The organism is Paraburkholderia oxyphila NBRC 105797, from assembly GCF_000685075.1.
In the GTDB taxonomy this organism is placed as follows: Bacteria; Pseudomonadota; Gammaproteobacteria; order Burkholderiales; family Burkholderiaceae; genus Paraburkholderia; species Paraburkholderia oxyphila.
On record NZ_BAYD01000015.1, the window covers coordinates 57,672 to 115,342 of the forward strand.

The following is a 57,671-nucleotide window of genomic DNA, read 5'->3' on the forward strand; positions in this document are numbered from 1 at the left end:
CTGCTGGATCTTCGGATCGAGCGCGCCCGACATGCCGTTACAGGTGGTGCAAGCGAACGCCACGATGCCGAAGCCGAGCTTTTCCAGATCCGGCAGCAGGTTGGCCTCTTCGAGATAAAGCTCGACGGCCTTCGACCCCGGCGCGAGCGAGCTCTTCACCCACGGCTTGCGCGTGAGGCCGCGCGCGTTCGCGTTGCGCGCGAGCAGCGCGGCGGCGATCACGTTGCGCGGGTTGCTGGTGTTCGTGCAGCTCGTAATGGCAGCGATGATGACCGCGCCGTCGGGCATTTGCCCCGGCGTTTCTTCCCACTTGCCCGCGATGCCGCGCTCGGCCAGCGCCGAGGTAGGCAGGCGCTTGTGCGGGTTCGACGGGCCGGCCATGTTGCGCACGACGCTCGAGAGATCGAACTTGAGCGTGCGCTCGTACTGCGCGTTCGCGAGCGTATCGGCCCAGAGGCCCGCGGTCTTTGCATACGTTTCGACCAGCTTGACCTGCTCTTCCTCGCGGCCCGTGAGGCGCAGATAGTCGAGCGTCTGGTTGTCGATGAAGAACATCGCTGCCGTGGCGCCGTATTCGGGCGCCATGTTCGAGATCGTGGCACGGTCGCCGAGCGTGAGGCTCGACGCGCCTTCGCCGCGGAACTCCAGATACGCGCCCACGACCTTTTCCTTGCGCAGGAACTCGGTGAGGGCGAGCACGATGTCGGTGGCGGTGATGCCGGGCTGGCGCTTACCCGTGAGCTCCACGCCGACGATGTCGGGCAGACGCATCCACGAGGCGCGGCCGAGCATGACGTTTTCGGCTTCGAGGCCGCCCACGCCGATGGCGATCACGCCGAGCGCATCCACGTGTGGCGTGTGACTGTCCGTGCCCACGCAGGTGTCGGGGAACGCCACACCGTCGCGCGCCTGGATCACGGGCGACATCTTCTCCAGATTGATCTGGTGCATGATGCCGTTGCCCGGAGGAATGACGTCGACATTCTTGAACGCTTTCTTCGTCCAGTTGATGAAGTCGAAGCGGTCCTCGTTGCGCCGGTCTTCAATCGCACGGTTCTTCTTGAACGCGTCCGGGTCGAAGCCGCCGCATTCCACGGCGAGCGAGTGATCGACGATCAGCTGCACCGGTACGACCGGATTCACCTTGGCGGGGTCGCCGCCTTGATCCGCGATGGCATCGCGCAGGCCGGCGAGATCCACGAGCGCGGTCTGGCCGAGGATGTCATGGCACACGACGCGTGCGGGGAACCATGGGAAGTCGAGTTCGCGCTTGCGCTCGATGAGCTGCTTGAGCGAATCGGTGAGCGTAGCCGGGTCGCAGCGGCGCACGAGGTTTTCGGCGAGCACGCGCGAGGTGTACGGCAACGTGTCCCAGGCGCCGGGCTGGATTGCCTCGACGGCTTCGCGCGCGTCGAAGTAATCGAGCCGGGTGCCGGGAAGGGGCTTGCGGTAGGCGGTATTCACGGCTGTGGGGACCAATGAGGTTGTAAGCGGGGTGTTGCAGGGGACTGGCGCGAAGTGCTTGCGCGCTAGCTCCGGTCGACGGAGGCGATGCCGTCACTGTACGACGCATCACCTCCGTTACCCATTAGCCGTATGGCTAACGTTGAACGATCAGCGCTTGCCGATCGGCGCGAACTTCAGATTCTCCGGACCCGTGTAATTGGCGCTCGGGCGGATGATCTTGTTGTCGATGCGCTGCTCGATGATGTGCGCGCTCCAGCCTGCCGTGCGCGAGATCACGAAGAGCGGCGTGAACATAGCCGTCGGCACGCCCATCATGTGATACGAGACGGCGCTGAACCAGTCGAGGTTCGGGAACATCTTCTTGACTTCCCACATCGTCGACTCGAGGCGCTCGGCGATGTCGAACAGCTTCAGGTTCGACTGCTCCTTCGAGAGCTTCTTCGCGACTTCCTTGATGACCTTGTTGCGCGGGTCCGAGATCGTGTAGACCGGGTGGCCGAAGCCGATCACGACTTCCTTCGCTTCCACGCGGCGGCGGATGTCCGCTTCGGCCTCGTCCGGCGTCTCGTAGCGCGACTGGATCTCGAACGCGACTTCGTTCGCGCCGCCGTGCTTCGGACCGCGCAGCGCGCCGATCGCACCCGTGATCGCCGAGTAGATGTCCGAGCCCGTGCCCGCGATCACGCGGCCCGTGAAGGTCGAGGCGTTGAACTCGTGCTCCGCGTAGAGGTTCAGCGAAACATGCATCGCGTCGACCCACGACTTCGACGGCTCGCGGCCATGCAGCAGGTGCAGGAAGTGGCCGCCGATCGAGTCGTCGTCGGTTTCCACTTCGATGCGCTTGCCGTTGTGCGAGTAGTGATACCAGTACAGCAGCATCGAGCCGAGCGAGGCCATCAGGCGGTCGGCGATATCGCGCGCGCCGGGCAGGTTGTGGTCGTCCTTCTCCGGCAGCACGGTGCCAAGCACCGAAACGCCGGTGCGCATCACATCCATCGGGTGCGCCGAGGCCGGCACCCATTCGAGGGCCGCCTTCACGTTCGCGGGCAGGCCGCGCAGCGCCTTCAGCCTGGTCTTGTAGGCGGCCAGCTCGGCCGTGTTCGGCAGCTTGCCGTGCACCAGCAGGTAGGCGACTTCCTCGAACTCGCACGCGGTCGCGAGATCGAGAATGTCGTAGCCGCGGTAGTGCAGGTCGTTGCCGGTGCGGCCCACGGTGCACAGCGCGGTGTTGCCCGCCGCCACGCCGGACAGCGCGACAGACTTCTTCGGCTTGAAGCCGCCTGCGGCCTGCGTGGTGTTGTCGGTTTCGCTCATGGTGTCTTCCTCTCTCTAATGTCCTGAATGGGGTGCAGTTACTTCTTCGCGGCGAAGAGCGCGTCGAGCTTGTCTTCGTACGCGTGATAGCCGAGGTACTTGTAGAGGTCCTCGCGCGTTTGCATCGTCGAGACGGCGGCTTTCTGGGTGCCGTCGCGCTTGACCGTCTCGTAGAAGTTCAGCGCCGCCGCGTTCATCGCGCGGTACGCGCCGCAGCAGTAGAGCGCGATGTCCACGTTGGCGCTCTTCAGCTCTTCGGTCGTGAAGAACGGCGTCGAGCCGAACTCGGTCAGGTTCGCGAGGATCGGCACCTTTACCGCAGCGCGGAAGCGGCGGTAGTCGTCGAGCGTCTTCATGGCTTCGGGGAAGATCATGTCGGCGCCCGCTTCCACGTAGGCGACCGCGCGCTCGATGGCCGCGTCGATGCCTTCCACGGCGGCCGCGTCGGTGCGCGCCATGATCACGAAGCCGTCGTCGGTGCGCGCGTCCACGGCCGCCTTCACGCGGTCAACCATCTCGTCCTTGGCGACGACTTCCTTGCCCGGGCGATGGCCGCAGCGCTTCTGGCCCACCTGGTCTTCGAGGTGCACGGCCGCGACGCCCGCCTTGATGAACGACTTGATCGTGCGCGCGATGTTGAAGGCGCCGCCCCAGCCCGTGTCGATGTCGACCATCAGCGGGATGTCCACGGCGTCGGTGATGCGGCGCGCGTCGATCAGCACGTCGTCCATGGTGCTGATGCCGAGGTCCGGCACGCCGAGCGAGTTCGCGGCCACGCCGCCGCCCGAGAGGTACACGACCTTGAAGCCGGTCTGCTCGGCGAGCTTGGCGGCATAGGCGGTGATGGCGCCCACGACCTGCAGCGGTTGTTCGGCGGCCACGGCCGCGCGGAATTTCGCGCCGGCGCTTGCGGGGGATTTCGTGTTCATATGTGCGAGTCTCCGAAGGAACGGCGCTGATATTGCAGATACCGTGCCAGCTCATAACGAGCTCGCTAATCCGTTGATTTTGCGCCGGATAGACTTGGGCGCGCTTCCTTCCCTGATTTCCAGTATGAAATTGCGATTTCAAATTTGAAATTCAGGCGCGATAATGAAATGTCGATGAAATGCCGAGCCAGCATCCCATGAACCGCTTTCCTTCCGCCTCCGAATTCCGCCCGCGCGTCTGGGCCATGGGCATCAGCCGCCTGCGCGACTTGTTCCGCGACATCGCCGGCGAATACGACGGCCTGGCCGATCTGCGCGTGGTTCCGCGCGGTTTCGAGGAAGCCGCCGCCGAAATCGCCGCCGCGCCGCCGAACCAGCGGCCCGACGTGGTCGTGGCGGCGGGCTCGAACGGCACCTACCTGAAGGCGCGCATCGACCTGCCGGTCGTGCTCGTGCAGCCTACCGGTTTCGACGTGATGCAGGCGCTCGCCCGCGCGCGCCGCGAGGCCGACCTCGTCGCGCTCGTGACCTATGGCGAGACGCCCTCCGAAGTGCGGCGCTTCGCGAGCGCCTATGGTCTGGACGTGGTGTTCGCCTCGTATCGCACCGTGCAGGACGCCGAGGCCTGCGTGCTGGACCTGCGCGACCGGGGCGTGGGCGCGGTGGTGGGCCCGGGGCACGTGAACGACCTCGCGGCGCGGCTCGGGCTCGCGCCGTTCTTCGTCTATTCGCGCTCCTCGGTGCGCGCGGCCTTCGACAACGCGCTCGAAGTCGTGCAGGCCACGTGGCGCGAAACGCAGCGGCGCCAGCGTCTGGACAGTGTGCTGCAGCATCTGCGCGACGGCGTGGTGGCGCTCGACGCGAACGGGCGCGTGGAGGCGATCAACCAGCGTCTCGCCGCCGTGCTCGGCATCGACCCGGCTGCTGCTGCGGGCCGCTTGCTCGAAGACCTCGCGCCCGACATCGCCTTCACGCTGCCCGACGCCGACGGCGAATCGCTCGAAACCGTACGCGGCGTGAGCTACGTCGTGCACCGCGGGCCGCTCGTCGACAACGGCGTGACCACGGGCGCCGTGCTCACGTTTCAGGAGTCGCGCGCGGTGGAGCGCCTCGACCGCACCTTGCGCTCGCGCCAGCGCACCCAGCAGTTCGTCGCGCGCTACCGGCTGGGCGACCTGAGCGGCGCGACGACGGGCATCGCGCGCGTGCGCCAGCTCGCGCAGCGCTATGCCCGCTCGGACGCCACCGTGCTGATCCGCGGCGAAAGCGGTACCGGCAAGGAGATGGTCGCGCAGGGCATCCATCGCGAGAGCGCGCGGCGCGATTTCCCGTTCGTGGCGATCAACTGCGGCGCGTTTCCCGAGGCGCTGCTGGAGAGCGAGCTGTTCGGCTACGAGGAAGGCGCGTTCACGGGCGCGCGGCGCGGCGGCAAGGTCGGGCTGATCGAGGCGGCGCACCGCGGCACGCTCTTTCTCGACGAGATCGGCGAGATGCCGCTGCCGCTGCAAAGCCGCCTCTTGCGCGTGCTGCAGGAGCGCGAAGTGGTGCGGTTGGGCGCAACCGAGCCCACGCGCGTGGACGTGCGCGTAGTGGCGGCCACGCACCGCGCGCTGACCGAGCAGATCGAGTCGGGCGAATTCCGCGCGGACCTGTTCTATCGTCTGAACATCCTGAATCTGGCGATTCCGCCGCTGCGCGAGCGCGGCGCCGACATCGTGCCGCTCGCGGCCGAACTGCTGCTGCAGTCGGCGCGCCGCGAGCCGCGCGTGGCGCTGCGCATCCGCACGCAGGACGACGCCATGCGCGCGCTGGCGCCCGTGGGCGAGGCGCTCGCGCGTCACGGCTGGCCCGGCAACGTGCGCGAACTGCAGAACGTGGTGGAGCGGATGGTGGTGGAGCTCGCGGATTCGGACGTGGACGTGCTCACGCCCGAGGTGTTGCGCGCGATTGCGCCGGAGGTGTTCGAGCGCCGTGGCGGCGCGGCGCGCGCGGGCGCTGCGAGGGCCGTCGAGGCGTTACAGGACGAGGCAGCCGATTGGACTGATGGGGTTGATGTGGCCGATCAGCCGCTTACCTTGCGCGAACGCAGCCTGACGGTGGAAGCCGACGAGATCCGCGCGGCGCTCGAAGCGCACGGCGGCGACCGCGACCGCGTGTGCGCGCAGCTCGGCATCAGCAAGACGACGCTGTGGCGGCGCTTGAACGCCGCCAAGGCAAAACCGCGCACCAACCACGCAAACGGTGGAAACGCTGGAGATGGGGGAGGCGACGTGCCTGCGCGGCGCAAACCGGCGCGCGAAGCATGATGCGCAAAAGCGCGCCGCCTTCAGCGCGCGCTCAGTTCTTGATGCCGTTCAGCAGTTTCGCAACCACGCCGTGCTGGTGCAGCACTTCGGGACTCTTTTGCAAGAGTGCCTGATAGCGCTCGAAAAACTCCTCCGACTCCTCGCCCGCGAAGAGGCCGGCCACGCCTTCGGCGGCGCCCACGCGGTCTTCGGCTTTCGCGTCCTTCGCGTCGAGCGTTTCGTCGACGTTCGCGATCACCGTCGAGAGCGGCATGAGCCAGCGGAACCCCGAGCCGTTGATCAACACCTGCAGGAAGGCGGCCGGCGTCGTCGGGCCAAACTCGCGTTCATACTCGGCGCGCTCGTGATCGAGGATCGCCTTGTGCAGCGTGAGGAGCGGCTTGCGGACTTCGGAGAGGAACTGGATTGCGCGGACTTCATCCATCGTGGCGGCTCCTTGATTGCGTTCGACATCGCGCGGCGCACAAGCCGCGCGCCCATGCCGACGATGGTAGCGCAACGGGGCGGCGCGCGTGGCTATGATGCAGCGCACCTGCCATGGCTTGGCTGATATGGCGTGACACAGGCGGCGTGATGGCCAGGGCGTCACTGATGCGGTGTGAATCATGCAGCGTGCCTGAGGCAACAGGCGCCCTCAACCGCTTGCCTGCACGCATCTGAAGGCGGCGCTACACTCGGCCGGTCCTCGAATGGCCGTTTTCGTGCCAGCGTGCGCGCATTTGAGCCGCGTGCAGGAACAACGCATCGGCATGGCCTTCGATTGATCGCTTGCACCGACCAATCCCCACATCGGAGAGCCGCCTCATGACGACGTTAATCATCAACGGCGAGACGCACACGATCGATGCGCCGCCCGACATGCCGCTGCTCTGGGTCTTGCGCGACATCGTCGGCCTGACGGGCACGAAGTTCGGCTGCGGCATTGCGCAATGCGGTGCGTGCACCGTGCATCTCGACGGCGAGGCCGCGCGCTCGTGCGTGCTGCCCGTCGCGGCGCTCGAAGGCCGCAAGATCACGACGATCGAAGCCGTGGGCGCCACGCCCGCCGGGCAGAAGGTCCAGAAGGCCTGGCGCGATCTGGACGTGGTGCAGTGCGGCTACTGCCAGTCGGGGCAGGTGATGTCGGCGGCGGCGCTCATTGCCGCGAACGCGAACCCGAGCGACGCCGACATCGACGCCGCCATGGCGGGCAACATCTGCCGCTGCGGCACCTACACGCGCATCCGCGCGGCCATCAAGCAAGCCGCGAAGGAGGCCTGACATGTCGCAAGGTCTCATCGAGGCAGGCAAGGGCGCCGGGGCCACACGCTCCGCGGGCAGCGCAAGCGTCTCTCGCCGCACATTTCTCAAGCTCGGCGCGGCGGCGGGCGGCGGGCTGCTGCTTGGTTTCAGCGTGGCTGCGCTTGGGCAAGGCGACACCACGGACGCGAATGCAGCGCGCAAGTCGGTGATCGGCGGCGATGGCAATGAAGCGCCGCAATCAGGCGTGTTCGAGCCGAACGCGTTCGTGCAGATCGACCGCGCGGGCAAGGTCACGCTCATCGTGCCGAAGGTGGAGATGGGGCAGGGCACCTATACGTCGCTGCCAATGCTGATCGCCGAGGAACTCGAAGTGCCGCTCGAGAGCGTGACGATCGATCACGCGCCGCCCAATGCGAAGCTGTTCACCGACCCGCTGCTCGGCGGCCAGCTCACGGGCGGCTCGACCTCGGTGCGCTACGCGTGGGAACCCATGCGCCGCGCGGGCGCGACGGCGCGCGTCGCGCTGATCACGGCGGCGGCGCAGCAATGGCAGGTCGATCCTGCTACTTGTCACGCGAAGAACGGCGAAGTGCTGCACGACGCGAGCGGAAGGCGCGCGCCGTACGGCTCGCTCGTGGATGCAGCGGCGAAGGTTCCGTTGCCGCAAAACGTGCCGCTCAAGGCGCCGAAGGATTTCACGCTGGTCGGCAAGCCCACGAAGCGGCTCGACTCGCCCGAGAAGGTGGACGGCAGTGCGCTCTTCGGCCTCGACGTGCGGCTGCCCGGCATGGTCTACGCGGCCATCGTCAACTGCCCGGTGTTCGGCGGCACGCTCGCGGGCGTCGACGACACGCACGCGAGGCAGATCCCCGGCGTCACGCAGATCGTGAAGGTCGACAACGCCGTGGCCGTGATCGGCGCGCATACGTGGGCCGCGAAACGCGGCGCGGCGGCGCTCGTCATCGAATGGAACGAGGGCGCGGCGGCCGATCTTTCGATGCGGCAGATCGTCGGCGAGTTGGCCGAGGCCGCGCAGAACGCGCAAGGCGCCGTGGCGCGTAAGGACGGCGACGTGCAACAGGCGTTCGGCAGCGCGAAAACGCGTGTCGATGCCGTCTACCAGCAGCCCTTTCTCGCGCACGCCACCATGGAGCCGATGAACTGCACCGTGCACGTGCGCGCCGACGCCTGCGAGATCTGGGTGGGCACCCAGGTGCCCACGCGCACCGTGGACGCGGGCGTGGCCGTGACCGGTCTCAAGCCCGAGCAGATTGTCGTGCACAACCATCTGCTGGGCGGCGGCTTCGGGCGGCGTCTCGAAGTCGATCACATCACGCAGGCGCTCAAGATCGGCAAAGCCGTGAATGCGCCCGTCAAGGTGCTCTACACCCGCGAGGAGGACATCCAGCACGACATGTACCGGCCGTACTACTACGACCGCATCTCGGCGGGGCTCGACGCCAACGGCAAGCCGGTGGCGTGGCAACACCGCATCGTCGGCTCGTCGATCCTCGCGCGCTTCGCGCCGCCGGCGTTCAAGAGCGGCCTCGATCCGGACGCCGTGGAGGTGGCTGCCGATCTGCCCTACGACTTGCCGAACCAGCTCGTCGACTACGTGCGCCAGGAGCCGCATACGGTGCCCACGGCGTTCTGGCGCGGCGTGGGGCCGACGCGCGGCACCTTTGTGGTGGAGAGCTTCATCGACGAATGTGCCGTGGCGGCGAAGACCGATCCCGTGCTCTACCGGCGCAATCTGCTCGGCAAGACGCCGCGCGCGCTCAACGTGCTCGACGTGGCGACGCGCGCCGCAAACTGGGGACCGCCCGTGCCCAAGGGCCAGGGGCGCGGCGTCTCGGTGATGCACGCGTTCGGAAGCTACTTCGCGATGGTCGCCGATGTCACCGTGACGAACGGCGAGGTGCGCGTGAACCGCGTGGTGTGCGCGGTCGACTGCGGCATGACCGTGAACCCGGAGACGATCGAGGCACAGGTCCAGGGCGGCGTGGTGTTCGCGATTTCGGCGGTGCTCTGGGGCGAGGTCACGATCGAGCGCGGGCGGGTCATGCAGAGCAACTTCACCGACTACCGCATGCTGCGCATCGACGAGGCGCCGCAGATCGAGGTGCATATCGTGCAGAGCACCGAGGCGCCGGGCGGAATCGGCGAGCCGGGCACGGCGGCGCTCGCGCCGGCGGTGACGAATGCGATCTATGCGGCCACCGGTACGCGCCTGCGGCAGTTGCCCGTTGGGCGTCAGCTCATGAACGCGCAAAGCGCCTGAGGGGACGACGATGACGACATTCAACGCATCCTTGGGCGTGCAAGGAAACGCTACTAACGGTCTGTCGCACGACGCGCCTTCAAATGGGGGCCGGGGCGCTGGTGTGCGACATCGAATCGATCGCTCGAAGGGCAGGCAAGGTTGGCTTTGCCAAGAGGGCCACAGTGTGCCGCGGCGGACGTCTGTGGCCACCACCGCTGCGGCGCTGGCGGCCGCGACACTCGCGCTCATGCTTACGCCGGGCGTCGCTGCGGCAGCCGCCGGCGCCGCCCCAAACGCCGCCCCAAACGCCGACGCCGCCACGCTCCAGCGCGGCGCCTACCTCGCCCAGGCCGGCGATTGCGCAGCGTGCCACACGGCGCCGCACGGCAAGCCGTTCGCAGGCGGCCTGCCGATGAACACGCCGCTCGGGCGTATCTACACGACCAACATCACGCCCGACCCGGACACGGGCATCGGCGGCTACAGCGAGGCCGATTTTGCGCGTGCGCTGCGCGAAGGCGTCGCGAAGGACGGCCACAACCTCTATCCGGCGATGCCCTATCCGTCCTACGCCAAGGTCCGCGACAACGACGTCGCGGCGCTCTATGTGTACTTCATGCACGGCGTCGAGCCGGTCAGGCAGGCCAATCGCGAGAGCGATATCAAGTGGCCGATGAACATGCGCTGGCCGCTCAAGATCTGGAACGTCTTCTTCCTGAAAGCGGGCGCCTACGAAGACAAGCCGGGCAAGGACGCCGCCTGGAACCGCGGCGCGTATCTCGTGCAGGGCCTCGGCCATTGCGGTTCGTGCCATACGCCGCGCGGCATCGGCTTTAACGAGCAGGCACTCGACGAAAGCGGCAGTGCGTTCCTCACCGGCGCGCTGCTCGACGGCTGGTTTGCCTCGAACCTCACGGGCGAGCACAACACCGGGCTCGGGCGCTGGAGCCAGGCCGACCTCGCGCAGTTCCTGAAGACGGGGGCGAACCAGCACGCGTCGGCGTTCGGGGCGATGACGAGCGTCATCAACAACAGCACCCAGGCGCTCAACGATGCGGACATCGGCGCGATCTCGGCCTACCTGAAGTCGCTGCCGGCGGCGGGCGGCAATGGCGCGGCGGCGTACGCCTACGATCCCAAGGCCACCAAAGTCTCGCTGGCGCGGCCTGCCAACGACGCGGGCGCGCGCGTCTACACGGCGTACTGCCTGCATTGTCACGGCGCCGACGGCCGCGGCTTCGCGCCCTTCTTCGCACCGCTGGCGGGCAATCCCAACGTGCTGGCGAAAGAGCCTGCGTCGCTCATCAACGTGACGCTGAACGGCACCGGCGACCTCGTGATCCAGGGCATTCCGGCGCCATATCCGATGCCGGCCTATCGCGGCCAGCTGAACGACCAGCAGATCGCCGATGTGCTGAGCTTCGTGCGTGCAGGCTGGAACAACGGGGCGGGCGCGGTCGGGGCCGCCGATGTCGCGAAGCTGCGGGCGATGACCGAGCCGGTGCAGCAGGCGCAGGGGACGCAGTGAGACGCGCGGCGGCGGGAAGGGCGCCGCTTGCGCCGGCCGCGGCGTCCGGGACGGCAGCCGGCGCGCTCTGTATCGTCGCGCTGCGCCGCGAGGAACTGCCCATCGATACCGTCGAGCTCGCGCGTTTCATGGTCGGCAAGTATCTGGTCCGCGATGCCGATGAAGGCGCGGAGGGCGCGCGCATCGTGGGACGCCTTGTCGAAGTGGAAGCCTATCCGCTTGGCGACTCGACGAGCCACGCGTTCCTTGGGCGGCGCGCCTGGAACGAGTCGATGTTCCTTGCGCGCGGCCACGCCTATGTGCGGCTCACTTACGGCAGCGCCTGGATGCTGAACATGTCGAGCGAGGCCGAGGAGGTGGGGGCGGGCGTGCTGTTTCGTGCCGTCGAGCCGCTCGAAGGACTGGCGGCGATGGCGCAACGGCGCAGCGGTGCGCCGTTGCGCGATCTCGCGCGCGGACCCGGGCGGCTTACGCAGGCATACGGCATCGGCCCATCGTTCGACGGCGTCGATCTTTGCAGCGGGCGAGGGTTATGGATCGGGCGTCCCGACGCAAGGGCGCGAAAGGCGGCCCGGCACGAGCCGGCCCGGGCGGTGGAGGTGACCACGCGCATTGGCCTGTCGCGCGAAACGGATCGGCTGCTGCGTTTCTACGAAGCGGGCAGCCCCTTCGTCAGCGGCCCGCGCAAGCTGCTGGCGGGCAGCGCCTGAGGCCGATTGTTGTGCATATTGCATTGTTGCCATGAACGAAACTGTATTTTTGAGAAATAGGTATTTGCCCTTATCGCTTGCCTCAATAAACTTCAAATCGTTGGCTGCGCGGCAAGCCGTTGCAAGCCGGCCCACAACAAGCGATGGAGGTAAGTGATCATGAAGACCCGTACCCTGATTCAAGCCGCCGTCGTGGCGGCGCTCGTTGCCGCCCCGGCGCTGACGTTCGCGCAAGACCAGAGCAACGCACCGAAGACCCGCGCTGAAGTGCGCCAGGAACTGATCCAGCTCGAGAAGGCCGGCTATAACCCGGCGACCGCCAACGACGCCGCCTATCCGGGTGACATCCAGGCCGCCGAAGCGCGCGTAACTCAGCAAGAAGGCATGGCCCAGACGCAATTGCCGACCGCCGATACCACCGGCTATGGCGGCGCGCCCATGGGCACGATGCAGTCGGGCCAGCCGGCGCCGCACATGGCACCCGCGCAGTCGACGTATTTCGGTAACTGACTCGGCGCGGCACGCAGCCCGCGTGCCCATCCTCGATCGCCACGGCCGGACGGGCTGCGCCCGCCTGGCCGGCCCGCCCGGTTTGCAATCCCTCGCAGCATTTTCATTGCGTGGAACCTCCGCCGCCGCAAGGTGGCTTCGCCCAACCCGCCCCGGATTGGGCTTTTTTTGCTGGTTTTGCTGGGCGCGCAGAGCGCCCCTGCGGGGTCAGGGGCCTGGAGGCCTGCTGACCCCGCTGCGAGCCGTCAGCTGCCCGGACCGCCGGTGATGTAATGCTCGAGCTGCGAGATCGTGAACTGCTGCTCGGCGATGATCTCCTTCACGAGGTCGCCGATCGACACCATGCCCACGAGCTTGCCGTCGGCCATGACGGGAAGGTGGCGCATGCGCCGCTCGGTCATGATCGCCATGCAGTCGTAGGTGGTCTGGTCGAGCTCCACGAAGCGCACGTGCGGGCTCATGATGTCGCGTACGGCGGTCGTCTTGGACGAACGGTCCATCAGCACGATCTTGCGTGCATAGTCGCGCTCGGTGACGATGCCGACGATCGCGTCGCCGTCGGTGACCACCAGTGCGCCGATCTGCTTGTCGGCCATCAGGCGGACGGCGTTGAACACGGAATCGCTCGCGGCGATCGTATGGACCGCCTGTTCCGGCTTGGATTTGAGTACTTGGGCAACGCTCGTCATAGGGCGACTCCAGTTCGTCCTTCTTGTCGTTCGGACATTGCGTGGTGTGGCACGAGTGGGGTGCGCACCGTTCGTGCCAGTTCAGTAAGCCATGAAAGCCATACCAGTATAGGCCGATGGACGGGTGCGCGGCGTCCGGATATGCGCGCGATGACACATGGCGCCTGGGGGCAGCGGGGCGGGATGGGCCAAATGGCGGTACACTCCGGTTCCAAACATCAATCCGGCATTGGGCCGGTTTTTGCCAGCCACTTGTTCCAGATCATGCCTACGCTTCAAGAGCCGTCCTGCGCGGACGGCGATAACGCCGACGAATGCGTCGTGCTTGACGCAGTCGCCACGCTGCCTACCCGTTACGGCACGTTCGAGTCTTATGTCTATCGGGTCAAGGACGGCGGCGCCGAACATGTCGCGCTCGTGATGGGCGACGTGGGGAGCGGCGAGCCCGTGCTCGCGCGCCTGCATTCCGAATGCCTGACCGGCGACGTGTTCGGCTCGTACCGCTGCGACTGCGGCGAACAGCTCGACCTCGCGCTGCGCTACATCGCGGCCGAGGGGCGCGGCGTGCTGCTGTATCTGCGTGGTCACGAGGGGCGCGGCATCGGCCTGTCGAACAAGATTCGCGCCTACCAGCTGCAACAGCAGGGCCGCGACACCGTCGAGGCGAATCTCGACCTCGGCCTGCCCGACGACGCGCGCGAATACGATTCCGCGGCGGCGATCCTGCGCCTGCTGAAGGTCACGTCGGTGCGGCTGATGAGCAACAATCCGAAGAAGTTCGACACCCTTTCGAAGCACGGTATTCCCGTGATCGAGCGCGTTGCGCTGGCGATTCCGATGCGCGAGGAAAACGAGCGCTATATCCGCACCAAGCAGGTCAAGTTCGGGCATTACTTCGAAGAAAACGAGTAGGTTTGGTTTGGGCGGGCAGAGCCCGTCCTGATTTGGGTGGTGTGCCCGCCTTTGCTTGATCTACAAGTATTTTTGCTGCAACAGGCCGACGTGGTAGCGCAGAGGTCTTCCAAATCTCGAAAAATAATGAGCGAATGAAAGGAAGGTCATATCCGGATTGATGAGGAGCAGTCTGGTTTTCTGGTATTCAATGTAAGAATCTGATTTTCAATGGATTATTGTTGGATGCTACGCACGAGATCCATGAGTCTCTGTTCACCTTCCCAGCTTTGAGCCAGCTACGCTGGCGCAGGTTTTCTCTTGTTGGGAAAGAACCTGCGCCATGTTTCTTTTTCCGCAAAAATCTGCGCCGGCGAGCCGTTTCGGATTTTTTTTGGATGCCTCGCGTGGAAGCTGCGCTGCACGCTTGAATGGTGAAAATATCCGCAATTGAGCGGCCGCGAGCCGCTTCATCATCGGGAACCACAGATCGTCCATAGGGCGCTATCCACGTCTAGCTGTGTCCATTTCGCATAGCGCGCCATGCCGGGCCGGCTGGCCGTCCACATCGTCATCCAGGAACTGGATGCCGGCGACGAGGACTGGCGCGAAGCGAATGGCGCGCGCGGTCATTTTCATCGGTCGGATCGTAACGCTCGGGAATTGTTGAAGGGTTATGTTCGATCGGAGTAGTGCAATCGGCATAATAGGACACTTCTCAGCACGCGTACCTTGTGCTGATAACCCCCCCGATTATTGGGTCTGGCAATATTTTCCGGGTTGCTCCTGACCTGATGTGATGCGATGAGAGATTATTACCTGAATCAGAATTCTCGCAGCTATAAGTGTCGCTTCAAAGAAATTGTTTAGAGGGGGCTATTTCAAGCGGACGTTGAATTATCAAAAATTGATCTGTACTATCCTCGCTCACTGGAGCTAATGCAAAACTCTGGTCGACAATAGCTCGGCCGATCTCGGGTTTCGTTGTGTGATCAACCAGCCCGCACCGTTCGGAAAATAGGCATGCAAAACGACGCGATCGCACGAGGCGGCGAGCAGGAACACGCGTCGCTCAGGCGGGCCGCCGCGATTTGTGTCGCGTTCGGCCTCGTGCTGGTCGCATGCGCAGCCCTTTGGGCATGGATGACGTTATCGTCCACGCGCGGGATGATCGGCACGCAAGGCACTGTGGTTGGCTTTCTGAACGATAGCCGCGATCCGCGGTTCTTTCGGCCAGTTTTCTCGTTCCTGACGCAAGACGGAGAGCGTGTGGTGGTCAGGGGCCGCACGGCTTCCGCGCCGCCCGCATACGAACTGGGCGAGAAGGTTGCGCTTTACTATCGCGCTGGCCAGCCTTCGCAGGACTACGTGATCGACAATTTGAGCGAGCGCTGGTTTCCTGTTGTCGTCCTCTCTGTGCTGGGCATCGCATTTGCCGGCGCTGGGGCGATCACACGCGTTTTGACACAAGGGACGCGCGGCAACTTTGCGGGCGCAGTGAAAATGCGCGGCAGTGTCGCGCAAAGGCGCCGCGCGTTGCACCGGCGTGATCTCATGATCTGCGCCGCGCCGATCGCGATGGGCGCTGTCGCGCTCGCCATCGCATGTGGGCTGTTCATACACGAGCGCCATATCACGGGGACGTTCATACACACGACGGGGCAGGTCGTCGATATGGTGGAGCCTCAGCGCCGTGTCAAGGGCGGCCATCTTGCCTCGGCAGTCGTGCGGTTCAAAACGGCTAGCGGGCAGGTCGTGACTTTCGTACAGGGCTCCTCATCGACGGGTAATACGCTCGCTTTCAGCGATACAGTTGGCGTGCTCTATGACCCTGACAATCCCCAGCGGGCCATTGTCGACCGGTTTGGGGACCGTTGGGGCGCGGCCGCGATATTGTGTGCGATCGGCTTGCCGATGATGGCAATCGGCTTCTATTTTCTGTTCGGCATGCTCGCGCCGGCTCGTTCGCGCAAGCGTTGAATACCGCGCGGGCCGACTCAGAAGGCGCGTTGATTGCCTTGCTTCGTCTTCGTCCGTTCAAGTCCTGGTGCCTGAAGTGCCGAGTGTGGTGGTGTGCGGGATCACCACGAGTGCCGCGCGTTCGCGCGCAAAGGCGACGGCGAGCCTGGCGTCAAAACCATCTGGCCAGGCATGCAGCGGATAGCGGACTTCGTTGCTGGCATCAGGTACATGCGCGAGGTTGAGCATCAGACTTGTGTGGAATGGAATGGGTTTTACGGACGCTTCGTCGAAGGGGCAACGGGCTACCGGAGCAGGGAATCGGATGCTTGCAAGCCATTGCCGCCCGAAATCAGCGAAGATTCGTGGCGCAGGTTTTCTCATACCAAGAGAACCTGCGCCATGGAGCCGACCCGGGTCTTTTAGATGTATCGCGTGACGTTGCGTGGCACGCCTGCGAGCGGGCCATCGCGACCCGCGCTTGCCGCACCGGTACCATCAAACGGCGATCTGGCGGGACCGTCGAACAGGCGGCGGCCGCTTTGCCGCAAGAGTGTGCGACACGCTCACCCAACCGATTCAGCTTTAAGTCCGTCCAGGCGGCCACGGACTGCGCTTACGCACGGCTCAGTTGGAGCGTTAAAAGCGAATAATGATAGTATCGGGCGGTATGATTTTCCTGTGCATCACGAGTCGACGATAAATCGGAAATAAATGCTGACTATTTGATGGTTTTCTTGAAAAATTTGACAGCAACCTGAGCGCCTGATATTTTCTGCGCGATTTTCCCGTACACGCATTTAATGTGTCACTCGTAATCCGCAGTGGCGCCATAGTCAATCTAAAACGCATATTGCAGAATTCCTAACGGGGAGCAGGTCGTGAACTTTCCCGCTATCCAGCGCGTATTTATCGGCGCCCTTCCGTCGCAGAACACGCGCCCGTTCAGACTATATTGGAGAGCCTCTCAAGCCGAACTTTCCGGTTTAATGTTTCTTCAGCGGCTGGACATTCGCGAGGACCTGTGCGGGGGCATCGAAGGAAGGCTTTTCTGCCTCTCGACCAGCAACGGGATTCCACTCCAGAATTTTCTGGGCCAGCCGGTGACTATTCAACTGGTTACCGACGCAGGGACACTTCAGTCGATTTGCGCGATTGTCACTGACGCGTATGAAGGCGAGTCTGATGGCTCGCTCGCGACCTATCAACTGGTGGTTCGCGATGCGCTTTCGATTCTCGAGCGTCGCGTCAATACCCGGATTTTCCGCACTAAAAGCACGCTGGATATTATCCAGACGCTGGTCCGTGAATGGCGCACAAGAAGCAGTACACTCGCGGCAACGTTTGATATCGACGTCTCGAAACTCGATGCGTCGAAATATCCCGTTCGTGAGCAAACCCTGCAGTTTGACGAGTCGGACGCTGATTTTATTCGGCGGCTGTGCCGAAAGGAGGGCATCTCCTGGTTCGTCAAAGCGGGCGGAGGGCAGGGCGGTTCGGGCCTTGGCGAGCAGCCGTTTCACACGCTGGTTCTTTTCGACAGCGTCATCAAGCTCGAGCAGGCGCCGGTGGGCACGGTCCCGTATCACGCCGATGCGACCGTCGGCACGAACGACTCGATCACGTTGCTGAACATGGGCCGGCAGCTTGTGGCGGGCTCCGTGCGTCGTGTGAGCTGGGACTATAAGCCGAGCCAGATGGACACGCTGCAGGCTCCCACGCGCGTTGACCAGGGCGCGGCGGGCAATGATCTCGCGCGACTGCTCTCGGACACCCGCATCGACTCCCCGCATATCGCGGACTCGGAGTCCGACAACCAGCGTCTGGGGCGCGCACGCCTGATGGCGCATGGCGCACAGGCCGTACGCATGGACGGCGCGAGTGGTGTGCGCAGCCTGACGGTCGGCGCCTGGGTGGCGGTGACGGGGCACCCCGAGCTGGACCGGTTGCAGGAGGTCGACCGCCGTGTGATCGTCACTTCGCTCCATCATCGTGGCGAGAACAATCTTCCGAAGGACCTGAACGAGCGGGCACAGTTGCTTTTCACGGCAAGCCGATGGTTGTTCGATTCGCCACCGGTGTCCGCGCAAACGCGCATGCGCCCGGCGACCATCGACGGCTCGGAGTCGAGTCGATACGAAAACACGTTTGCCGGCGTGCCGCGCGGCACGCCGCTCACACCGGTGTATGACCCGCGGGTCGACTTGCCGCGCGTGTATCCGGTCACGGGTGTGGTGGTCGTGCCCGACGGTGAAGAAGTGCATTGCGACGAGTACGGACGGATCTACGTCCAGATCCAGGGCCTTGACGAGGCCGACCATGCGCATGCAAGTGGTGCGGGCACCCAGGGCACGCCGGCCGATAGCGCCGCGGTGCGGGTCCTTGGCGGATGGGCGGGTGAAAACTACGGGCAGCACGTCTTGCCGCGCGGGGGCATGGAAGTGCTGCTCGATTTCATGAACGGCGACCCTGACCGGATGTATGTTGCGGGCGTGTTCGCAAATGGGCAGAACATGCCGGCTACGTTCAGCCGCACGGGCGGGTTGCCGGGAAATCGCTTTCTCACGGGCATGCGATCGAAGGAGATTCAGGGGCAGCGCTACAACCAGTTGCGGCTCGACGACACGCCCTCCCAGATCAGCGCGCAACTCGCGAGCGAACACGCGCATTCCCAGCTGAATCTTGGCTATCTCACGCAGCCACGCAATGACGGCAAGGGCGACGACCGCGGCGAGGGCGCGGAACTGCGCACGGATGCTGCTGCGGCCCTGCGCGCAGCGCAGGGCATTCTGCTGACGACCTACGCACGTACCCAGGCGAGCGGCGGCCAACTCGACCGCGATGAGCTGGTCAAGCTCCTCGGCGAATGCACCGACCTCTTCAAGTCGCTGGGCGATTACGCGAGTGAGCACGGCGGGCAGCCAATCGATACTGCGGGACAACAAGCTGTCGCAAGCACTTTCAGGAGCTGGTCGCCCGCGAGCGGCAACGCGGGTGCGAGCGGAACGGCGAGCTCGGACGCACTCCTCGCGTTCGGCGCGCAGTCCGGTTCGGTGAACCTCACTCCGAAGACGCATGTGACCTATGCGGGCGAGAATATCGACCAGGTCGCGCAGCAAAATTTTCAGATGACGAGCGGTCAGAGGCTCGTTGCGCATGCAGGCAAAGGGATGCAGTTGTTTTCCATGGCCGATGGTCTGACCGCTATTGCGAACCAGGGCGACGTGTCGATCCAGGCACAGGCGGGCGACGCAGTCGTGCAGGCGCAAAAGGACCTCCATCTGGCGGCGACGAAAGACGTCTATATCTACGGCGACAAGATCCACCTCGTGGCAGCGGACGGCAGCTATCACACAATCGGCGGCGGCCACGAAATCGGCTCCAGCGGCGGGCTCAACGTGAAGACCGCCGGGCATTCGTTCAATGGCCCGGCGACGGAGTCCGCGTCGCCGCCGAATTTCGGCCGCAATGGCACGAAGCAGCGTTTCAAGCTCCATTACCCCGGACATACGGAGGAGGCACCGCAACTGGCCGCGAGCCAGGCCTACAAGATCACCATGAGCAACGGGCAGGTGATACAGGGCACCTCCGACGCGAAAGGCATGACTGACCTTCTGCAAGACGACGTCATGCGTATCGCCAGGATCGATATTTTGAAGAACCCGCTCTAAGTGCGCGTGAGGACGTAAAGGCATGGGTGCCACCGAACAGACCGTGACCGCGAGCGCGAGCGCCGCCACCAATCCGAAGTACGACAATCAGCCACGCCTCGTCGAGGTGCCGGCAGACCGGCCCGGGATCGTGATTTTTCTGCACGGCGTGAACGATCCGGGCGCCACCTATGAAAAGGTCGAGCGCGGCATGTGCGAGGGCCTGAACTGGCGCCTCGATCGTACCGACCTCAAGCCCGGCGCGTATGGGGCCATGTGGAAAGCCGCAAAGGACGACCAGGCCAAAGCAGCGAAGAACGGCGTGCCGCTCAGCGAAGACACGGCGAGCGTTGTCTACGATCCGGACACGTTCCTTTATATGAGAACCGAGGACGGGCAGACGAACTCCGTGTTCGTGCCTTTCTATTGGGGCTATCGCGCAGCCGATGGCGAGATCGCGAAGGACAAGAGCGGCCAGCCCGTCGTGCTGCGAAGCCAGCATCAGGACACCCAGGGAAACCGGCTCGATGCCCACTTCGCAAAAGAGGGCGGATACTTCGACAACGCGACGAATAACCTCCCGGACATGTACGGGGAAGGCTTCAAGATCGATCTCAAGTCGGGTGTGGCGAGGCACGCAACGGATCGATATACCTATATCGGCAACAGTCCGGAACGGTTGTACTTCGTACTGGCCGCACATCGACTCGCAGCGCTGATCCGCGAGATTCGCCAGGCCAGCGAAGGCCAGGGGACGGCGGACGAGACGATCACCGTGATGGGCCACAGTCAGGGCACACTGATTACGCTGCTCGCCCACGCGATTCTCGCGAAAGACAATGTTCGCCCGGCCGACAGCATCATCATGGTCGACAGCCCCTATGCGGTCTGGGAGAACGGCGACGAAGAGCAAACGTCACAGGCAAAGATCAAGACGCTCGGAAACATCGTCGAGACGGTTGCCAAGGCGCGTCACGATCAGCCGCCGCTTGCCGATCTGTCCTCGTCCAATGACGATGTGAAGCATAAGGGGCGCGCAGGTCCCAAATGGTCTCCGGCACAAGGGATGCGCCCGCTCGGCCCCAATGGCGCGGACGTCAAGTTCGCCGAGCGCGACAATCGCGGGCGGGTGCACATGTATTTCGTGACCGACGATCAAGTGGTCGCGCTCGATAACATTCGCGGCATCGGCACGTATGGATTGCCGGATACGGTCAGCGCGCCCGCACTCGGGTCCGGCTCATGGGGGACGAAGATCGACCTCCCGGCCATGGCTGCCATCAGGAATGCACAGGACCGCTATGGGTTTTATCAGCGTTTCTGGACGAAGCTCGAGCGCGATGGCAAGTCCGTGCCGGTGGGGCTCGCGCCGCAAATCATCAAGATTCGCGAAACCAGCGAGCCGCGCTATCCGGGCGGAAACAATATCGCGTCGGCCGTGAGCCAGCATCCGTACCGCAACCTGACGAATAACGAGGGCCGTGACGGGAGCCTCGATCGCTGGATCAACGGCGAGCAGATCGATCCTCCCTGGTTTCCCAACCTCTTCGGCGGCGAGACACTCGATAAAAAGGGCAACCCGAGCGGTTTGCTGCCGGTCGATCCGGTTGCCGTGGATGTCGCGCTGGGCAACCCCATGGCGAGCTACGACTGGCGGCCGCTATCCGGCATTCCGGATACGGTGCTCTTCATGGCGCGCGAGGCGCCCAGTGCGGTAGCGCAGGGGCAGCGCGTCAAGCAGTGGTACAACGGCGGGCAACCGGACATCAATGACCAGACGTCCGATGTGGTGTCGTTCGACAACGGCCAGAACTTCTATCGTCGCGAGACCCCCAATGAGGTTCGCGAGCGGCTGACCGGAAATGACGCGACCGCGAACAACTACCATTCTGGCATCCTGAACGATTCCGACAACGTGCGGGCTGTCGCCGCGATGGATGCCGCGGTCGGCCAGGCCAAAACGCTCGACGACGCCAATTGGCGAGCGGCCTTGATCGCGCTTGCGGACTGGAGAACGGACTGGACAACGGTGCCTGACAACGTCAAGACGGTCTACCAGTCCAGATTTAGCGATGGGGCACGCAATATCGCGGATGCCACGTACAAGTATTACTCGTCCGGGATTTTCCCGGACGCGTCGCTGGTGCCTCGCACCTGGCCACCGCTTGTCGCGAGCCAGACAAAGGACGAGCGCGAACAGGGCAAGAACGATCCGGGGGTGTTGGCATGAAAACCGCAAGACTTCCTCGTCCATGGGGCTTTCTTGCCTTGTTCGCGATATGGTCGATCGGCTGGTCGGCGTACACCATGACGGGCAATTTCAACGTAGGGTCCGCAACAGGAATTGAGGCAGCAGGGATGATGAGAACACTGGTTTGGGGCATTCTGGCCGGCGCGGCCTGCGTAGCGTTGTTGTTCTTTGGTACGTTAAAGGCGCGCTCGGCGAACGCAGCAACGGTTGGCGCCGCGAGCCAGCACGAATCGAGCGACATCCCATTGGCGGCAGCAGGCACCGCGCCCGCAGGCGGCCCCGTTGCCGCCCCCGATCGGCTCGAGTTGCGGGCCGTGGGCATTCGCGTCGACAAGTGGGCGCAGACTCAAGTCTGGGATATGTTGAAGAAGCAGACAGACGCGTATCGCAGCGTGCTGCCCACGGACGCCGGCAGCTATGCGGCGTCTCGCGACCTGGTTCAGGCGCAGGCTCGCAGGGCACTGGGCTCGTCGTTCAAATACAGCGCGGGCGAGGGAGTCGAGCGCTGGCCGGTTCCCGTCATCATCTTCGGACCACCCAAGGCGCCCGATATCGACAGCAACATTGCCAACCTCATCACGACCAACCGCCAGGCGGCGAGTCTCGCGCAACACATGTTCCTGACTGCGCAGGCCGTCAACGTGACGAATCCGCAGGCGCAGATCGATTATCTCTTCGACTTCTTTGCGAAGAACCCGCAAGTGCCGCAAGTGCTCATCTACGGTTTCGACGGTGCGGCGGTGCGCACCTGGTTCGAGCACGTGTCTCTGCCCGAAGGGCAGCGCGTGCCTTCCCAGTTCGATGCGATGGTGGGGCTGCTCGTGTCGCGCACCGATCGTGTCGATGCGTACATGCGCCCATTCGTCAGCAACGACCCCGAAGACGCAGGTCCCGACGACCGCCAGTACGACACGATCAAGCTGGCCAACTTCTTCTGGAACGTCAATTCGGAGCCGAAGCCGGGTCTCGACGTATCGCCGCCGAGCGTGGCTCACTGGCAGTCGAAGCTGCCCCTGCTTGCGCAATCGCTGGACAACAAGGGCCCCGGCACGTTCAAGCCCGACCCGTGGTTTCCCGCGCGATGGGCGCGTTGGCAGCTAGACGAATTCGACCGCGAGCCGATGCTTGGCTATCTGCACAAGCCGGTTGCCGTGCGCTTGACCGATGCGAGCGGTCAGCCGCTGAAAGCCTCAGCCTCGGCCGCAGCCCTGCGCGAGGGCTGGGAAAAGGTGCAGGCCCAGTTGCCGAATAACGGCAAGGTCGCGCGGGTGTTCTTCGACAGCGTCGCCACGCCGGCCGTGTTTCCGCTGCTGCATTCGCTCGCGATGGAGGATGGCCTCGACCCGACCAGCATCACGGAGGGATTCGACGTCGGGCGTCGAATCGGCAATGTGGGCATCATGGGTTCGATGGTCGGCATTGCGATGTCTGCCATGGCCAGCTACGACGTGGGACAAGGCAGCGTGACCGTCAACATGACGCCGGACGGGCAGCTGCATTTCATTCTGGTGACGCCGCCGGACGAGGCGGAGAAGGCCGCGAACACGGAACGCCGTCAGTTGCCGGCCGATCCATTTCGGCATCTTATGCCCAGAGTGTGATGCGCACGGCAAGCATCAACCGTAATGTTGACGCCTGGAGGCGAGTGCGATGACGAGACCGTTCATTTGCGTCGGTGACGCCCATACACATGGTGGCGTGGTGGTGAGCGGGGCGCCTGCCTCAGACATCGACGGCAAGCCGCTGGCCCGGATCGGCGACCGGGCGATCTGTCGAATTCATGGCTCGGTTGTGATCGTTTCCGGCGATACCAATGTCACGTTCGACGGCAAGGCCGTTGCGCGCGATGGCGACCACCTGAGTTGTGGGGCTTTGCTCATCGCGACTCAAAGGGATGCTGTTAGCGCGTAGCGGCGGGCCAATGCGTGCGGCGGCTTACCCGCTGCGCCTTACCCGCTGCGCCCTGCCCAGAGCAGCTTGACCAGATCCTTCACGGGAAGCTGGGGCTCCGCCTGGGCCAGCGCCGAAGGGAGTGCGTGCCACGGAATCGCTGGGCTGCGGTGATGCTGCTGGTGCAGGTTGATGTGATATGGCCAAAGCAGCACGCGGCCAATCCAGCCCACACGCCACGAGTAGGTCCAGTCGGCCCATCCCGGCGTCGCGTGCGGTCCGCCGCTATGTTCGGCCATGCTGCGGATTTTCTGGATCATGACGGAGAGCGTCAGCAGCGGGCCGAACCAGAGTGCGGCGATTTTCGCGAGCGCGGATGCCGGGCATGCCCAGACGAGCACTGCGACGATCGCGAGCCAGACGGCGGCGGCGCCATAAAACGGCGTCGACAGGCGCACCCGCTTTGCCCCGGAGCGCCGGTATGCGGCCATGTTGCGCGCCATGTTCAGCACGAGCAGGTCGCCCAGCAGTTGACGCGCGAGCGCGAGTGCGCCAAGGGGGCGGAAACGCCACGGTTGACCGTAATACAGGAACTGGCGCTCGGGGTCGTCCGGCGTGCCGACGTGACGATGATGGGCAAGATGCAAGGGACGATAGAACTCGACCGGCACGAGCCCCGGCGCACCGATGGCCGTGTCGATCAGGAAGTCGTTGAGACGGCGCAAGCGCGTGAGGTGGTAATGCGTTGCATCGTGATAGAGGATGAACAGGGCGTGCTGGCGGCTTGCGACGATCAGGCCCGCGAGGACATAGAGCGGTGCCGCGTCGAGCGCCATGGCCACGCGCATCGTGGCGAGAATGCAGGCCCATTCGAGCAGTAGCGCACCCATGGTGCGCAGATTGACCTTGAGGCGCACGAGCGCTAGTGTGGCGAACGCAGTGGCGAGCCCGATGGCGCCGCCACCGATGACGTCCACAATGTGATGCTGGCCGGTAGTGAGCACCGTGATGGCCATCGAGACTGCCCACGGAACGAACAGCGCGGCGGCGCGCTTGCGCATCGCCGCGAGCGTCACGGCAATCGCCACCGGCAGCGCGACATGTCCGCTCGGCGACGCCGCGAGCGGCGCATCGATGTGCTGGAGCCACGCTATCCATGTGGCATCGGCCACGGGCCGCACGATTGCGGTCGGATGGAAGAGATGGAACAGGAGGCATGTGCCCGCCGCGCTCGCGCCGGCGAAGAACGTTGGCAACAGCCAGCCGCGCGTGCGGCCGAGCCCGATGAGCGCCGGCATGATCAAGAGATAGCTCAAATACAGCGGGACCGTGGCCGGCACAATGGGAATCGCGCGATCGAGCGCGCTGGGGGCAATGGTGTGAACCGGTCCGAACGGGAAATGCGTGACGAAGCCGTAAAGCAGGCCCGTGGAGACGAGATAGGCGATCAGCAAGGCCCAGGGGCGCGCGACGGGCAGTTCGTTGGCGTCCGCGCTTGGGGAGTCGTATTTCATGGCTGGAAACGCGCGAGTGACCGGCTATGATAGCAAGCCGTCCAGTTTTAGAGGAGTTGGACTGATGAGTCTGCGCGCCAGCGCGGTCGAGCTTTCGGCCTTGCGCCCGGAGGAGATCGAGCGCATGTACGCGCTCTACGCGGCGTCTTACTGTGACACGGCGCGGGAGCAGTTCGGCAAGGATCTGGACGACAAGACGCACTGCATCGTGCTACGCGGCGCCGACGACATGATTCAGGGGTTCTCGACGCTCAAGCGCTACACGACGCGCTGGAACGGCTCGGCGATACGTGTCATTTTTTCGGGCGATACCATCGTCGATCCGGCGCGCTGGGGCTCGCAGCAACTCGCCTTTGCCTGGATCCGCCACGCGGGCGAGATCTGGCGTGAGGCGCCGGATTTGCCGCTGTTCTGGTTTCTGATCGTGAAAGGTCACAGGACGTACCGCTATCTGCGCGCGTTTGCGCGCGACTACGCACCTCGCGCCGACGCCCAGACGGGTGACGCCGCACGCATGCTGATGGACCATCTCGCAACGGAGCGCTATGGCCGCGCTTATGACCGCGCGAGCGGCCTCCTGACGTTCGACGAACCGCAAGGGCGTCTCATGCCAACGCTCGCCGAGATACCGGCCGCGCATCGCACACTGCCTGAAGTCGACTATTTTCTGAAGCGCAATCCTCGATACGCGCGTGGCGATGAGCTTGTCTGCCTGTGTGAGCTCAAGGCGTCGAATCTGCGGCCTCTCGCGCGCCGGCTGTTCGAAGCAGGTTGACACATCGTGCTGATTCGCCAGGCCAATCCCGAAGACAACGCACGGATTCTCGAATTCCACGCGCGTCATGCGATGCAGGGTGACCTGCCGCTGCGATTCGACCGTGCCCCCGACTACTTTGCGCTGCACCGGTGCCACAGCCCCGAGCACGAGGTCTGGCTGGCCGAGGACGAACGTGAGGCACTCAAAGGTATCGCGAGCCTCGTTGTGCGCGAAGGCTATCTCGGCGGACACGCGCAGCGCATCGCGTACCTCGGCGATTTGCGGCTCGTGTCCGGGCGACGTCTGTCGCGCGAATGGACCGGCGTCGTGCGCGGGCGCCTCGAAGCACTTCACCGCGAATCGGGCGTCGAGCACGCTTTCTGCTGCATGATTCGCGATAACCGTCTCGCCATCCAGTCGCTTGCACGCTCGCGGCGCCCGGATCGCTTGCGCTTCACGCACTGGCATGGCTACGACAACGTGTCCGTCTATGCACGGCGCGGTTTGAGCTGGCGCGAAGGTACAAAATCAGGAATACGAATTGTTGAGGCGCAGACTGCGCACGCCGACGCATTGCGTGCGTTTCTCGATGCCCAGTCGCGCGAGCAGCCGTTTGGCTGCGTATTTTCGGAGCAGGAGTTCGCTCGGCGGCTAAGGACGTGGCCCGCATTCGGCCTTGCGTCGTTTTTGCTGGCGATCGATGGCCGGGGTGCGTTGGTCGGTTGCGTGGCGCCGTGGGACGCGGGCGCCATCAAGCGCATCGTGCTCGAACGCTTGCCGCTGAGCTTGCAGGCGATCCGCGTGGCCTGTAACGCAATCGCGCCGGCCTTGGGCCGCCCGCGCATCGCTGCGCCGGGCGAGCCGCTGCGGGATGTCTATCTCACCCATCTTCAAGTGCGCGAGCGGGACCCGGCCGTGTTTTCCGCGTTGATCGACGCGGCCTGGTCGCGCGTGCGAGGCACCCATGCGCTGATGCAACTGTGCCTCTTCGATGGCGACCCCTTGTGGGCCACCATGAATCGCTTCCTTTATACGCGCACGCCCATGGACCTGTACGTCCTGCCGACACTCGAAGGTCGCGCGGACAATTGGCGGCGCCGGGACGAGATTCTGGCTCAGGAAACGCCAGGATTTGAAATCTATCTGGTCTGAGTCGAGGTGACGTGCAAGAGATCCGCGAGCGCGAGCCAGAAGCGGCCTGCGTCGAAACCCAGGCCGCCGAGCACGGGCTGACCGTGATCGAGTCGAGGCAGGCAAATCTGCGGGATACCGGGTAAAACTTGATGCTCAAGATAGAATTGGCCGTCGTGGGCGCAGTCTGGACGATACCCGTTCAGCCGCGTGTGATGCGAATCGAAACGCGTGGCAGGCTCGATCGACCAGCTCACCGCGTGGACGAGGTGGAGCTCGCCCGGGATGGCGCTCAGCATCGCCGCCACGCGCGGGTCGCGGTCGCTGCTGATGTCGCGCGTGCCTTGCGCGGTCCAGCGTGTGCGCATGAGTCGGCGCGCGGCGCGTTCGAGCAGCGGCATGCGCGGAGTGGGCGCGCCAAAGAGCCTGTCGATGATCGCCGAAGGACCGACAGGCGGCTGAACGAGCGCGATGCCGGTGCACTGGCCCATCAGTGCGGGATCGCTTATCACCGCCGCGAGCGTATCGATCCCGCCCTTGCTATGTGTGAGCGCGATAAATGCTTCGCCGGGAGCGAGGTGCCTGCGCAGCCAGGCGGCGATGTGCGCACCCTGCGTCATGACCGTGCGCGAGGAGCGTACCGGCACCGTCACGACGCGATAGCCGGCGGCACCGAGCGCGCGCCGGGCATCGCGATGGCAACCCGGCAGACATTCGGAGTAGAGGCCCGCAACGAGCACGACCGTCGTTGTCGTGGGCAGTCCTGCACGCTGCCGGTTCCAGCAGTCGATAAAGCATGCGGTCCAGTCGCGCGCTCCCGCATGGCGAGCGAAGGGCGTTGAAGGGTAGTGGCGTTGCCAGTCGTCGAAGCCCGCCGGCGACCATGCGGGCCGCTTCACGAGATGCTTCATGGCCAACTTCCCGGCAGCGCCGCGCATGTGTTGTATCCTCCCGAACTATCAACCGTAATTTCGAGGCTAATGCGAGCCAGAACCTCATCCTCCGCGTCCGCCCCTTCGGTGGCGCGCAACCGCCGCTATGATCGTGGCAATCTGATTGTCCTCGTGCTGCAGAGCGTCGTGTGGGCCGGTACCCTCACGTGGCTCTCGCATACCCAGGCAGGCCCTGCGAAGTGGCTGATGCTGATCCCGTTCTGCCTCGTCATGCAGGGCGTCTTTTCGATGATGCATGAGACATTTCATGGGTTCGCGCATCGGCATTCCCGTGTCAATTATATGATGATGGCGTGGGCTTCCACGATGTTTGGCGCTGCGGCGACGCTCATTCACGTGAATCATCTCGGCCATCATGTGCGCAATCGCACGCCTGCCGAACGCGCCGATTTCGCGATGCCCGGCGAATCGCTCGTGCGCAAGCGCGTCGAATATTACGCCGCGATTCTCGGCGGAATATGGCTTGGCGGATTCGCAGGCAGCGTCGTGCTGGCGCTGCTGCCCGCGCGGGTGACGCGGCGCCTGGCGCAAGGCGGCGGTGACAGCACCTACGCGGTTGCGTTTGCGGATTTCCGCGCCGCGGATTTCCGCCGCATTCGCATCGAGACGTTTGTGGCCGCGGTCATCTGGCTGTGTGCAGGCTGGATATTCGACTGGTCGGCCAGCGTGGTCTTGATCGCCTACGCGGCCTTTGCGTTCTCGTGGTCGTCGCTGCAATGGGTTTATCACATGCGTACGCCGCTCGACGTTGTCGAAGGCACGTACAACATGCGCGCACCCACGCCGGTGCGCTGGCTGTTGCTGAATTTCAACTATAACCTCACGCATCACCGGCAGCCCGCCACGCGTTGGCAGGACATGCACGAGGCTTCGGATCTGCGCGAGACGCGTCCGCTGTGGTACGGCTGGCTTGCGATCTTCGCGCCGCCACGCCGGTTGCCGGACGATCTTTCGCAACTCAGGAAAACTTACTTTTGATGGCCGCATCCACTTTCGATCCGGTCGGCGCATGGCGAGCCTTTGCCCGCGCCGCGCAGCCGGACGTCGAACATTGGCTGGCCCAGCTCGACGCGCCCGAACAGGCACAGTCGCGGCGGCTGATGGAACTGCTCGCGGCGAATCGCGAGACTGCCTTCGGGCGGCATCATGGATTCGCGGACATCGCGAGTCCTGAGCAATTCCGCGAGCGTGTCCCAATGCAAGGCGCGGCAGGATATCTCCCATGGCTCGAGCGCGCTTCACGTGACACGCAGCCCGTATTGACCGCGCAGGCGCCGCTCTTTTTCGAGCGTACGAGCGGGAGCACCGCGCGCCAGAAGCTGATCCCCTACACGCCGGCGTTCCTGCGCGAAATGCAGTCGGCGATGGTCGTCTGGCTCGCCGACATGGTTCGCCTCTGCCCGGAGATTGCTCTAGGCCGTGCCTATTGGTCGATGTCGCCCGCGTTGCAGCCCGCGGGCGTCGCGCCCAACGGCATTCGAATTGGCTCTGCCAGCGATCTGGAGTATCTGGGCGGCAGCAGTGCGGCGGCGCTCGCCGCGACGCTGCTGGTGCCACCCTTCTCGGGCAACCCCGCAACGTGGCGGTACGAAACGCTGCGCGCGCTTATCGCCGACGACTCTCTGGCGCTACTTAGCGTTTGGAGTCCGACCTTCCTTGCGAGCGTGCTGCGCCCGTTGTTCTCGCCGGAAGACGCGAGCAGCGCGCGTGAACTCGCCGCGCTCGAAGCGGAGCTGCCTGGGCCGCGCGCGGCTGCGTTGCGCGGCGCGCTCGCCGATGGTCATTGCGGCCGGCTATGGCCGCGTCTGGCTGCCATCAGCTGTTGGCTCGACGGGCCGAGCCGCGGTTACGCACAGGCGCTACGCGAACGATTTCCGCAGGCGCGGTGGCTGCCCAAAGGACTCTTTGCAACCGAGGGCGTGGTGAGCATTCCGTTTGGCGAGGCGCCTGACTGCACGCTGGCGGTCGGCAGTCACTATCTGGAGTTTTTGCGTGACGATGGCCGTATCTGCGATGTCTCTGCGCTTGTCCCAGGCGACAAGGCGCAGGTCTTGATGACGACCGGTGCGGGCCTGTACCGCTATGCGCTTGGCGATCGCATCCGCATCACAGGCATGACCGGTCGGACACCACGCGTGACTTTCCTCGGCCGCGCAGCGGCCAGTTGCGATCTGGTTGGAGAGAAGCTCGACGAGGGAGCCGTGGGCGAGGCGTTGGCGCCGGCGCGTGCGCGCGGCGCAACGGCGTGTCTCGTACCTTCCCCACAGGCCGATGCGCCGCACTATGTGCTGCTGCTTGCTGGGTCGGGAGAGCACAGCGTCGAAGCGCTGCGCAACGAGGTCGAGCAGCGACTTGGCCATATTTTTCACTATGCGCAAGCTCGCCGTCTCGGGCAACTCGGGCCGCTGCGCGCACGGCTGATTCCCGGCACACAGGCGGCGCTCGGCGACCTGCTGCAGCGCGCGGCCGAACGCACAGGCATGCGCGCGGGCGACGTCAAGCCGAGCGGACTGGTGACACGGCTGCCGCTTGCCGAGGCCATGCTGGCGATCAGCGCAGCGTGATGCGAGGACCAACGCCATGAGCAAGGAAACCGTCGAAGAGATCAGTGAAGCGCGGCGCGCCGCGCCCGGAAGCGAGGCGTGCCAGCGTGCGTGCGCATCCGCAGACGCGGACGAAGAAGGCGTCACGGATGGCTTGCGCGAGCAATGGTTCGTCGCCTGCACCGAACGCGAACTGCGGCGCGGCAAGCCGCTGGGCGTCAGGATGCTTGGCATCGGGATCGTGCTGTTTCGCGAGCAGGACGGCCGGATTGCAGCGCTGATCGACCAGTGCGTGCATCGTGGCACGCGCCTCTCCGCAGGCAGACTGGACGGCGGCCAGCTTGTCTGCCCGTACCACGGGTGGCGTTACGACGGACAGGGGCAGGTCGTGCACGTGCCGAGCATCGACGGTGCGCGCGCGACGGCAACGTCAAACCCGTATCCGTTCCGGCAGCGCGCGCTGCCGGTGCGCGCGCTCGATGGCCTCGTGTGGGTGTACCTGGGCAGCGGCGATGCCTCGGCGCGTCCGGTGTTTCGTATGCCGATGCGGGAACAGGCGCCGTGGCAGTCGTACTACATGGTCAACACTTTCGATGGCGACATCTCCATGCTCGCGCAGAATTTCATGGACGTGCCGCATACTGTCTTCGTGCATGACGGCATTTTCCGCAGCAGTCGTGGCAAGCCGATGGAGGCGACCGTCGCAACGACGCCGGAGAGCGTTGAGGTCACCTATCACGACGGCGACGACAGTATCGGCTTTTGCCTCGCCTGGCTGACGAATCCCGACCGGGTAGCCCTCGAGCACACCGACCGCTTCATCGCGCCGAACGTGACACGCTGCGAGTACCGCTGGGGCATTCGTTCTGGCTTCCTGATCGTCAGCCAGATTACGCCGATCGATGCGCGGCGCTCGCGCGTCTATACCTATATCGCCTACCGCTTCAGGTTGCCGCGCTGGCTTCTGCGCCTGCTGCGGCCGATGCTGCATCTCTACACGCATCTGGTGATCCAGCAGGACGTGCGTATCATGCGCGCGCACCGGGAGGGGCTCGACAATGCGCCGGGCTTCCGGCCGCACAACGTTCGCGCGGATGTCGTGCATGTGGCGATCGACCGATTGATCGACGCGGTGAAGCGCGGCGAACGTGTGAGCGTTGCGCACCTCGGCGAGAAAACGGTACGGTTCGAGTTGTAGCGGTGCGGGCGCGGCCTGCTGAAGCACATGCCCCGGCCGACGCATCAAGTCCTGTTAGCCGTCGAACCGGTTGAGGCGATGCCCTGGTTTATGTGCGTTTGCAGATGGTGATGGACCGCCGGTAGATGTTCAAGCGCGAGCGCCGGATAAGCGTGGTGGACCTGATGGAAGCCAATGTTGCGCGGATAGAGCACGAGCTTGCCGAACCAGCCGAAGCCGAGGGTCCGCGTCATCGACCAGATCGTTTCGGGCGCGCGTTCGCCCACTTCCACGTGTTCATGCTCGAGCAAAACGCGGTTCGCATTCATGATGCCGCCGAGTACCCACGGCAGCCCATAGTAGGCCATGAACGGTAGATCCCAGTGGACGACTGCGGTGATCGCCAGCCAATACGCCACGCAATGCGGGAGATCGTGGCGCGCGCACGCAATGACCTCCGGATGACGCCTCAATTCGGCGTGCGAGCGGTCTTGCAGGAAGCCGCGTGCGTACCAGGAGCGGAACGCAGGCCACGCCAGCGCGACCGGCGCCATCAGGGCGCGTAGCGGCCACCATAGGGGAAGCAGCGCGCCACGCAGCATCATGACGCGGCGTACCCAGCCGCCGCGCGCGGAGAGCCGGTGCAGGTAAGGGTCCTGCCGCGTGCCGACGGCACGGTGGTGGCGCAAATGGTGATAGCGCATCGCGGCGATTGATGAGCCGATGGTCCACCCCGCAAACGCTTCGACGAGAGCAAGCGGTAGCGACAACCGCCGCGCAGGGAGGTGGCAAGCGTCGTGCAGAATGACGCCGAACGACTGCAGGCGGCCCGCGATCAAAAGCACGCCCACCGCGTATGCGAACGGGTTCGGCATTGCGCGCATGGCTGCCCAGCACAGTACAATGATCGTCCAGTCGATGCTGGCATAACGCACGAGCCGCCACGGCTGCGCACTGTCCACGAAGGGGAGTGTTAGCCGGAGTTCGGCGAGCGTCGGCAGACGGAACGAAGACATGGGCGATGAGATGTGCGGTTACGTGCGGTGAGTGGCTCACGCGCGGGAGCGGGGTAGAGACATCGGCTCGTGCCCTGAAATATACACCAGTGGATTGCGTCACTGAGTTAGCCCCATCTGTGCTCGGATACAGGTCACGGGGAAGATCAATTGACGGATGCCGGGTGCGAACAACTTGATATGGGCAGGCGCGGCGGGTGACCGCCGGGTCTGATGCCCCAACGACAATGTACTCCTCGAAAGAGACCCCGCTCAGCGATATGTGGTGACGTGGCGAGCTGGTGCCCCATGAACGATCTTATCCATAGTTACGAACGAGAGCTCGCGATCCTGCGCGTATCGCTTGCTGAATTTGGCGTCCGGTATCCGCGGGTCGCAGCTCGCCTTGCTATTTCGGGTGAGCGGTCAGAGGACCTCTACGTGGAGCGCATGATTCAGTCTGCGGCGCTGATCAACGCGCGCATACACGAGCAACTCGACGACGATTTTTCCGCATTTACAAAGCCACTTCTCGAGGTCCTGTACCCCGAATTCCTGCGGCCGTTCCCATCATGTTCCATCGCCTGCTTCGAGCCGGGCGCGGCCGTCGAACGGCTGACGAGGCCAGCCGTGGTCAGGCGTGGCAAGCAACTCACGACCCGTTCTGGCGCTTACGGTTTCCGGACCATCTACGATGTGACGCTGTCCCCCCTGCGCATCGACGAGGCGATCTATCGGTTGCCGTCGGCGGTGCCCTCCAGCGTGCAGCTGCCCGAGGGTGCGAGTGGTGTCTTTTCGATCAGCTTTGCCGTGCCGTCGGAAGCGATCGCATTCGCTGATGCGATACCCGGGGTAGTGCGGCTTTTCGTCGATGCACCCGGAATTGCTGCCGCGTCGGTCATCGACGCGCTCATCCACGGGGCCGGGACCGCCTTTGTCGAGGTGGATTCGAGTGGGCGCTGGAGCGTGCTGGATGCAGTACCCGTCTCAGCAGTTGGCTTCGGCGATGAAGAAGCGCTGATCGAGCGCCCGCACGGAGGGCAGTCCCAGTATCGACAACTGCTCGAGTATTTCGCCTATCCACAGAAGTTTTACTTCCTGGACGTCCATCTCGGACAGGTTCCAGGTTGCCGGGGAGTAAAAAGGCGGCTGACCATCCATGTGCCGGTCAGCGGTCTTCATCCTGATGCGGCTGCCGCGGCGTCGTTGACGGGATTGTCGGCGCGTAACTTCCGGCTGGGTTGTACTCCGGTAGTGAACCTTTTCACCTGTGCGGCGGAACCGATCGCACTAAAGGACGTGACGCGTCCCGTCTATCCCTTGGTGCCGCAGACTGTCACGCCGGCCGCCGCCGCTGTCTGGGCGGTGCAATCGGTGCGGCTCACGACGGAAGGGGACAGTAGCTCATCGTCAAGAGAGATCAATCCGCTTTACTCGCTTGGGCATCATGCGGGCTTCGGTAGCGCCGCGACCGGAACGCGGGATCTGTACTGGCTAGCGGCCCATGAGGCTGGCGTTGACTGGCATCCCGGCAGGCAGGAGTGTGTCCTCTCTTTCGTTGACGGACGCGGCAAGGAAGCCGAGCCACCGCGCGACGAACAGATTGACGCCATGCTCGTCTGCAGCAACGGCGACTTGCCGTCGTCCATGCAATGGGGCGAGCCGCGGGGTGATTTTGTTTACCCGGACAGATCCCATGTGGGCAAAATCACGCTCATCCATAGGCCAACTGACAGCACGCCACGACCAGTCGCGCGCAACCTCCACTGGGACCTGCTTCGAAGCCTGTCGGCCGGCCCATTTAGCCTCGACCAGTCCGGCCTGCCCGCATTGAAGGCATTGATGAACGGCCACGTGCCCGTTGGCGCGCAATCGGGCGCTCAACAGGTCAACGCCATTGTCGGACTGGCCCGTGAGAGCGCGATGGAGTGGGTCGTCGACGAGCTTCAGTCCCGTATGGTTCGCGGGCTCAGGGTGCGGCTCGTGATCGATGAGGGCGCGCTGAGCGGGGTGTCCCTGACCGTCTATGTGCGAGTGCTCGAAAGTGTGTTCCTCCGATACGCGCCAGCGCATAGCTTCGTCCAGCTGATCATGATTTCGGCCAGCAACGGAGCGGAGTTGGCGCGGGGGCGGCTCTTGCCCGGCGCCGTGCCGCTTGTCTGAAGCGGTCCCGGCCTTATGGCACGAGCACCGTCGACCCAACCGTCCTGCGCGACTCCAGCGCGCGATGCGCATCGGCGGCCTCGGCGAGTGCGAACGTCTGCCCGGGTTCACTGCGAATCTTGCCGGCCAGTACGAGATCGAATAGCTCGCTTGCCATCGCGAGCATATGCGATCGCGGCGTCGCGTAATGCACCATCGCTGGCCGCGTCACCCAGATCGAGCCCTTGCGGGCCAGCACGCGGGTGTCGAGCGCCACAGGACCGGATGACGTGCCGTTGCTCACCAACGTGCCGCGTACCTGCAGGCTATCGAGCGAGGCGTCCAGCGTATCCTTGCCGACCGAGTCGAATACGACCTCCACGCCCTTGCCGTCGGTGAGTTCGCGCACGCGTTCGGCAATGTTTTCGCGCGAGGTCACGATGGTGTGCGTGCAGCCGTTGCGTTGCGCTATTTCCGCCTTTTCGTCGGTGCTGACTGTCCCGATCATGGTGACGCCGATCGCCCGCGCCCACTGGCTGGCAATCGACCCCACCCCGCCCGCCGCGGCGTGGTACAGGATGGTTTCTCCGCCTTTGAGCGGATAGACCTGCCGGAACAGGTACTGTGCGGTCATGCCCTTCATGATCAGTGTCGATGCGGTCTGGTCGCTGATGCCGTCGGGCAGGGGGATCAGCACGTCGGCGGGCATCACGCGCACATCCGAATAGGCCCCCTGGGGTCCCAGCAGGTAGCCGACTCTGTCGCCCACCTTGATGTCGGCCACGCCCTCGCCGACGGCTTCGACCACGCCCACCGCATCGGAACCCAGGCCATTGGGCAGGGCGAGCGGGTATTGGCCGGTACGGAAATAGATGTCGATGAAATTGACGGCAACATACGTGTGCCGCACCCGCGCCTGGCCGGGGCCTGGCTCACCCACCGAAACGGTTTCGAGCCTGAGAACTTCGGGTCCTCCGGTCTGGGCGAATCGAATCGCTCGTGCCATATTCAGTATTCCTTTGTGAATGTCGATGATTGCGCGGCCGCCTGGCCACGCGGCCCGTCTTCGCGTACGTGTGCTCGCGGCGACCCGTGCAGGGCAGGGCGTATCGCCCGCACTCGGGAAACTTCAGTCCGGCTTGCGCAGGAAGCCCTGGTTGCCGCCGTTTCGATTGGGTGCGAAGCCGTTGGCCTGCAGCGTCTCTTCCGCTGTGTCGTAGAACACGCCGATCTTGCAGATCTCGCGTGCCTGCTTCGCGGTCGCGATCGGGCGACCGAATTCGCCCGCGATACGCACCAGTTGCCTGACTTGCTCCACCGAGCTCATCTTGCCCGTGCGGGTCTGGTTCCACAGCACATCCTCGATACCGCACCGGACATGCAGGCCCAGGGCAATACCGATCATATTCACAGGCAGCACATTGAGAACCGAGCTTTCCACTGTCACCACCGCACCGTCGGGCACGGCGCGCAGCATGTTGGCCAGGTTGTAGATGTTCGCCTGATCCATGCCGCCGCTGATGGCCACCCAGTTCATCACCAGCGGCCCCTTGTACACGCCGCGGCGTATCAGGCGTTCGATCGTTTCGAAGCTGTTGATGTTGTAGACCTGGAACTCGCTTTGGATGCCGGCGGCCGACAGGCGCCGGATGTGCTCCTCGATAAAGCTGGGATTCGAGGGCACGATCATGTCCTTGTAGGTCCCGTAGAGGTGCGGGAATCCGCGCGATACACCCTTGAAGTCGTCGATGCCGGCGTGCTCCGTCACGTTCATCTGGGTGGTGTTGACGGTGACCGTGACCTGGTCTGGTTTCGGATCGAGTTCGGCCAGCATGTGCCGCGTGTCGTCGGAGAGCCATTTGGCCGCCGCGCCGTCGCTCTCGGGCGCGAAGCTGATGGAGCCGCCCACCTGGATGATCATCTCCGGCACGCGCTCGCGCACGCCGGCGATCAGCTCATTGAACATGGACAGGCGCTTGCTGCCCTTGCCATCGGGTTCGCGCACATGCAGATGCAGTACGGTGGCTCCGGCTTCATAGCAATCCACCGCCTTCTGAATCTGCTCTTCCATCGTGACAGGGATATCTTCGGGGAAGTCCGAGGGAATCCAGCCCGGCGCATAGGGCGCGGCCGTGATGATCAAGGGCTGCTGGTTCTCGGGATACAGGTGACCGTCAAGAAAATTCATGATGATGGATCTCTACGTGAAAGATAGATGATAAGGATATCGAACGACATATCTGAATCGCTCGCGTGATCGACAGGGCGGCAATAGCGGCTGCACTTTTCCTCCCCACCGTGACTCGGGTTCGGCCGTACGCTGGCACAAGGCCAGTGTTGCTTTCAGTGTAGTCTCGCAAACAAATAATGTCGACAAGAATATTCGCGGCGAGGTACGATGCGGCTGAGAACCTTCGGACTGCGTCGATACAGGCAGGATCCGGTCCGTAGTAATCGGGTACCTGGTGTAATTATTGATGTCGACAATAATAAAATTTAGCGATCATGGCGCAGCCGACGTTCGACCGAACGATCGGACCATGGCCGGCGGCAATGGGAGCCGACGGGTGTCTGGCTAATCGCACAACGCAAAGAAAACGGAGGAGACGCAATGAAGCTGAAATGGGGGGCGGTAGCCCTGTCCGCAGTCCTGGCAGGCGCTGCGCACGCGCAATCGTCTGTGACGCTGTATGGCGCCATCGACACGGGGCTGCTCTATCAGAGCACCTCGGCCGCGTCGTACGCGGGCAACGCGAAGAACCTGGGGCATCTCTATTCCCTGAAAGACGCCGGCATCTATGCCAGCTTCTGGGGAATCAGGGGCACCGAGGACATCGGTAATGGCTACAAGGTCAATTTCCGGATGCAAGGCGTGTTCAATTCCGGCACCGGCAAGTTTGGCCTTGCGGATACGACGGGGGCCTCCGCGATCTTCGGCATGCAGTCGAGCGTGGGCGTGTCCGGGCCGTTCGGTTCGGTCGACCTCGGGCGGCAGTACGCGCCAATGATCTTCGCGATGGCCGATACCGACGTGCGCGCTGCGCAGTACTTCGGCAGCGTTCTCGGGGCGTGGCTCGGCCTGAACCAGGCCGCGCACTGGACCGGCACGAATACCAACGTTCCGATCGGCGCGCTGTATGACGATAACGCGATCGTCTATCAGTCGCCGAAGTTTTATGGCGCCTGGCTTGCGCTGGAGTATGCGCCCGGTGGCGTGGCGGGGCAGTTTCAGGGCGGCACGCGCGAATCCGCCGTGCTCCGCTATTCGAACTACGGTCTGAACCTCGCGGCAGCGTACTACAACGGGCACGACACCAACCTGGCCGCAGCCACGCCCACTGGCCTCGACAACAACCGCTTCTACTACGTTGGCGGCAAGTACACCTTCCACGGCGTGTCGGTTTCGCTCGGGTATGGTCTTGGGCAGAATCCCTCAGACAAGGCCTCAGCCAACCTCGAATTCATTTCGGCTGGACTCGGCTATCAATTTACGCCGTTCTTCAGGCTGACCTCGGGCTTCTACTATATGAAGGACCGCAACGATTCCGCGAATCATTCGAGCGAATACGCGCTGGGTGCGGAATACAGCGTGTCCAAGCGCACGCTGCTCTATGCGCAGGTGGGCTATGTCGACAACCGGGGCACCATGAATCAGGCCATCACGTATGGAGCACCGGTTGCACCGGGCGTTTCCACAACGGCGGCGAATATCGGTATCCGCCACACTTTCTGAAGACATGAAATGCAACCGGAGCATGCAATGGCAAAGAACATGATCGTGGGCATTTCGCTTTGCGCGGCGATTCTCGCGCTGCTGGCAGGGCTGAGCGTCGATGCGAATGCCCAGGACAACGCCATGCCGACGGCCTCGACGGCGATCCCTGCCACGCCGACGGCAAGGGAGGTCAGGAAAGCAAACCGGGCGCTGAGCCGCAAGGTGTATGCCGCGCTCGCGAAGCACAAGGAAATCAACGCCGGTGACATCAGCATCGTCGCAAGAAGCGGTGTTGTCACCCTCAATGGCACCGTCACCGAGTCTTCGCAGATCGGCGCCGTGGTGGAGATCGCGAAGGGGGTGCCTGGCGTGACTTCCGTGACGAACCGGCTTTCGGTTCAGCGATCCTTTGGCGAGTAGAAGGCCGCCGCACCTGCCGCGTCGATTGCGGAGGTGTACGTGAATCCATGAAGGAGACCGAGTTGAATCTTTATACGAGCCCTGCCGCGTCGACCGAGTCATCCAGGGTTGCCGGCGGTACCCGCGCGTATGCGTGGTTGGTGTTTGCGTTGATGTTTTGTCTGCTGTTGTCCGACTACATGTCGCGGCAGGCGCTCAACGCGTTGTTTCCGATGCTGAAGCTGCAGTGGGGCCTCTCCGATACCCAGCTCGGATCGGTCAGCAGCATCGTGCCGTTGGCGGTTGGCGTGCTGACGCTGCCGTTCTCTCTCGTCGCGGACCGCTGGGGGCGCGTCAAGAGCATCACGCTGATGGCGGGCTTGTGGAGTGTCGCCACGCTCGGATGCGCGATTGCCGCCAATTACCACGAGATGTTTGTCGCACGCATGTTCGTCGGTGTCGGCGAGGCCGCTTATGGAAGCGTGGGGCTCGCCATGCTCATCGGCATTTTTCCGAAGCGCATGCGTTCCAGTATCGTCGGCGGCTTTACGTCTGCGGCGGCCTTCGGGTCGGTGCTCGGCGTTTCGCTTTCGGGCATCATTGCGACCCATCTTGGGTGGCGCTGGTCAATGGGCACGATGGCGATATTCGGACTGGTGCTGGTCATCGTTTATGGCTTTGTCGTCACGGAAAAGCGCATGGCGCGCGTGTGTGCGGACGAGACCGATGACGCTGCGGTGCATGACCGCCTCGCATGGGCTCCCCGGGCACTGCTCTCCAGCCTGTTTCCGTCACGTTCGGTGCTGTGTGCCTATCTTGGCAGCGCGTTGCAGCTCTTCATCCAGGGCACGCTGTTCGTGTGGCTGCCCAGCTACCTGAATCGCTACTGGGGGATGCCTGTGGGCAAAGCAGCCGTTGTGGCGGCGGGTCTTGTGCTTGTCAGCGGTCTGGGCCAATTCCTGTGCGGCGTGATGACCGACTGGGTGAGCGGGAATTCGTCGCTCAGAAGGTGGAACATGGCGATTGGCTATTGCCTTGCGCTCGGCGTGCTGCTGGAGTTCGCGTTTCGCTTGCCGCCCGGCAACCTGCAGCTCGCATTGCTTGCGCCCGCCGTGTTCTTTCTGGCCAGCTCGTTCAGTACGTGTGGCGCGATCATCGCGGGAGCCACGTCACCGACGATCCACGGTTCGGCTTTTGCCACGCTGACGCTGTTCAACAATATCCTGGGGCTCGCAGCTGGCCCATTCGTCACCGGGATGGTGTCCGACGCGGTCGGTCTTCAAATCGCCCTGCGGTGGCTTCCCGTTGCGGCAATCCTGCCTTTGACGATGTATCTCCTTGGCCGATGGTGCCACTGCGCGCAAGCGCGGCGCCAGGACGAGGTCGACCACTGCACGGTATCTGGAATTCCCGGAGAGAAGCATGAACATTGTGGATGATGAACCCATAGCAACTAATCAGGATGCCTACCTGATAAGCAAGCGGCAGGCATGGTTTGCCTTTGGGATGACGTTCGCACTCATGTTCTTCGATTTTATCGATCGACAGGTGATCGTCTCGCTGTTTCCCCATATCAGGAGCGAATGGGGTTTGAGTGACAAGGAACTGGGCGCGCTCGTGTCCGTCGTCTCCGTTGTCGTGGGAGCGGGCGGTATACCTGTCGCGCTGGTGGCGGACCGGATGGGCCGCGTGAAGAGTATCGTCGCGATGGCCGTCTGCTGGAGCCTGGCGACGATCTCATGCATGTTCACGGCCAATTTCAGTCAATTGTTTGCGGCACGCGCCGTGGTGGGCATCGGCGAAGCCGGTTACGGCTCCGTAGGCGTGGCCCTGATCTCGACATTGTTCCCCGGCCGCTTGCGCAGCGCCGTGCTCGGTGCCTTTTACGCTGCGCCGTCGCTGGGTTCTGTCCTCGGGGTGGTGCTGGGCGGGGCCATTGCGGCCAGGTGGGGGTGGAAGTCGGCTTTTGGCGTGGTCGGCCTGCCTGGGCTCGTATTGACATTGCTCTATCTGTTCGTGCGTGACTACAGGACCTTGCCGCTGGCCGCCGATTCAAACAAGACGGCGCAGTCGCTGGCGGAAACGCTGAAACACATTTTCGGCACCCTGGCACGCACGCGAACCCTGCTATGGGTGTGCGTCGCTGCTGCGGCACAACTGATTACCGTTTCGGCCATCTGGTCGTGGCTCCCCAGCTATTTGAACCGCTTCCAGGGCATGTCCCCGGAAGCCGCGGCGAGGGCGGCGGGACTGGTCGTGCTGGTCGGCGCCGTGAGCTGCACGGTCTGGGGCGCGGTGGTGGGGCGCCTGGCTCTGCGCAGGCCGCGCAACAAGCTACTCGCGCTGTCTGCGCTGTGTCTGGTCACGTCGGTCGTTCTGGCGGGCGCGTTTGGTGGAACCTACGCGGCGCATGTGCGGTTCGACCTGATCGTGCTCGGGGCCTTTTTCATGAACTGCACGGTGGGTGTGGTTGCCGGGATTGCGATGGACATTATTCATCCAGGCGTTCGCTCCACGGGTGCAGCGGTGCTTTCCCTCTTTCAAAATATTTTCGGCCTGGCCGTGGGGCCCTTTCTGACGGGCATCGTGTCTGACCAATGGGGTTTGCAAAGCGCCTTGACGGTCATGCCCTTGTTTAGCGTGCTGGCTGCGGTGTGTTTCGTCATCGCGATGCGCAGTTACGACGCAGACGCTGCCCGAGTTTCCGCCGTCGAGCTGGAGAGGGAGCCGCTTGGCGGCGATGCACTGAACGCAGAAGTACGAGCCTGACCCAATCATTCAATGTCGATATGAATAGTCGAGGAACAAGGAGTAACCGCTCATGATCAAGATCGAAAGGCTGACCGCCTGCATTGGCGCAGAGGTGTCCGGTGTGAACATCGGAGACGCTGCAAGAGATGCATCGTTGTTTGCAGAACTCAAGGCACTGCTGCTTAAACATAGGGTTCTCTTCTTCCGGGATCAACGGATCTCTCGCGAGGAGCACATTGCTTTTGCGCGCAGATTCGGGAAGCTGGAAGATCATCCTGTCGCCGGAAGCGACCCGGACCATCCTGGCCTCGTGCAAATCTACCGGTCGGACGAGAAGAACCCTTATGAAAACAACTACCATACCGATGGACTCTGGCGAGCGGCTCCGTCCATGGGTGCGGTCCTGCGCTGCATCGAATGCCCGGAGGTCGGCGGCGACACCATCTGGGTCAACATGGTCGAGGCGTACAGGCAATTGCCGGATGACATCAAGAAGCGCATTGAGGGATTGAGGGCGAAGAGCAGCATCGAGCATTCGTTTGGCGCCGCCATGGGGCTCGAAGAGCGCAGAAAGCTGGCCGCGCAAAATCCGGAGGTGGAACACCCGGTCGTGCGGACCCATCCTGAGACTGGCGAAAAGGTGCTGTACGTCGGTAGTTTTACGACCCATTTCGTCAATTACCATACCGTCGAGAACGTGCGGTATGGCCTCGACAAGACGCCCGGCGCCAGTCTTCTGCTCAATTATCTGCAGAGCCAGGCATCGATCCCCGAGTATCAGGTTCGCTTTCGCTGGAAGCCCAATAGTGTGGCGGTTTGGGATAACCGGTCGACCCAGCACTACGCGGTCATGGACTATTGGCCGGCTCCGCGCAAAATGGAAAGAGCCGGGATCGAAGGTGACAGGCCTTATTGACGGGATTCCTGCTCAAGATCGCTTCGGCTGAACGTTATGGCTCGCCACAAGACGCAAAATCTTCCCGATCTTTCCGCACTCCTCACGCCGAAGAATTCGTTGATGCTGGCAGTGGAGCGGGCGGTGCTGCGCGGGCAGGACTGGGCGTATGCTTCGGTGCCCATCGCCGAGCAGATCGCTGCCCGCCTGGCCGGCGTCATTACGCTCGATCTCGTGAAATCGGGGCAGCGCTTGCTGGAAGCGGATATCAGCGCAGTGCTGCACGTCAGCCGCGCGCCGGTCCGCGAAGCCTTGCGCATCCTGGAGCGGGACCGGTTGGTGGAATTTCAGGCGAGACGCGGAGCGATCGTGACGGCGCCCGACGAGAACGAGCTCAGGGATATTTTCCGGGTGCGCAGTGTGCTGTATGTCACGATGCTGGAGCAGGCGACCCGTGAGAACTTGCCGGAACTCGAAGCGCTATTGACGGCGCATATTCCCAGATTGGCCCAGGCTGCCGAGGCGTCGATAGACGCTTATGCCGTGGAAAGTTTTCTCCTGAATTTCGCCACGATCGGTCTGTGCCATAACCGGCTTCTGGTCGATATCCTGCACTCGATCTCATTGCGAACGCTGCGTTACGTCCGGTTGGGCATGGTGGCTGCGCCGCAAACGATCCGCACATCTTTGGAGGTCTGGCGTGCGATGCAGGACGCCGCCATGAGGCGGGACGGCCCACTCCTGCTGGCCCTTGCCACTTCGCGTCTGGACGAGGCACGGGATGCTGCTGTTCGCGCAGTCGTGGAACAGCCGTTTTGACCGTGTGAGGCGAAGCGGCACGCGAGCCGCTTCGCCTCTCGGGGCGTCCGCAACTTCATGCGACGCGCTCACATTGGCTGGAAGCGATTTCCTGCCGGAACAGGTCGGCGAGCTTGTCGGCCGCGAGCGAGAGCGGCGCGTCGCGCAGCTTCATGATGCCAAGCCGAAGCGGCGGGAACTCGAGACGCAGCGGCACGCGCGTCGCCTGCTGCGCATAGGGCTCCACCTCGAGCATGCCCACGGGCACCGCGAGCAGCGCGTCGCTGCGCGCCATCAGGTTCCAGCTCACACCGAACGTGTTCGCGCGGATGATGCGTGTGGGCAACGGCAGCCGGGCGCGGCGCAGGTAGTCCAGCAGATTGCAATGGTGGCTGCCGGGCGAGAGGGTCATGGCCCACGTGCACTCGGCCACCTGACTCCATTCGGTGGCACTTGCCATGGGGTGCCCGCGGCGGCAGACCACGATCGTCTCGAGCGTGCGCAGCGGCTCGAAGTCGAACTCGCCACTGACTTCCTCCTCGGCCGGCGCGGCGACCGCGAAGTCGATCGAACCATCGCGCAGCGCGTGCAGCACGTGAGGCATCAGGCCTTCCTCGAAAGTCAGTTCTGCCAACGGCATGATCTTGGTGAAGCGCTCGATGACCGTGGGCAGCGCGCCAAGGAGCACCATCGGCGTCACTGCGGCCGCCACATGCCCGCGCTTGCCACCAAGCAGCTGCTGGATGTCTTGACGCGCGAGCGCAAGCTGCGCCTGGGCGAGGCGCGCGCGCGAGGTGAGCTGACGGCCGCATTCGGTCAGCTGCACGCCGCGCGAGCTGCGTACGATGAGCGGCGCGTCGAGATCCTGTTCGAGCTCGCGTACCGCTTTCGTGACGGCGGCCTGGCTCAGATGCAGATGGCGCGATGCACCACGAATGCTGCCGGTTTCGACCAGGGCAAGCCAGGCCTTCAGGTGATGGTCCTTCATGTCTCGTCCGCCGCGTCGCGGTCCATCGGCCGATGACGATGCAGCGTAGTCTCCTTCGTGATTTAGATGTTGCCGACTCGCGCGACTCAGCCGCAACGGCCCAGGGTTACTCCTGGGAGAGGTGGCAGCGCGACAACCTGTGGTGGTCACCGCGAACAATATATCGTCTTTTGCGATCGGACTGTCCCAGTTAGCCTCTTTCCAGTCCCTGACGTTCGCCCGAGCGGTCCGGCGGGCATAAAAAAACGAAAGCCAATCGAGAGTCCTGGAGGAGCACATATGAGTCAAGCATGGTGGCGCCTGAGCGCAACGGAAATGGCCGCCCTCGTCGCGCGCCGCGACGTTTCGTCGAAAGAACTCGTGGAGAGCTGCCTCGCGCGGCTGGAGGAAGTCAATCCGCATCTCAACGCGGTCGTGGACGTGCTCGCGGATAGCGCGCTCGAAGCCGCCGCGGCGGCCGATGCCGCCGTTGGCCGGCGAGAAGCGACTGGCCCGCTGCATGGCGTGCCGGTGACGGTCAAGGTGAACGTCGACATGGCGGGGCGCGCGACGTCCAACGGCGTGGTGGCCTACAAGGATCTGATCGCGCGCGAGGACAGCCCGGTCGTGGCGAATCTGCGCAAGGCCGGTGCAGTCATCATCGGCCGGACCAACGCACCCGCGTTTTCGTACCGGTGGTTCACCGACAATGATCTCTACGGCAGAACGCTGAACCCCTGGGATGCCGGCTTGACGCCGGGTGGCTCCAGTGGCGGCGCATCGGCTGCGGTGGCGGCCGGCATCGGCGCGATCGCGCACGGCAACGACCTGGGTGGATCGATTCGTTATCCTGCGTATGCATGTGGCGTGGCCGGGCTGCGGCCGACCACGGGGCGCGTGCCCGCCTACAACCCGACGCAAAGCCGCGACCGCACGCTTGCGGTGCAGCTCGCTTCGGTGCAGGGGCCGCTCGCGCGCACGGTGGGCGACCTGCGCCTCGCGCTCGCGGCCATGGAGGGCGGCGATACGCGCGACGCCTGGTGGATGCCGGTCGCGCCGACACAACGAGATGCCTCGAACGCAACGAAGGGCGCCTTGGCGCCGTTCCCCACGCGGGTGGCGGTGTGCGCGCAACTGCCAGGCATTCCCACCGACCCGGTGGTGATCGACGCCGTCCAGCAGGCCGCGCGCTGGCTCGAGGAGGCCGGCTGCGTCGTGGAGGAGGTGGTGCCGCCGCGCTTTGACGAAGCCTCAGAGCTGTGGTTGAAGCTCGTGACCAACGAGGCGCTCACCGGTCTCGACAAGACCATCGAAGACTGTGGCGACCGCGCCATCCGCACGGCGTTCGGCAGCCAGCGCCGCATCGCGCCGACGCTCGACCTGGCCGGCTACATGGACGGCCTCTCGCAACGCACGGGCCTGTTGCGCGAATGGCAAGCCTTCTTCGCGCGCTATCCGCTGCTGCTGATGCCGGTGTCGTGCCAGCGCCCGTTCGCTATCGATGCCGACCAGCACGGTGACGACGCGATGCGCCGCATCCTGCAGGCGCAAGGCCCGCTGCTTGCGACAGCGGTGCTCGGTTTGCCGGGCTTGAGCGTGCCGCTCGGTGTGGCGGCGTCCTCCGGCACCAGCATGCCTTCGGGTGTGCAACTCGTAGCGGGCCGCTATGGCGAAGCGCTGTGCCTCGCGGCGGGCGAAGCCATCGAGGCGCGCGCGGGCGTGTTCACTCCGATCGATCCACTTGCCGCTGCTGTTCGCAGCATGGGGTGAGCCGATGCTCAGGATACTGATCGGGCTTGGATTGCCCTATGCAGGCGTGCTGGGGCTGCTGCCCTGGATCGCTTCCGCCGACGTCTACGTGCTGGGCGTACCGCTCGTGTACGCCTGGATGTTTCTGTGGTTCGTACTGACCTCGGCGTGTCTGTTCGTCTGCTGGCACGGCTTCGACAAGCACGTCGCCGACGCCACGCAGGACGATCTCTGATTGCAAGGGAGCACGCGCATGTCAACCGTAGTCTTCGCCGGCTTTATGCTGGCTTCGTTCGCTCTTGCGTTGCTCTCGCGTCGCGGCGTGGGCACGCAGAGCGTGCAGGATTTTTTCGTCGCGTCGCGCCAGTTCGGCAGCGTACTCGTCTTTTTTCTCGCTGCGGGAGAGATCTACAGCGTCGCCACGATGGTGGGCTTCGCGGGCGGCATCTACGCGAAGGGGCCGACTTACGGTGTCTGGTTTCTCGGCTATATCCTGCTTGCCTATCCGCTCGGCTATTTTCTCGGGCCGCGCATCTGGGAGGCTGGCAGGCGCTTCAATGCGATCACACTGCCCGACCTTTTCAGGGGTCACTTTCAGGACCGCACGATCGAGTGCGTCGTCGCGCTCACGTCGATCCTGTTCCTGTTGCCGATGGCGCAACTCCAGTTCACCGGGCTTGCTGCCGCCTTGCGCGGGCTGGGCTGGCAGTTCGAGACGCTGCATCTGGTCGTCATCGCGGCGGTGTTCGCGCTTATCTATATCATGATCGCCGGTATCCGCTCCTCGGCTTACGTCGCGGTGCTCAAGGACACGCTCATGGTCCTCGCGATCGTTGCAACCGGGGTTGCCGTGGCGCAGCGCGTAGGCGTGACTGCGGTGTTTCACGAAGCCGGGCTGCAGGTGAGCAACCGCATGGATGCCACGCAATTGCGCTTTGCCATGAGCACGATTCTGTTCCAGTCGCTCGGCTTTCTCGCCATGCCATTCGGTGCGCAGATGTTCTTCACCGCGAAGAGCGCCAACACGATCCGGCGCAGCCAGATCGCCATGCCCCTGTATATGCTGATGTATCCGTTTCTCGTGATCGCGTCGTACTATGCGCTCAGCCAGCACTACAGCCTGAAGTCGGCAAACGAGGCGTTCTTCGTGGCGGCCAACGACTTGTTGCCGCCATGGCTGCTCGGGCTCGTGGCGGCCGCCGCCGTGCTCTCCGCGTTGCTGGTGCTCACCGGCATGTGCCTGGCTATCGGGCCCATCGTCAGCCGCAATTTGTTGCCGGGCCTGGGCGGAGCGCAACAAAAGGCGGCCGCGAAGATCGTCATCGTGATCTATCTGGCCGTGTCGATCGTCATGACCAGCGCGACGCCGACATTGATGCTCACGCTCATTAACACAACCTATTACGGCGTCGGGCAATTCTTTCCGGGGCTGATTGCCGTGCTGTTCTCGCTGCGCATCCGTCCCGCCGCGGTGACGGCCGGCATTCTCGTGGGAGATTGCCTGGCGCTCGCGTTCTACCTGGGCCGCTACGATCTCGGCGGCTTCAATCCTGGCTTGCTGTGCCTGGTCGTCAACTGCATGGTGATCGCGGTGCTCGAGTACGTGTTGCGGGCCACGCGGGCGAGTGGGGCGGTGCGGTCCTGAAGGCCTGACGAGGAGGCGCCGATATTCGGGCGCGCCATCGCGCGCCACCTCGCATCGCGCCGCGTCGATCAGTGACGGTGTTGCCGGCGCCTGTCATGGATAGTCAATCGACTGGCGCGCATGATCAAGCGGGGAAAGGGCCCAAACCGGACAATGGCACGCATCACTATCGGGCGGCGCGCTGGACTCGCCAACGCGCTCGCCTGCGGATGCGACAGCCGCCTTTCCCCGGAGACCCCGCATGAATTTTCTCGACGGCCACCTCTTTCCCGAGAATCAACAGCCCTTGATCATTACCGCGGCGCCTTACGCGCCAGGCTGGTTGCCCTCGGACTTTCCCGAGGACATTCCGGTCACCATGGAGGAACAGATCCAGAAGGCGGTGGATTGCTACAACGCGGGCGCCACGGTGCTGCACCTCCATGTGCGCGAACTCGACGGCAAGGGCAGCAAGCGCCTGTCGAAGTTCAACGAACTGATCGCCGGGGTGCGCAAGGCGGTGCCGGAAATGATCATCCAGGTGGGCGGCTCGATCTCGTTCGCGCCGGAAAACGAAGGGCAAGCGGCGAAGTGGCTCTCCGACGACACCCGCCACATGCTGGCCGAGCTCGAGCCCACGCCTGACCAGGTCACGGTGACGGTCAATACTTCGCAGATGAACGTCACCGATCAGGCCGAAGACGCCGACTTCAAGGGCACCTCGCGCGAGAACCCGACGCTCTTTAACGCCTACAAGGAAATGACCGTGCCCGCGCAGCCGGGCTGGGTCGAGGAGCACGTGCGCCGGTTGACGGCCAGGGGCATCCAGAGCGCGTTCCAGTGCTACAACCTCAACAGCTTCGAGTCGGTGGAGCGGCTGATGCGCCGCGGCTTCTACAAGGGCCCGCTGGTCATGAACTGGGTGGCGATCGCCGGCGGCATGGATACGCCGAACATCTACAGCCTCGGCAACTTCATCCGCGCGGTGCCCGACGGCGCGGTGGTCACGGTGGAGAGCAATGTACGCAACGTACTGCCCGTCAACATGATGGGCATTGCGATGGGCCTGCACGTGCGTTGCGGCACGGAAGACTGCCTGTGGAACCAGAAGCGCACTGAAAAGATGAGCACCGTGAAGCAGATCGAGCAACTCGTGCGCATCTCGCGCGAGTTCGGCCGCGATATCGCGACCGCGAAAGAGGCGCGCGAGATCAGCAAGATCGGCGTGTTCTACGACACGGTGGAGGAATCGCTGCACGCGAACGGCTTCGCACCGAACCGCAACGGCGGCACGCAAGGCTTCTTGCGCAAGACGGCCTGAGGCAGCGCCCGCGTAGCACGCATTTCATGCCGCGCCGGTATCACCTGTGCTTGCGCGGCGGCGCTTCGCGAGCGACTGAGGGTAGGGCCAAGTGAACGCGCAATGCGTCATGGGGGAAAAAATCGCTTGCAGCGGCCATAATGGCCCGCTATCGTTGCACTGTTCGATGAACTGCAGCGGGAGAGACTGTCACTGCGAAAGCAATTGACGGCGCCGACGGAGCAACCGCCCCGGAAACTCTCAGGCACAAGGACCCTGCAGCGAGAACACATCTGGAGAGCGGCACGCAGTTGCCCACCGAAGGAGATTTCCGCCCGGCGCGTTGGATGCCGGCGCGGAAAGAAACTCTCAGGTACATGGACAGATGGGGCACGGATGTCGGAAACGACAGTGCTCAATCTAATCTGGACCATGTCATGTCACGAATCGCCATCATTGGCGCCGGGATCACCGGCGTCACGACCGCTTACGCCCTTGCAAAGCGCGGCTTTCGCGTTACCGTGTTCGAGCGCCACCGCTATAGCGCCATGGAGACGTCGTTCGCGAACGGCGGCCAGCTCTCGGCCTGCAATGCCGAAGTCTGGAACAACACCGCCACCGTCCTCAAGGGCCTGCGCTGGATGCTCACGCGCGACGCGCCGCTGCTCGTGAATCCGCGGCCTGCCTGGCACAAGTATTCGTGGATGGCCGAATTTCTGCGGCAGATCCCGAACTATCGGGCCAACACGCTCGAAACCGTACGCCTCGCGATGGCGGCCCGCGAACACCTGTTCGAGACGGCGCGCAACGAAGGCATCGAGTTCGACCTCGAGCGGCGCGGCATTCTACATATCTACAAGGACCGCAAGAGCTTCGACGTGGCCACGAAGGTCAACGCCATCCTGACCGAGGGCGGGCTCGATCGCCGGTCCGTGACGCCGGCTGAGATCCGGGAGATCGAGCCGGCCCTGGAGGGCGCGTTTTTCGGTGGCTTCTTCACGCCCTCGGATTCGACCGGCGACATCCACAAGTTCACGCGCGGCCTCGCGAAGGCGTGCGTGCGGCATGGCGTTGAATTCCGCTACGACACGCAGATCGCCGCGATCAGGCGCGACCCGGGCGGCACGTTCACGCTCTCCACGCTGTCGCAGGATGCTTCGCATGACGAAATATTCGATCGTATCGTCGTCTGTGCGGGCGTGAACAGCCGTGCATTCGCGTCGATGCTCGGCGACCACGTGAACGTTTATCCGGTGAAGGGCTACTCGATCACCGTATGTCTCGACGACGAAAAGAGCCAGCGCGCGGCACCCTGGGTCAGCTTGCTCGACGAGAGCGCGAAGATCGTCACGAGCCGGCTCGGTGCCGACCGGTTCCGCGTGGCGGGCACGGCGGAGATCAACGGGTTCAACCGCGACATTCGCGCGGACCGCATCGCGCCGCTCGTCGAATGGACCCGCCGTCTGTTCCCGCAGGTCGACACCTCGCGCGTGATTCCGTGGGCAGGCCTGCGGCCCATGTTGCCGAGCATGCTGCCGAAAGTGGGCAGGGGGCGCATGCCGGGCGTGTTCTACAACACGGGGCACGGGCATCTGGGCTGGACTTTGTCGGCCGCAACGGCGGAGAACGTCGCCGCGCTGATCGAGGGCATGGCCGGCACGGCACATGGCGTTCGCCTCGCGGCAGCCTGAGCCTGCGGCGTGCCGCGGCTACTTGCGGCGCGCGGGCTTTGTTACGTCTCCGTTTTCGCCTGAGCGGTCATTCAGCCAGACTTCCTGCAGGTCGATCATGAACGCCTGCAGGATGGACGGCACGGCGGAGGCCCGGCGCGTCACCGCGCAAAAGGGTGACTGCATGCCGAACTGCTCGGGGCCGATGCGCCGCATGTCGTCGCGTTCCACCCAGCGCGCCGCATAGTGGTTGGGCAGGAATCCAATATACGCGCCGGAAAGAATCAGGATTGCCTGCGCCTCGACGTTGTCGACCGTCGCGGCGGCCTTGCTCGCGCTGAGCATCTTCAGATCGTGCTGCTGCAGGTAGCCGCGCGCCGCGATGCGGCTCGCGGCGATGGCTTCGACCTGAACGCCGCCTTCCCCCGCCCCCGCAAACAGAGGGTTCCCTTTGCCGCAATAGAGCCCATCGGGCTCGAGATAGAGCTCGGTATAGGTGAGGCCCGGCACGTGGATCGGGAAGTGCCCGATCGCGACATGGAGCCTGCCGTCGAGCACGCGCTCCTCGAGCTCCGCCGGCGTGCCGATGTAGACGTCGACATGCACGTCTTCGCCGCGCGAAACGAACTTCTGCAAGGCCCGCGGCAGCGGCGAGGCGGTGTCCGTCACCGTGTTGTCGATGATGCCCAGATAGAGTCGGCCCGCGATATGTTGCTTCAGCGCGTCCGTATCCATGCAGAAGGCCTCCACGGCAACCTGCAGGCGCTGAGCCGCCTCGTACGTCGCGAGGCCGTGCTCGGTCAGGCGGAAGCCGCCGCGGCCGCGTTCGCACAGCTTGAGGCCGAGGCGCGTCTCGAGCGTGGTCATCTGCTCGCTGATGGTCGACTGGCTCACGTTCAGCGTTGCCTGGGCCGCCGAAAAGCCGCCGCATCGCACGACATGCATGAAAACCCTGAGTAGCTTGAGATCCACGTCCTGCAATTGCGTCATTGCCCGCGTTCTCCATGATCGCTTGCTTCGGAAATTCCGATATGAATATCTGAACCCCGGGATTTTTGGTCAAAAATAATACCCACATAGTGTCTCAAAGCGGCGGCCCGACAAAAACCGGGTCGTTCACCGATTCCTGACTGGATGACCCAGCGGATCACACATGGAGACACTCATGCCGGGCAACACATACGAAAGCGGGCGGCTGGATTTGCCGTTCGTGGGCCATTGCACGTTCGCAAAATCGCCGGTCTGCCTCGACTGGGATCGCATCGACGCCGATGTGGCGATCCTCGGCGCGCCCAACGACATGGGCACGCAATGGCGCTCGGGGGCGCGCTTCGGGCCGCGCAGCATCCGCGAAGCGTCCACGCTGTTTTCGTTCGGCCACGCGGGCGCCTACGATCACGAAGACGACGCGCTCTATCTGACGCGCGACCAGGTGCGCATGGTGGACGTGGGCGACGCCGACATCGTCCACACCGACATGGCGGCGAGCAACGCCAACATCGAAAGCGCGGTGCGCAAGATCCTCGCGAATGGCGCGATGCCCGTGACGCTCGGTGGCGATCATTCGATTCACGCCCCGGTGATCCAGGCGTTCGAGGGACGTGGCCCGATTCACATCGTGCACTTCGACGCGCATCTGGATTTCGTAGACGAACGCCACGGCGTGCGCTATGGACACGGCAATCCGCTGCGGCGCGCTTCGGAGATGCAGCACATCAGCGGCATGACGCAGCTCGGGATCCGCAACGTCTCGTCGTCGAACCGCAGCGACTACGACGCCGCGCGTGCTGCGGGCTCAGACATTCTTTCCGTGCGCGACGTGCGCCGGCTTGGAGCAGAAGGCGTACTGGCACGGATTCCCGAAGGCCGCGCCTACTACATCACGATCGACATCGACGGCTTCGATCCGTCCATCGCGCCGGGCACGGGCACGCCGAGCCATGGCGGCTTTACCTACTACGAAGTGCTCGAAATCATCCAGGGGCTCGCGCGCCGCAGTCACGGCAACGTGGTGGGCATGGACCTCGTGGAAGTCGCTCCGGCATACGACCCGGCGGGCGTGACGCCCATTCTCGCGGCGCAACTGCTGCTCAATTCGATCGGCTTCATCTTTCGCGCTCGCAGCCAGCATCGGCGCTGAGGCATTGGGGCATTGAGGAACCGGGCCAGCGACGCAGGCAACGGCACGAAACATCGACACGCGCGACGTGGGCGCACGGCGCCGCACGAGATCAGGAGACAAGCTTGGATTCCATCGTACGAAACTATCTGGAGCAGTTCGGCGTGCGCGAAGCAACGCGGCGCTTTCTCGAGCAGCCGCAACGCATGTTCATCGCCGGCGCGTTCGTGCCGGGCAGCGAGGGCGAGGTGCTCGACGTGGTCGAGCCGTCCACCGAAGGCATCATCACGCAGATTCCGCTCGCCACGGCAGGCGACCTCGACCGTGCAGTCGCGGCGGCCCGCGCGCAGTTCGACGGCGGCGCGTGGCGGCGCCTCAAGCCGCTCGAGCGCGAGCGCCTGCTGCATCGCCTCGCCGATCTGATCGAAGCTCACGCCGACGAGCTGGCCGAGATCGAGTCGATCGACGTCGGCAAATCGGTGGCGAACGCGCGCGATGTGGATATCCAGGGAACCGTCGACACGTTCCGCTATTTCGCGGGCTGGGCTTCCAAGCTGCACGGGCGCACCGTGGAGCCTTCGCTGCCCGGCCACTACCTCGCCTATACGCGCAAGGAGGCCGTGGGCGTGGTGGGGATCATCGTGCCGTGGAATTTCCCGCTGCAGACGCTGGCGTGGAAGCTGGCCGCCGCGCTCGCGGTGGGCTGCACGGCGGTGATCAAGCCCGCTGAGCTGACCTCGCTGTCGACGCTGCGCTTCGCCCAGCTCGTGCCGGAGGCCGGCATTCCCGACGGGGTGGTGAACGTCGTGACCGGGCGCGGCAACGTGATCGGTGCCGCCATGGCGCGCCACCCCGGCATCGACAAAGTGACGTTCACGGGCTCCACGGCGGTGGGGCGCGAGGTCGGCAGCGCGGCGCTCGATGGCGTCAAGCGCGTCACGCTCGAGCTGGGCGGCAAGTCGCCGGTGCTCGTGCTCGACGATGCGGACATCGAGGCCGCCGCGCGCGCGGTGGCGAACGGCATGTTCTTCAACTCGGGGCAGGTGTGCGACGCCGGCAGCCGCCTCTACGTGCAACGCAGCGTGCACGAGCGCTTCCTCGCCGCGCTGATCGACTACACGCGCACGCTGAAGATCGCGCCGGGCCTCGATCGCGACTGCTTCATCAGCCCGCTCGTCTCGGCGCAGCAGAAGGCGCGCGTGACGTCGTATATCGAGGCGGGTCGTCGCGAAGGCGCGGAACTGGTGTATGGCGGGCGCAACGTGGAAGGGTCGGGCTATTTCGTTCAACCGACGATCTTCGCGCATTGCCGTCCGGATATGCGCATCGTGAAGGAGGAGATCTTCGGCCCCGTGCTCGTGAGCGCGCCATTCGACGACCTGAGCGAGGCCGTCGAGCTCGCAAACGACACGCCGTATGGGCTCGCCGCAGCGATCTATTCGCGCGATCTGAACCGCGTGCACGCACTGGTGCCGAAGCTGCGCGCCGGCAGCGTCTACGTGAACGCGCACAGCACGATCGATCCGGCCATGCCATTCGGCGGCTTCAAGGCATCGGGCTTCGGCAAGGATCTCGGCGCGGAGCAACTCGACGCCCTGATGGAGACCAAAGCCGTCTGGATCACGCTGAACGACGCATAGCGGCGCGTCGGTATCGAGTCTTCGATACGCGGCGGACCGGCCCGCTCTCGCGGGCCGCGCTCCGGGCGTCCTGTTTTTATGCAGCATCGTCCATTACGACATGGAGCACACGATGGAAGCAAACGAAAGAGTCGCGGCACCGATTGCAGCACCCAGCGCCGCCATCGGCGAGCACGGCGCGATCGAGGGGCATTCGATCGACTTCATTCCCGAGAGCGAGCGCACCGACCGGCTCTCGCGTCAAGGGCCGTTCTGGTTTCTCGGCAACTTCACGTTCTTCACGATGACCATCGGCTTCGTGGGGCCGAGCGTGGGGCTCAACGCCCTCTGGACGACCGTGGCCGGCACGCTCGGCATCATGTTCGGCACCTTGTTCATGGCGTTCCACGGCTCGCAGGGCCCACATCTGGGCCTGCCGCAGATGATCCAGTCGCGCGCGCAGTTCGGCTATCGCGGCGTGGTGCTCGTGCTGCTCGCCACGCTGTTCGTGTTCGCGGGTTTCAATATCGTCAATCTCGTGCTGATGATGCAGGGCCTCAAGGCGCTGTTCGGCTGGGACCCGCTCAAGGTGGCGCTCGTGGTGACCGTGCCCGCAGCGGTCCTTGCCATCCTCGGCCACGACTGGATGCACCGCAGCTTCAAGTGGGCCTTGTATCTGTCGCTGCCGCTGTATGGCATCGTCACGCTGGCGGTGCTCATGCACTGGGTGCCCGATCTGCCGCTGCCGGCAGCGCTGCCCGGCACGCCGCCGCCCGCGCCGCTTGGCTTCTGCTGGACCGGGTTCATCACGCAGTTCGCCGCTGCCGCGAGCTACAACATCGCTTACGCGCCCTATGTGTCGGACTATTCGCGCTATCTGCCGAAGAACACGCCGAGCGGCCGGCTGATCGCCGCGGTGTTCCTCGGGGCGTCGCTCTCGGGCGCCTGGATGATCGCGGCGGGCGGCTGGCTCGGCGATCACCTGCACGCCACCGACGTGCTCGTGGCGCTCAACCAGGTCGGCAGCGATTTGTCGCCGCGCCTCGGGAGCGTGGTGGTGGCCGTCACGATCGTGGCCTTCCTGCCCGTGATTGCGATGAACATCTACAGCGCCAAGCTCACGGCCATTACGGGCGTCGATTCGTTCAGGAAGATCGAGCCCACCGCCCGCGTGCGCGTGCTGGCGATTCTCTTCGTGGTGGTGCTTCAGCTTGTAGTCGCGCTCAGCATCTATACGTCGGGCAAGGGGCTCTCGGTGCTGAACATCTATCTCGTGGTGATGCTCTACTTCCTCGTGCCCTGGACGGCCGTGAACCTCACGGACTACTTCTTCGTGCGCAAGGGCCGTTATGCGATTCCGCACTTCTTCCTGCCGCACAACAACATCTACGGCACATGGGGCGCACGCGGCCTGATGTCGTACGCGATCGGGTTTGCCGCGATGATCCCGTTCTTCTGCATCTTCGACGGCGCCAACGAAGTCTATGTCGGCCCGTTTGCGCGGGCGATGGGCAGCGTCGACCTGGCCTGGCTCGTGGGGCTGTTCGTCTCGGGCATTGCGTATTACCTGCTGAGCCGTTCGCTCGATCTTCGCCGCGAGGAGGCGCTCATCGCGCAGATCGAAAAGACCATGCCTCAGTACACCACGGGCGAGCAGCGCTTCTGAACGCCATATCGTCAGGATAACGAATCAGGAATTCATCATGGAAAGCGGGCAATACGACTACATCATCGTGGGCGCGGGATCGGCGGGCTGCGTGCTGGCCAACCGGCTCACCGAGGATCCAGCAGTGAGCGTGCTGGTGCTCGAGTACGGCGGCAGCGACCGCAGCATCATCATCCAGATGCCAAGCGCGTTCTCCATGCCGATGAACACGCGCAAGTTCAACTGGAAATATCAGACCGCGCCGGAGCCGCATCTGAACGGACGCCAGCTCCATTGCCCGCGCGGCAAGGTGCTGGGGGGATCGTCGTCGATCAACGGGCTCGTCTACATTCGCGGCCACGCTTACGACTTCGACGAATGGGAGGAACTGGGCGCGCGCGGCTGGGGCTACCGCAACTGCCTGCCGTACTTCCGCCGCGCCGAAAACTACAAGTTCGGCGGCGACCAATACCGTGGCTCGAACGGGCCGCTCTCGACGAACAACGGCAACAACATGAAGAACCCGTTGTACGGCGCATGGATCGAAGCGGGCGTGCAGGCCGGCTACATTCACACGGACGACTGCAACGGGCACATGCAGGAAGGCTTCGGCGCGATGCACATGACGGTGAAGGACGGCGTGCGCTGGTCCACCGCGAACGCGTACCTGCGTCCGGCGATGACCCGGCCCAACCTGCATGTGGTCACGAATGCGATGACGCGGCAGGTGATCGTCGAGGGCAAGCGCGCGGTCGGCGTGATCTACGACCGGGGCGGCATCACGCACACGGCGCGCTGCCGCGCCGAAGTGCTGATTGCGTCGGGCCCGATCGGCTCGCCACATCTGCTGCAGCGCTCCGGCATTGGACCTGCCGAGGTATTGCGCCAGGCGGGCGTGGAGGTCAAGCACGCGCTGCCGGGCGTCGGCATGAATCTGCAGGATCATGCGGAGATCTACATCCAGTACGCCTGCAAGGAACCGGTCACGCTCAACGGCAGCATGGATCCGTGGCACAAGTTCCTGATTGGACTGCGCTGGCTGCTGTTCAAGGACGGACTCGGCGCGAGCAACCATTTCGAGGCGGGCGGTTTCATCCGCTCCGAGGCGGGGCTGCGCTGGCCCGACATTCAGTTCCATTTCCTGCCGGCCGCGATGCGCTACGACGGCGACAAGCCGTTCAAGGGGCACGGCTTCATGGTGCTGACCGGGCCGAACAAGCCCAAAAGCCGGGGCCACGTGCGGCTCACGGCGGCGGATCCTTACGTGCATCCCGAGATTCGCTTCAACTATCTGGACCGCGAAGAAGACCGCGAGGGCTTCAGGCGCTGCGTGCGGCTCACGCGCGAGATCATCGGGCAGCCGGCGATGGACCGCTTCCGCGACGTCGAGCTCGCCCCCGGACCCGACGTGCAGACCGACGACGAGATCGACGCATTCGTGCGGGCGAATCTGGAAAGCACCATGCATCCGTGCGGCTCGTGCCGCATGGGCGAGGACGACATGGCCGTGGTCGATTCCGAGTTGCGTGTGCGCGGCATGACGGGCTTGCGCGTGATCGATTCGTCGGTGTTTCCAACCGAGCCCAACGGCAATCTCAATGCGCCGACC

46 protein-coding genes, 1 pseudogene and 1 riboswitch (2 of these 48 cut by a window edge) are annotated in these 57,671 nt (G+C 64.2%); of the genes and pseudogenes, 34 read left to right on the forward strand and 13 right to left on the reverse strand.

The window, feature by feature from the left end; translation table 11 throughout:
• The 3 genes from acnD to prpB all read right to left on the reverse strand — a co-directional run.
• A protein-coding gene (gene acnD / locus BO1_RS13070; protein WP_028217948.1) for a Fe/S-dependent 2-methylisocitrate dehydratase AcnD crosses the window boundary here: on the reverse strand, positions 1-1,464 show its 5' portion. The gene continues 1,131 nt to the left of window position 1, outside the view; only the first 1,464 of its 2,595 coding nucleotides appear in the window; it begins with the start codon at positions 1,462-1,464; its stop codon lies beyond the left edge, outside the window.
• A gap of 150 nt (positions 1,465-1,614) precedes the next feature.
• A complete protein-coding gene (gene prpC, locus BO1_RS13075; RefSeq protein ID WP_028217949.1) occupies positions 1,615-2,781 on the reverse strand; it encodes a bifunctional 2-methylcitrate synthase/citrate synthase in 1,167 nt (388 codons plus the stop codon).
• A 38-nt stretch (positions 2,782-2,819) separates the two neighbouring features.
• Positions 2,820-3,710 carry a methylisocitrate lyase gene (gene prpB, locus BO1_RS13080; protein WP_028217950.1) on the reverse strand — a complete coding sequence of 297 codons (891 nt, stop codon included), beginning with the start codon at positions 3,708-3,710 and terminating at the stop codon, positions 2,820-2,822.
• 197 nt (positions 3,711-3,907) lie between these two features.
• Here prpB and prpR point away from each other — a divergent pair, with 197 nt between their 5' ends.
• The gene (gene prpR / locus BO1_RS50830) at positions 3,908-6,016 is read left to right on the forward strand and encodes a propionate catabolism operon regulatory protein PrpR (RefSeq protein ID WP_043284738.1); all 2,109 of its coding nucleotides are present in this window, start codon (positions 3,908-3,910) and stop codon (positions 6,014-6,016) included.
• Between the two features lie 31 nt (positions 6,017-6,047).
• On the opposite strand, the gene BO1_RS13090 is transcribed toward prpR, so the two are convergent.
• Positions 6,048-6,440: a thioredoxin domain-containing protein gene (locus tag BO1_RS13090; RefSeq protein ID WP_028217951.1), complete on the reverse strand. Its 393-nt coding sequence runs from the start codon at positions 6,438-6,440 to the stop codon at positions 6,048-6,050.
• A gap of 380 nt (positions 6,441-6,820) precedes the next feature.
• Between BO1_RS13090 and BO1_RS13100 the strand changes: the two genes are divergently transcribed.
• The 5 genes from BO1_RS13100 to BO1_RS13120 all read left to right on the forward strand — a co-directional run bounded on the left by BO1_RS13100 (position 6,821) and on the right by BO1_RS13120 (position 12,269).
• Entirely contained in the window at positions 6,821-7,276 is a 456-nt protein-coding gene (locus BO1_RS13100; protein ID WP_028217952.1) for a (2Fe-2S)-binding protein, read from the forward strand.
• Between the two features lies 1 nt (position 7,277).
• Positions 7,278-9,539 (forward strand): xanthine dehydrogenase family protein molybdopterin-binding subunit, encoded by a 2,262-nt coding sequence (locus BO1_RS13105; protein ID WP_028217953.1) that lies wholly within the window; start codon positions 7,278-7,280, stop codon positions 9,537-9,539.
• Positions 9,540-9,768: 229 nt separating this feature from the next.
• A complete protein-coding gene (locus BO1_RS13110) occupies positions 9,769-11,049 on the forward strand; it encodes a c-type cytochrome (protein WP_043284740.1) in 1,281 nt (426 codons plus the stop codon).
• 71 nt (positions 11,050-11,120) lie between these two features.
• Positions 11,121-11,759 (forward strand): DNA-3-methyladenine glycosylase, encoded by a 639-nt coding sequence (locus tag BO1_RS13115; protein ID WP_028217955.1) that lies wholly within the window; start codon positions 11,121-11,123, stop codon positions 11,757-11,759.
• A 159-nt stretch (positions 11,760-11,918) separates the two neighbouring features.
• The gene (locus BO1_RS13120) at positions 11,919-12,269 is read left to right on the forward strand and encodes a DUF4148 domain-containing protein (RefSeq protein WP_028217956.1); all 351 of its coding nucleotides are present in this window, start codon (positions 11,919-11,921) and stop codon (positions 12,267-12,269) included.
• 245 nt (positions 12,270-12,514) lie between these two features.
• On the opposite strand, the gene BO1_RS13125 is transcribed toward BO1_RS13120, so the two are convergent.
• Complete coding sequence (locus BO1_RS13125) at positions 12,515-12,958, reverse strand: CBS domain-containing protein (RefSeq protein WP_028217957.1); 444 nt, start codon at positions 12,956-12,958, stop codon at positions 12,515-12,517.
• A gap of 264 nt (positions 12,959-13,222) precedes the next feature.
• Between BO1_RS13125 and ribA the strand changes: the two genes are divergently transcribed.
• Entirely contained in the window at positions 13,223-13,870 is a 648-nt protein-coding gene (ribA, locus tag BO1_RS13130; RefSeq protein ID WP_028217958.1) for a GTP cyclohydrolase II, read from the forward strand.
• A gap of 255 nt (positions 13,871-14,125) precedes the next feature.
• Here ribA and BO1_RS59045 read toward each other — a convergent pair whose 3' ends face one another.
• Positions 14,126-14,347: a hypothetical protein gene (locus BO1_RS59045; RefSeq protein ID WP_156992231.1), complete on the reverse strand. Its 222-nt coding sequence runs from the start codon at positions 14,345-14,347 to the stop codon at positions 14,126-14,128.
• Between the two features lie 525 nt (positions 14,348-14,872).
• On the opposite strand from BO1_RS59045, the gene BO1_RS13140 reads away from it, so the two are divergent.
• The 6 genes and pseudogenes from BO1_RS13140 to BO1_RS13165 all read left to right on the forward strand — a co-directional run bounded on the left by BO1_RS13140 (position 14,873) and on the right by BO1_RS13165 (position 23,620).
• Entirely contained in the window at positions 14,873-15,829 is a 957-nt protein-coding gene (locus BO1_RS13140) for a DUF3592 domain-containing protein (protein WP_028217959.1), read from the forward strand.
• A 123-nt stretch (positions 15,830-15,952) separates the two neighbouring features.
• A pseudogene (locus tag BO1_RS57400) lies at positions 15,953-16,048 on the forward strand (IS4 family transposase); the annotation flags it as partial.
• A gap of 641 nt (positions 16,049-16,689) precedes the next feature.
• Entirely contained in the window at positions 16,690-19,479 is a 2,790-nt protein-coding gene (locus BO1_RS13150) for a type VI secretion system Vgr family protein (RefSeq protein WP_043284693.1), read from the forward strand.
• Between the two features lie 22 nt (positions 19,480-19,501).
• Positions 19,502-21,688, forward strand: coding sequence for a T6SS effector phospholipase Tle3 domain-containing protein (locus BO1_RS13155; protein ID WP_028217962.1), 2,187 nt, complete (start codon positions 19,502-19,504; stop codon positions 21,686-21,688).
• Between the two features lie 131 nt (positions 21,689-21,819).
• On the forward strand, positions 21,820-23,310 hold the full coding sequence (locus tag BO1_RS50835; RefSeq protein ID WP_167338338.1) for a type VI lipase adapter Tla3 domain-containing protein: 1,491 nt from the start codon (positions 21,820-21,822) through the stop codon (positions 23,308-23,310).
• 49 nt (positions 23,311-23,359) lie between these two features.
• Complete coding sequence (locus tag BO1_RS13165) at positions 23,360-23,620, forward strand: PAAR domain-containing protein (RefSeq protein ID WP_028217963.1); 261 nt, start codon at positions 23,360-23,362, stop codon at positions 23,618-23,620.
• Positions 23,621-23,658: 38 nt separating this feature from the next.
• On the opposite strand, the gene BO1_RS13170 is transcribed toward BO1_RS13165, so the two are convergent.
• A complete protein-coding gene (locus tag BO1_RS13170) occupies positions 23,659-25,113 on the reverse strand; it encodes a fatty acid desaturase (protein ID WP_028217964.1) in 1,455 nt (484 codons plus the stop codon).
• A gap of 64 nt (positions 25,114-25,177) precedes the next feature.
• On the opposite strand from BO1_RS13170, the gene BO1_RS13175 reads away from it, so the two are divergent.
• Positions 25,178-25,888, forward strand: a complete 711-nt coding sequence (locus BO1_RS13175; protein WP_028217965.1) for a hypothetical protein — start codon at positions 25,178-25,180, stop codon at positions 25,886-25,888.
• Positions 25,889-25,894: 6 nt separating this feature from the next.
• Complete coding sequence (locus BO1_RS13180) at positions 25,895-27,022, forward strand: hypothetical protein (protein ID WP_028217966.1); 1,128 nt, start codon at positions 25,895-25,897, stop codon at positions 27,020-27,022.
• Here the strand turns inward: BO1_RS13180 and BO1_RS13185 are convergent.
• Positions 27,010-27,912 (reverse strand): lipase family protein, encoded by a 903-nt coding sequence (locus BO1_RS13185; RefSeq protein ID WP_043284744.1) that lies wholly within the window; start codon positions 27,910-27,912, stop codon positions 27,010-27,012. The two genes, BO1_RS13180 and BO1_RS13185, sit on opposite strands and share 13 nt — an antisense overlap.
• A gap of 69 nt (positions 27,913-27,981) precedes the next feature.
• Between BO1_RS13185 and BO1_RS13190 the strand changes: the two genes are divergently transcribed.
• The 3 genes from BO1_RS13190 to BO1_RS13200 are packed head-to-tail and all read left to right on the forward strand — an operon-like array spanning position 27,982 to position 31,695.
• Positions 27,982-28,932, forward strand: a complete 951-nt coding sequence (locus tag BO1_RS13190; protein ID WP_043284695.1) for a fatty acid desaturase — start codon at positions 27,982-27,984, stop codon at positions 28,930-28,932.
• Positions 28,932-30,518, forward strand: a complete 1,587-nt coding sequence (locus BO1_RS13195; RefSeq protein ID WP_028217969.1) for a GH3 family domain-containing protein — start codon at positions 28,932-28,934, stop codon at positions 30,516-30,518. The genes BO1_RS13190 and BO1_RS13195 overlap by 1 nt, the downstream gene beginning before the upstream one ends.
• 16 nt (positions 30,519-30,534) lie before the next feature.
• Complete coding sequence (locus BO1_RS13200; protein WP_084687927.1) at positions 30,535-31,695, forward strand: aromatic ring-hydroxylating oxygenase subunit alpha; 1,161 nt, start codon at positions 30,535-30,537, stop codon at positions 31,693-31,695.
• A 44-nt stretch (positions 31,696-31,739) separates the two neighbouring features.
• Here the strand turns inward: BO1_RS13200 and BO1_RS50840 are convergent, their stop codons facing one another.
• On the reverse strand, positions 31,740-32,690 hold the full coding sequence (locus tag BO1_RS50840) for a fatty acid desaturase family protein (RefSeq protein ID WP_043284697.1): 951 nt from the start codon (positions 32,688-32,690) through the stop codon (positions 31,740-31,742).
• A gap of 288 nt (positions 32,691-32,978) precedes the next feature.
• On the opposite strand from BO1_RS50840, the gene tssF reads away from it, so the two are divergent.
• Complete coding sequence (tssF, locus tag BO1_RS56330) at positions 32,979-34,832, forward strand: type VI secretion system baseplate subunit TssF (RefSeq protein WP_052409443.1); 1,854 nt, start codon at positions 32,979-32,981, stop codon at positions 34,830-34,832.
• A 13-nt stretch (positions 34,833-34,845) separates the two neighbouring features.
• Here the strand turns inward: tssF and BO1_RS13230 are convergent, their stop codons facing one another.
• Complete coding sequence (locus tag BO1_RS13230) at positions 34,846-35,817, reverse strand: quinone oxidoreductase family protein (protein WP_028217974.1); 972 nt, start codon at positions 35,815-35,817, stop codon at positions 34,846-34,848.
• Positions 35,818-35,940: 123 nt separating this feature from the next.
• Positions 35,941-36,999: a BKACE family enzyme gene (locus tag BO1_RS13235; RefSeq protein ID WP_028217975.1), complete on the reverse strand. Its 1,059-nt coding sequence runs from the start codon at positions 36,997-36,999 to the stop codon at positions 35,941-35,943.
• A gap of 423 nt (positions 37,000-37,422) precedes the next feature.
• Between BO1_RS13235 and BO1_RS13240 the strand changes: the two genes are divergently transcribed.
• From BO1_RS13240 to BO1_RS50845, 6 genes are read left to right on the forward strand one after another with little or no spacing between them, the layout of a single operon-like run.
• Positions 37,423-38,544 (forward strand): porin, encoded by a 1,122-nt coding sequence (locus BO1_RS13240; protein WP_028217976.1) that lies wholly within the window; start codon positions 37,423-37,425, stop codon positions 38,542-38,544.
• Between the two features lie 27 nt (positions 38,545-38,571).
• Positions 38,572-38,946, forward strand: coding sequence for a BON domain-containing protein (locus BO1_RS13245; protein ID WP_028217977.1), 375 nt, complete (start codon positions 38,572-38,574; stop codon positions 38,944-38,946).
• A 47-nt stretch (positions 38,947-38,993) separates the two neighbouring features.
• Complete coding sequence (locus BO1_RS13250; protein ID WP_245643783.1) at positions 38,994-40,364, forward strand: MFS transporter; 1,371 nt, start codon at positions 38,994-38,996, stop codon at positions 40,362-40,364.
• On the forward strand, positions 40,348-41,694 hold the full coding sequence (locus BO1_RS13255) for an MFS transporter (protein ID WP_028217979.1): 1,347 nt from the start codon (positions 40,348-40,350) through the stop codon (positions 41,692-41,694). The genes BO1_RS13250 and BO1_RS13255 overlap by 17 nt, the downstream gene beginning before the upstream one ends.
• A gap of 55 nt (positions 41,695-41,749) precedes the next feature.
• Positions 41,750-42,592, forward strand: coding sequence for a TauD/TfdA dioxygenase family protein (locus tag BO1_RS13260; RefSeq protein WP_028217980.1), 843 nt, complete (start codon positions 41,750-41,752; stop codon positions 42,590-42,592).
• Between the two features lie 36 nt (positions 42,593-42,628).
• Positions 42,629-43,390 carry a GntR family transcriptional regulator gene (locus BO1_RS50845; RefSeq protein ID WP_043284701.1) on the forward strand — a complete coding sequence of 254 codons (762 nt, stop codon included), beginning with the start codon at positions 42,629-42,631 and terminating at the stop codon, positions 43,388-43,390.
• A gap of 55 nt (positions 43,391-43,445) precedes the next feature.
• Here BO1_RS50845 and BO1_RS13270 read toward each other — a convergent pair whose 3' ends face one another.
• Positions 43,446-44,357, reverse strand: coding sequence for a LysR substrate-binding domain-containing protein (locus tag BO1_RS13270; RefSeq protein ID WP_028217981.1), 912 nt, complete (start codon positions 44,355-44,357; stop codon positions 43,446-43,448).
• Positions 44,358-44,636: 279 nt separating this feature from the next.
• On the opposite strand from BO1_RS13270, the gene BO1_RS13275 reads away from it, so the two are divergent.
• The 5 genes from BO1_RS13275 (at position 44,637) to BO1_RS13295 (ending at position 50,700) form a co-directional block, all read left to right on the forward strand.
• Entirely contained in the window at positions 44,637-46,106 is a 1,470-nt protein-coding gene (locus BO1_RS13275) for an amidase family protein (RefSeq protein ID WP_028217982.1), read from the forward strand.
• Between the two features lie 4 nt (positions 46,107-46,110).
• Entirely contained in the window at positions 46,111-46,320 is a 210-nt protein-coding gene (locus BO1_RS13280; protein ID WP_028217983.1) for a DUF3311 domain-containing protein, read from the forward strand.
• An 18-nt stretch (positions 46,321-46,338) separates the two neighbouring features.
• Positions 46,339-47,730, forward strand: a complete 1,392-nt coding sequence (locus BO1_RS13285; protein WP_028217984.1) for a sodium:solute symporter family protein — start codon at positions 46,339-46,341, stop codon at positions 47,728-47,730.
• 241 nt (positions 47,731-47,971) lie between these two features.
• The gene (locus BO1_RS13290; protein ID WP_028217985.1) at positions 47,972-49,030 is read left to right on the forward strand and encodes a BKACE family enzyme; all 1,059 of its coding nucleotides are present in this window, start codon (positions 47,972-47,974) and stop codon (positions 49,028-49,030) included.
• A 262-nt stretch (positions 49,031-49,292) separates the two neighbouring features.
• Positions 49,293-49,404, forward strand: a riboswitch (glycine riboswitch).
• Positions 49,405-49,446: 42 nt separating this feature from the next.
• Positions 49,447-50,700, forward strand: coding sequence for a D-amino acid dehydrogenase (locus tag BO1_RS13295; protein WP_028217986.1), 1,254 nt, complete (start codon positions 49,447-49,449; stop codon positions 50,698-50,700).
• Between the two features lie 18 nt (positions 50,701-50,718).
• On the opposite strand, the gene BO1_RS50850 is transcribed toward BO1_RS13295, so the two are convergent.
• Positions 50,719-51,669 carry a LysR family transcriptional regulator gene (locus BO1_RS50850; RefSeq protein WP_043284704.1) on the reverse strand — a complete coding sequence of 317 codons (951 nt, stop codon included), beginning with the start codon at positions 51,667-51,669 and terminating at the stop codon, positions 50,719-50,721.
• A gap of 175 nt (positions 51,670-51,844) precedes the next feature.
• On the opposite strand from BO1_RS50850, the gene speB reads away from it, so the two are divergent.
• The 4 genes from speB to betA all read left to right on the forward strand — a co-directional run.
• On the forward strand, positions 51,845-52,819 hold the full coding sequence (speB, locus tag BO1_RS13305; RefSeq protein ID WP_028217987.1) for an agmatinase: 975 nt from the start codon (positions 51,845-51,847) through the stop codon (positions 52,817-52,819).
• 104 nt (positions 52,820-52,923) lie between these two features.
• Positions 52,924-54,438 (forward strand): aldehyde dehydrogenase family protein, encoded by a 1,515-nt coding sequence (locus tag BO1_RS13310; RefSeq protein ID WP_028217988.1) that lies wholly within the window; start codon positions 52,924-52,926, stop codon positions 54,436-54,438.
• A 112-nt stretch (positions 54,439-54,550) separates the two neighbouring features.
• A complete protein-coding gene (locus BO1_RS13315) occupies positions 54,551-56,083 on the forward strand; it encodes a purine-cytosine permease family protein (protein ID WP_028217989.1) in 1,533 nt (510 codons plus the stop codon).
• Between the two features lie 37 nt (positions 56,084-56,120).
• Positions 56,121-57,671, forward strand: the 5' portion of a protein-coding gene (betA, locus tag BO1_RS13320) for a choline dehydrogenase (protein ID WP_028217990.1). 162 nt of this gene lie beyond the right edge of the window; the window shows 1,551 of its 1,713 coding nt (coding positions 1-1,551); its start codon is at positions 56,121-56,123; its stop codon lies beyond the right edge, outside the window.

Coding starts and splice junctions, on each gene's coding strand:
- BO1_RS13170 (WP_028217964.1), bottom strand. CDS start 25,113: ATGAAATACGACTCCCCAAGCGCGGACGCCAACGAACTGCCCGTCGCG.
- BO1_RS13250 (WP_245643783.1), top strand. CDS start 38,994: ATGAAGGAGACCGAGTTGAATCTTTATACGAGCCCTGCCGCGTCGACC.
- speB (WP_028217987.1), top strand. CDS start 51,845: ATGCCGGGCAACACATACGAAAGCGGGCGGCTGGATTTGCCGTTCGTG.
- BO1_RS13105 (WP_028217953.1), top strand. CDS start 7,278: ATGTCGCAAGGTCTCATCGAGGCAGGCAAGGGCGCCGGGGCCACACGC.
- tssF (WP_052409443.1), top strand. CDS start 32,979: ATGAACGATCTTATCCATAGTTACGAACGAGAGCTCGCGATCCTGCGC.
- BO1_RS13140 (WP_028217959.1), top strand. CDS start 14,873: ATGCAAAACGACGCGATCGCACGAGGCGGCGAGCAGGAACACGCGTCG.
- prpB (WP_028217950.1), bottom strand. CDS start 3,710: ATGAACACGAAATCCCCCGCAAGCGCCGGCGCGAAATTCCGCGCGGCC.
- BO1_RS13200 (WP_084687927.1), top strand. CDS start 30,535: ATGAGCAAGGAAACCGTCGAAGAGATCAGTGAAGCGCGGCGCGCCGCG.
- BO1_RS13245 (WP_028217977.1), top strand. CDS start 38,572: ATGGCAAAGAACATGATCGTGGGCATTTCGCTTTGCGCGGCGATTCTC.
- BO1_RS13280 (WP_028217983.1), top strand. CDS start 46,111: ATGCTCAGGATACTGATCGGGCTTGGATTGCCCTATGCAGGCGTGCTG.
- BO1_RS13185 (WP_043284744.1), bottom strand. CDS start 27,912: ATGAAGCATCTCGTGAAGCGGCCCGCATGGTCGCCGGCGGGCTTCGAC.
- BO1_RS13255 (WP_028217979.1), top strand. CDS start 40,348: ATGAACATTGTGGATGATGAACCCATAGCAACTAATCAGGATGCCTAC.
- BO1_RS13190 (WP_043284695.1), top strand. CDS start 27,982: ATGCGAGCCAGAACCTCATCCTCCGCGTCCGCCCCTTCGGTGGCGCGC.
- BO1_RS13275 (WP_028217982.1), top strand. CDS start 44,637: ATGAGTCAAGCATGGTGGCGCCTGAGCGCAACGGAAATGGCCGCCCTC.
- prpC (WP_028217949.1), bottom strand. CDS start 2,781: ATGAGCGAAACCGACAACACCACGCAGGCCGCAGGCGGCTTCAAGCCG.
- prpR (WP_043284738.1), top strand. CDS start 3,908: ATGAACCGCTTTCCTTCCGCCTCCGAATTCCGCCCGCGCGTCTGGGCC.
- BO1_RS13285 (WP_028217984.1), top strand. CDS start 46,339: ATGTCAACCGTAGTCTTCGCCGGCTTTATGCTGGCTTCGTTCGCTCTT.
- BO1_RS13235 (WP_028217975.1), bottom strand. CDS start 36,999: ATGAATTTTCTTGACGGTCACCTGTATCCCGAGAACCAGCAGCCCTTG.
- BO1_RS13240 (WP_028217976.1), top strand. CDS start 37,423: ATGAAGCTGAAATGGGGGGCGGTAGCCCTGTCCGCAGTCCTGGCAGGC.
- BO1_RS13155 (WP_028217962.1), top strand. CDS start 19,502: ATGGGTGCCACCGAACAGACCGTGACCGCGAGCGCGAGCGCCGCCACC.
- BO1_RS13120 (WP_028217956.1), top strand. CDS start 11,919: ATGAAGACCCGTACCCTGATTCAAGCCGCCGTCGTGGCGGCGCTCGTT.
- BO1_RS13175 (WP_028217965.1), top strand. CDS start 25,178: ATGAGTCTGCGCGCCAGCGCGGTCGAGCTTTCGGCCTTGCGCCCGGAG.
- BO1_RS13165 (WP_028217963.1), top strand. CDS start 23,360: ATGACGAGACCGTTCATTTGCGTCGGTGACGCCCATACACATGGTGGC.
- BO1_RS13125 (WP_028217957.1), bottom strand. CDS start 12,958: ATGACGAGCGTTGCCCAAGTACTCAAATCCAAGCCGGAACAGGCGGTC.
- BO1_RS13270 (WP_028217981.1), bottom strand. CDS start 44,357: ATGAAGGACCATCACCTGAAGGCCTGGCTTGCCCTGGTCGAAACCGGC.
- BO1_RS50845 (WP_043284701.1), top strand. CDS start 42,629: ATGGCTCGCCACAAGACGCAAAATCTTCCCGATCTTTCCGCACTCCTC.
- BO1_RS13295 (WP_028217986.1), top strand. CDS start 49,447: ATGTCACGAATCGCCATCATTGGCGCCGGGATCACCGGCGTCACGACC.
- BO1_RS50840 (WP_043284697.1), bottom strand. CDS start 32,690: ATGTCTTCGTTCCGTCTGCCGACGCTCGCCGAACTCCGGCTAACACTC.
- BO1_RS13315 (WP_028217989.1), top strand. CDS start 54,551: ATGGAAGCAAACGAAAGAGTCGCGGCACCGATTGCAGCACCCAGCGCC.
- BO1_RS50835 (WP_167338338.1), top strand. CDS start 21,820: ATGAGAACACTGGTTTGGGGCATTCTGGCCGGCGCGGCCTGCGTAGCG.
- BO1_RS13195 (WP_028217969.1), top strand. CDS start 28,932: ATGGCCGCATCCACTTTCGATCCGGTCGGCGCATGGCGAGCCTTTGCC.
- BO1_RS50850 (WP_043284704.1), bottom strand. CDS start 51,669: ATGACGCAATTGCAGGACGTGGATCTCAAGCTACTCAGGGTTTTCATG.
- BO1_RS13110 (WP_043284740.1), top strand. CDS start 9,769: ATGCTTACGCCGGGCGTCGCTGCGGCAGCCGCCGGCGCCGCCCCAAAC.
- BO1_RS59045 (WP_156992231.1), bottom strand. CDS start 14,347: ATGGACGATCTGTGGTTCCCGATGATGAAGCGGCTCGCGGCCGCTCAA.
- BO1_RS13090 (WP_028217951.1), bottom strand. CDS start 6,440: ATGGATGAAGTCCGCGCAATCCAGTTCCTCTCCGAAGTCCGCAAGCCG.
- ribA (WP_028217958.1), top strand. CDS start 13,223: ATGCCTACGCTTCAAGAGCCGTCCTGCGCGGACGGCGATAACGCCGAC.
- BO1_RS13290 (WP_028217985.1), top strand. CDS start 47,972: ATGAATTTTCTCGACGGCCACCTCTTTCCCGAGAATCAACAGCCCTTG.
- BO1_RS13230 (WP_028217974.1), bottom strand. CDS start 35,817: ATGGCACGAGCGATTCGATTCGCCCAGACCGGAGGACCCGAAGTTCTC.
- BO1_RS13100 (WP_028217952.1), top strand. CDS start 6,821: ATGACGACGTTAATCATCAACGGCGAGACGCACACGATCGATGCGCCG.